This window comes from Pseudomarimonas salicorniae, assembly GCF_023156535.1.
Classification (GTDB): domain Bacteria; phylum Pseudomonadota; class Gammaproteobacteria; order Xanthomonadales; family Xanthomonadaceae; genus Pseudomarimonas; species Pseudomarimonas salicorniae.
The window spans coordinates 173,015-230,685 of the sequence record NZ_JALNMH010000003.1; the positions used below are offsets into that span (position 1 = coordinate 173,015).

At 67.5% G+C, this 57,671-nt stretch carries 46 protein-coding genes, 1 tRNA gene and 1 pseudogene (2 of these 48 running past the window's edge); 22 read left to right on the plus strand and 26 right to left on the minus strand.

All coding sequences use genetic code 11. The features are described from left to right. On the minus strand, positions 1–522 hold the 5' portion of the coding sequence (locus tag M0G41_RS05050) for a hypothetical protein (RefSeq protein ID WP_248205970.1). Its footprint begins 582 nt before the window's first position; 522 of the gene's 1,104 nt are visible here — the first part of the coding sequence; its start codon is at positions 520–522; its stop codon lies beyond the left edge, outside the window. Then, complete coding sequence (locus M0G41_RS05055) at positions 497–1,918, minus strand: MBOAT family O-acyltransferase (RefSeq protein ID WP_248205972.1); 1,422 nt, start codon at positions 1,916–1,918, stop codon at positions 497–499. Before M0G41_RS05055 ends, M0G41_RS05050 begins: the two co-directional genes overlap by 26 nt. Positions 1,919–2,106: 188 nt before the next feature. On the opposite strand from M0G41_RS05055, the gene M0G41_RS05060 reads away from it, so the two are divergent. Continuing rightward, complete coding sequence (locus M0G41_RS05060) at positions 2,107–3,582, plus strand: hypothetical protein (RefSeq protein ID WP_248205977.1); 1,476 nt, start codon at positions 2,107–2,109, stop codon at positions 3,580–3,582. 213 nt (positions 3,583–3,795) lie between these two features. Here M0G41_RS05060 and M0G41_RS05065 read toward each other — a convergent pair whose 3' ends face one another. Continuing rightward, positions 3,796–4,146: a hypothetical protein gene (locus M0G41_RS05065; protein ID WP_248205980.1), complete on the minus strand. Its 351-nt coding sequence runs from the start codon at positions 4,144–4,146 to the stop codon at positions 3,796–3,798. A 334-nt stretch (positions 4,147–4,480) separates the two neighbouring features. Further along, positions 4,481–5,917: a lipase family protein gene (locus M0G41_RS05070; RefSeq protein ID WP_248205981.1), complete on the minus strand. Its 1,437-nt coding sequence runs from the start codon at positions 5,915–5,917 to the stop codon at positions 4,481–4,483. Positions 5,918–6,048: 131 nt separating this feature from the next. On the opposite strand from M0G41_RS05070, the gene M0G41_RS05075 reads away from it, so the two are divergent. Both M0G41_RS05075 and M0G41_RS05080 read left to right on the plus strand, forming a co-directional pair. After that, the gene (locus M0G41_RS05075; RefSeq protein ID WP_248205984.1) at positions 6,049–9,081 is read left to right on the plus strand and encodes a ligand-binding sensor domain-containing diguanylate cyclase; all 3,033 of its coding nucleotides are present in this window, start codon (positions 6,049–6,051) and stop codon (positions 9,079–9,081) included. Between the two features lie 282 nt (positions 9,082–9,363). Further along, entirely contained in the window at positions 9,364–9,591 is a 228-nt protein-coding gene (locus tag M0G41_RS05080; RefSeq protein WP_248205988.1) for a hypothetical protein, read from the plus strand. A gap of 9 nt (positions 9,592–9,600) precedes the next feature. Here the strand turns inward: M0G41_RS05080 and M0G41_RS05085 are convergent, their stop codons facing one another. Then, positions 9,601–10,491, minus strand: coding sequence for an AraC family transcriptional regulator (locus tag M0G41_RS05085; protein ID WP_248205990.1), 891 nt, complete (start codon positions 10,489–10,491; stop codon positions 9,601–9,603). A 240-nt stretch (positions 10,492–10,731) separates the two neighbouring features. On the opposite strand from M0G41_RS05085, the gene M0G41_RS05090 reads away from it, so the two are divergent. Continuing rightward, positions 10,732–11,190 carry a cache domain-containing protein gene (locus tag M0G41_RS05090; RefSeq protein WP_248205993.1) on the plus strand — a complete coding sequence of 153 codons (459 nt, stop codon included), beginning with the start codon at positions 10,732–10,734 and terminating at the stop codon, positions 11,188–11,190. A gap of 10 nt (positions 11,191–11,200) precedes the next feature. Here the strand turns inward: M0G41_RS05090 and M0G41_RS05095 are convergent, their stop codons facing one another. Then, positions 11,201–13,510: a DNA translocase FtsK gene (locus M0G41_RS05095; protein WP_248205997.1), complete on the minus strand. Its 2,310-nt coding sequence runs from the start codon at positions 13,508–13,510 to the stop codon at positions 11,201–11,203. A 186-nt stretch (positions 13,511–13,696) separates the two neighbouring features. On the opposite strand from M0G41_RS05095, the gene trxB reads away from it, so the two are divergent. From trxB to M0G41_RS05125, 6 genes are all read left to right on the plus strand, one after another. Continuing rightward, positions 13,697–14,656 carry a thioredoxin-disulfide reductase gene (gene trxB, locus M0G41_RS05100; protein ID WP_248206000.1) on the plus strand — a complete coding sequence of 320 codons (960 nt, stop codon included), beginning with the start codon at positions 13,697–13,699 and terminating at the stop codon, positions 14,654–14,656. A 258-nt stretch (positions 14,657–14,914) separates the two neighbouring features. Further along, positions 14,915–16,045, plus strand: a complete 1,131-nt coding sequence (locus M0G41_RS05105; RefSeq protein ID WP_248206002.1) for a GNAT family N-acetyltransferase — start codon at positions 14,915–14,917, stop codon at positions 16,043–16,045. Then, positions 16,042–16,770: a leucyl/phenylalanyl-tRNA--protein transferase gene (aat, locus tag M0G41_RS05110; protein ID WP_248206006.1), complete on the plus strand. Its 729-nt coding sequence runs from the start codon at positions 16,042–16,044 to the stop codon at positions 16,768–16,770. Before M0G41_RS05105 ends, aat begins: the two co-directional genes overlap by 4 nt. Positions 16,771–17,330: 560 nt before the next feature. Continuing rightward, positions 17,331–19,037 (plus strand): hypothetical protein, encoded by a 1,707-nt coding sequence (locus M0G41_RS05115; protein WP_248206008.1) that lies wholly within the window; start codon positions 17,331–17,333, stop codon positions 19,035–19,037. A gap of 447 nt (positions 19,038–19,484) precedes the next feature. Beyond that, positions 19,485–19,560: transfer RNA gene (locus M0G41_RS05120), tRNA-Ala, on the plus strand. 336 nt (positions 19,561–19,896) lie between these two features. Next, entirely contained in the window at positions 19,897–22,260 is a 2,364-nt protein-coding gene (locus tag M0G41_RS05125) for a penicillin acylase family protein (protein ID WP_248206011.1), read from the plus strand. 437 nt (positions 22,261–22,697) lie between these two features. On the opposite strand, the gene M0G41_RS05130 is transcribed toward M0G41_RS05125, so the two are convergent. Continuing rightward, positions 22,698–23,033 carry a YegP family protein gene (locus M0G41_RS05130; RefSeq protein WP_248206016.1) on the minus strand — a complete coding sequence of 112 codons (336 nt, stop codon included), beginning with the start codon at positions 23,031–23,033 and terminating at the stop codon, positions 22,698–22,700. Positions 23,034–23,193: 160 nt separating this feature from the next. Between M0G41_RS05130 and M0G41_RS05135 the strand changes: the two genes are divergently transcribed. Continuing rightward, a complete protein-coding gene (locus M0G41_RS05135) occupies positions 23,194–23,403 on the plus strand; it encodes a DUF3185 family protein (RefSeq protein WP_248206021.1) in 210 nt (69 codons plus the stop codon). Between the two features lie 255 nt (positions 23,404–23,658). Here the strand turns inward: M0G41_RS05135 and M0G41_RS05140 are convergent, their stop codons facing one another. The 3 genes from M0G41_RS05140 to M0G41_RS05150 form a co-directional block, all read right to left on the minus strand. After that, positions 23,659–24,300 (minus strand): BON domain-containing protein, encoded by a 642-nt coding sequence (locus tag M0G41_RS05140; RefSeq protein WP_248206024.1) that lies wholly within the window; start codon positions 24,298–24,300, stop codon positions 23,659–23,661. A 139-nt stretch (positions 24,301–24,439) separates the two neighbouring features. Next, the gene (locus M0G41_RS05145) at positions 24,440–24,676 is read right to left on the minus strand and encodes a hypothetical protein (RefSeq protein WP_248206026.1); all 237 of its coding nucleotides are present in this window, start codon (positions 24,674–24,676) and stop codon (positions 24,440–24,442) included. 425 nt (positions 24,677–25,101) lie between these two features. After that, positions 25,102–25,851, minus strand: a complete 750-nt coding sequence (locus M0G41_RS05150; RefSeq protein WP_248206029.1) for a class D sortase — start codon at positions 25,849–25,851, stop codon at positions 25,102–25,104. Positions 25,852–26,465: 614 nt separating this feature from the next. Between M0G41_RS05150 and M0G41_RS05155 the strand changes: the two genes are divergently transcribed. Continuing rightward, on the plus strand, positions 26,466–26,612 hold the full coding sequence (locus M0G41_RS05155; RefSeq protein ID WP_248206031.1) for a lmo0937 family membrane protein: 147 nt from the start codon (positions 26,466–26,468) through the stop codon (positions 26,610–26,612). A 699-nt stretch (positions 26,613–27,311) separates the two neighbouring features. Here M0G41_RS05155 and M0G41_RS05160 read toward each other — a convergent pair. The 8 genes from M0G41_RS05160 to M0G41_RS05195 all read right to left on the minus strand — a co-directional run bounded on the left by M0G41_RS05160 (position 27,312) and on the right by M0G41_RS05195 (position 34,076). Beyond that, on the minus strand, positions 27,312–27,521 hold the full coding sequence (locus M0G41_RS05160) for a CsbD family protein (RefSeq protein WP_248206033.1): 210 nt from the start codon (positions 27,519–27,521) through the stop codon (positions 27,312–27,314). A gap of 98 nt (positions 27,522–27,619) precedes the next feature. Further along, on the minus strand, positions 27,620–28,279 hold the full coding sequence (locus M0G41_RS05165) for a hypothetical protein (RefSeq protein ID WP_248206036.1): 660 nt from the start codon (positions 28,277–28,279) through the stop codon (positions 27,620–27,622). Between the two features lie 119 nt (positions 28,280–28,398). Then, positions 28,399–28,572, minus strand: coding sequence for a hypothetical protein (locus tag M0G41_RS05170; RefSeq protein ID WP_248206039.1), 174 nt, complete (start codon positions 28,570–28,572; stop codon positions 28,399–28,401). 290 nt (positions 28,573–28,862) lie between these two features. Further along, positions 28,863–29,579 carry a Crp/Fnr family transcriptional regulator gene (locus tag M0G41_RS05175; RefSeq protein WP_248206041.1) on the minus strand — a complete coding sequence of 239 codons (717 nt, stop codon included), beginning with the start codon at positions 29,577–29,579 and terminating at the stop codon, positions 28,863–28,865. 49 nt (positions 29,580–29,628) lie between these two features. Further along, entirely contained in the window at positions 29,629–29,787 is a 159-nt protein-coding gene (locus M0G41_RS05180) for a DUF3309 family protein (protein ID WP_248206044.1), read from the minus strand. A 241-nt stretch (positions 29,788–30,028) separates the two neighbouring features. Further along, positions 30,029–30,760: a Crp/Fnr family transcriptional regulator gene (locus M0G41_RS05185; protein ID WP_248206048.1), complete on the minus strand. Its 732-nt coding sequence runs from the start codon at positions 30,758–30,760 to the stop codon at positions 30,029–30,031. Between the two features lie 158 nt (positions 30,761–30,918). Beyond that, a complete protein-coding gene (locus tag M0G41_RS05190; RefSeq protein WP_248206052.1) occupies positions 30,919–33,507 on the minus strand; it encodes a serine/threonine-protein kinase in 2,589 nt (862 codons plus the stop codon). Beyond that, entirely contained in the window at positions 33,504–34,076 is a 573-nt protein-coding gene (locus M0G41_RS05195; protein ID WP_248206056.1) for an ECF-type sigma factor, read from the minus strand. Before M0G41_RS05195 ends, M0G41_RS05190 begins: the two co-directional genes overlap by 4 nt. Positions 34,077–34,208: 132 nt before the next feature. Between M0G41_RS05195 and M0G41_RS05200 the strand changes: the two genes are divergently transcribed. Together M0G41_RS05200 and M0G41_RS05205 are read left to right on the plus strand one after the other, a co-directional pair. Beyond that, positions 34,209–34,451 (plus strand): hypothetical protein, encoded by a 243-nt coding sequence (locus M0G41_RS05200; RefSeq protein ID WP_248206058.1) that lies wholly within the window; start codon positions 34,209–34,211, stop codon positions 34,449–34,451. Further along, the gene (locus tag M0G41_RS05205; protein WP_248206062.1) at positions 34,448–36,124 is read left to right on the plus strand and encodes a hypothetical protein; all 1,677 of its coding nucleotides are present in this window, start codon (positions 34,448–34,450) and stop codon (positions 36,122–36,124) included. The genes M0G41_RS05200 and M0G41_RS05205 overlap by 4 nt, the downstream gene beginning before the upstream one ends. 52 nt (positions 36,125–36,176) lie before the next feature. Here M0G41_RS05205 and msrB read toward each other — a convergent pair whose 3' ends face one another. Beyond that, complete coding sequence (gene msrB / locus M0G41_RS05210) at positions 36,177–36,626, minus strand: peptide-methionine (R)-S-oxide reductase MsrB (protein ID WP_248206065.1); 450 nt, start codon at positions 36,624–36,626, stop codon at positions 36,177–36,179. A 101-nt stretch (positions 36,627–36,727) separates the two neighbouring features. On the opposite strand from msrB, the gene M0G41_RS05215 reads away from it, so the two are divergent. Continuing rightward, complete coding sequence (locus M0G41_RS05215) at positions 36,728–42,418, plus strand: LamG-like jellyroll fold domain-containing protein (RefSeq protein WP_248206069.1); 5,691 nt, start codon at positions 36,728–36,730, stop codon at positions 42,416–42,418. Positions 42,419–42,983: 565 nt separating this feature from the next. Here M0G41_RS05215 and M0G41_RS05220 read toward each other — a convergent pair. The 3 genes from M0G41_RS05220 to M0G41_RS05230 form a co-directional block, all read right to left on the minus strand. Beyond that, the gene (locus tag M0G41_RS05220; protein WP_248206071.1) at positions 42,984–45,617 is read right to left on the minus strand and encodes a serine/threonine-protein kinase; all 2,634 of its coding nucleotides are present in this window, start codon (positions 45,615–45,617) and stop codon (positions 42,984–42,986) included. 92 nt (positions 45,618–45,709) lie between these two features. After that, positions 45,710–46,258 carry an ECF-type sigma factor gene (locus tag M0G41_RS05225; RefSeq protein ID WP_248206074.1) on the minus strand — a complete coding sequence of 183 codons (549 nt, stop codon included), beginning with the start codon at positions 46,256–46,258 and terminating at the stop codon, positions 45,710–45,712. A 93-nt stretch (positions 46,259–46,351) separates the two neighbouring features. After that, complete coding sequence (locus M0G41_RS05230; protein ID WP_248206079.1) at positions 46,352–47,263, minus strand: diguanylate cyclase; 912 nt, start codon at positions 47,261–47,263, stop codon at positions 46,352–46,354. 151 nt (positions 47,264–47,414) lie between these two features. On the opposite strand from M0G41_RS05230, the gene M0G41_RS05235 reads away from it, so the two are divergent. The 7 genes and pseudogenes from M0G41_RS05235 to M0G41_RS05265 all read left to right on the plus strand — a co-directional run bounded on the left by M0G41_RS05235 (position 47,415) and on the right by M0G41_RS05265 (position 53,452). Beyond that, positions 47,415–48,320, plus strand: coding sequence for a diguanylate cyclase (locus tag M0G41_RS05235; protein ID WP_248206082.1), 906 nt, complete (start codon positions 47,415–47,417; stop codon positions 48,318–48,320). A gap of 86 nt (positions 48,321–48,406) precedes the next feature. Continuing rightward, positions 48,407–49,162: a nucleotidyl cyclase domain-containing protein gene (locus tag M0G41_RS05240; RefSeq protein WP_248206083.1), complete on the plus strand. Its 756-nt coding sequence runs from the start codon at positions 48,407–48,409 to the stop codon at positions 49,160–49,162. Between the two features lie 67 nt (positions 49,163–49,229). Further along, positions 49,230–49,661: an ATP-binding protein gene (locus M0G41_RS05245; RefSeq protein ID WP_248206086.1), complete on the plus strand. Its 432-nt coding sequence runs from the start codon at positions 49,230–49,232 to the stop codon at positions 49,659–49,661. Positions 49,662–49,671: 10 nt separating this feature from the next. Beyond that, positions 49,672–50,010, plus strand: coding sequence for an STAS domain-containing protein (locus M0G41_RS05250; RefSeq protein ID WP_248206088.1), 339 nt, complete (start codon positions 49,672–49,674; stop codon positions 50,008–50,010). Positions 50,011–50,512: 502 nt separating this feature from the next. Next, a pseudogene (locus M0G41_RS05255) lies at positions 50,513–51,403 on the plus strand (site-specific integrase); the annotation flags it as partial. 343 nt (positions 51,404–51,746) lie between these two features. Continuing rightward, on the plus strand, positions 51,747–52,466 hold the full coding sequence (locus M0G41_RS05260) for a class I SAM-dependent methyltransferase (protein WP_248206090.1): 720 nt from the start codon (positions 51,747–51,749) through the stop codon (positions 52,464–52,466). Positions 52,467–52,645: 179 nt separating this feature from the next. Next, entirely contained in the window at positions 52,646–53,452 is an 807-nt protein-coding gene (locus M0G41_RS05265; RefSeq protein WP_248206094.1) for a Crp/Fnr family transcriptional regulator, read from the plus strand. Positions 53,453–53,457: 5 nt separating this feature from the next. Here M0G41_RS05265 and M0G41_RS05270 read toward each other — a convergent pair whose 3' ends face one another. The 4 genes in view from M0G41_RS05270 to M0G41_RS05285 are tightly spaced (at most 26 nt apart) and all read right to left on the minus strand, a layout consistent with a single transcriptional unit that may run on beyond the window. Next, positions 53,458–54,747: a lipopolysaccharide biosynthesis protein gene (locus tag M0G41_RS05270; RefSeq protein WP_248206097.1), complete on the minus strand. Its 1,290-nt coding sequence runs from the start codon at positions 54,745–54,747 to the stop codon at positions 53,458–53,460. Between the two features lie 26 nt (positions 54,748–54,773). Then, the gene (locus tag M0G41_RS05275; RefSeq protein ID WP_248206101.1) at positions 54,774–55,958 is read right to left on the minus strand and encodes a glycosyltransferase family 2 protein; all 1,185 of its coding nucleotides are present in this window, start codon (positions 55,956–55,958) and stop codon (positions 54,774–54,776) included. A gap of 7 nt (positions 55,959–55,965) precedes the next feature. Next, the gene (locus M0G41_RS05280; RefSeq protein ID WP_248206104.1) at positions 55,966–56,874 is read right to left on the minus strand and encodes a glycosyltransferase family 2 protein; all 909 of its coding nucleotides are present in this window, start codon (positions 56,872–56,874) and stop codon (positions 55,966–55,968) included. Beyond that, positions 56,871–57,671, minus strand: partial view of an acyltransferase family protein gene (locus M0G41_RS05285; RefSeq protein ID WP_248206107.1) — the 3' portion only. The gene runs 393 nt beyond the window's last position; the window shows 801 of its 1,194 coding nt (coding positions 394–1,194); its start codon lies beyond the right edge, outside the window; it ends in the stop codon at positions 56,871–56,873. The genes M0G41_RS05280 and M0G41_RS05285 overlap by 4 nt, the downstream gene beginning before the upstream one ends.

Here is a 57,671-nt window from a genome sequence, read left to right on the forward strand (position 1 = left end):
CAGCCATTGGCCGATGCGCTGCGACGGGGTTTCCCGCCGATAGTGGTCTAGCGCATCGCCGCGAAAGCGGAAGCCTGAGAAAAACACGTCCGGGGCGACGCCCACGAGCAGGCTTCCGGAGAAATCCGGGTCATTGGCGAGATCCTGCAGGAAGGGCAAGGGCGTGGTGCCCTCCAGGGCGAGCTGGATGGGGCGCTGCCCGCTCAGCCGCTCCCAGACATGCAGCTGTACGTCGAACAGCACCCGGGAGGAACCCAGCAGGACCAGCGCATCGCCCTCGCCCTCGTCGATCCGGCGCCGCTGTATCGCCCACAGACCGGCGCTGTTGCGCATGGAGGGCTCCGAGCCGAAGTCGCGCCAGTAAGCCTCCCAGCCGATCAGCCCGGCGGCGCAGAGCAGCAGGCTCACCACCCAGGACAGGCCCAGCCGGGTGGAGGGAAGCGCCCGCTGCGGCGGGTCGGCGGCGGCGGGGGCCTGCGCCCCGGTCGGGTCGCGCTCAGAACTGGAAGTAGATGAAGGCATTGCTACCTCCCTGGGTCACGAGGATGGCCAGCAGCATCAGGCCCCAAAGCATCCCGACGACGGCCGCAGGCAGTCGCTGCACGGCCTCGTGCAGCTGGCGATCGCGCATATGCCAGTGCAGCGCGAGCATGAGGCCGACCGGCACCAGGCTGCTGACCATCAGCCAGTGGGTCAGCACCGGCGCGCCGTCGGGGGTAATCAGCAGCATGCTCTTGAGCAGGCGCGCAGCGGTGGGGAAATCCTGCGCGCGGAAGAAGACCCAGGTGATGTTGACCAGGAAGTAGGTGAGCAGCGCCAGGCCGAGCCGCGACAGCCAGCGATCCCACAAGGCCCAGTGGCCGATGCGTGCGCGAAGGAATCGTTCGGCGGCCAGATACAGCCCGTGCAGGCCACCCCAGACCACGAAGGTCCAGGCAGCGCCGTGCCAAAGGCCGCCGAGCAACATGGTCAGCATCAGGTTGACGTAGGTTCGCCCGGGCCCCTTGCGATTGCCTCCGAGCGGCACGTAGAGGTAGTCGCGCAGCCAGCTCGACAGGGATATATGCCAGCGTCGCCAGAAGTCGCTGAAGCCGACTGCCGCGTAGGGAAAACGGAAGTTGTCCGGCAGCGAGAAGCCCAGCACCAGGGCCGCGCCGATTGCCGTGGTGGTGTAGCCGGCAAAGTCACAGAAGATCTGTGCCGAGAAGGCCAGCGTTCCGATCCAGGCATCGACGGGGGCAACGCCCTGGCCTGCACCGAACACCTCGTCGGCGGCCGGCGCCAGCATGCCGTCGGCCACGACGACCTTCTGGAACAGCCCGAGCACCATCAGCATCAGCCCCCAGCCGACCTGCCGCGCGGTGGCGATGCAGGGCCGGGCGAACTGCGGGATAAGGTGGGTGGGACGGACGATGGGACCTGCGACCAGCTGCGGGAAGAAGGTCACGAACAGGGCGAAATCCAGGAACGAGCCGGTCGGCCGGGCACGGCGCAGGTACACGTCCAGCGTGTAGGCCATGGTCTGGAACGTGTAGAAACTGATTCCGACCGGCAGCACGATGTCCCACTCTGCAGGCTGGTAGGCGATGCCTGCGGCGTTCATCGCCTCGGTGAAGTTCTCCAGTACGAAGCCGCCGTACTTGAAGTAGCCAAGCATGCCGAGATTGACCGCGATCGAGGCCCACAACAGCAGCCGCCGCCTGCCGGGCGAGTCGGACTCATGGATCCGTCGCGCAAGGAACCAGTCGGCGAGCGTCGAGATCCACAACAGGATCACGAAGGGCGGATTCCAGGCCGCGTAGAACAGATAGCTCGCGACGAGCAGGTTGCCCTTCTTCACCGTCCACGCAAACGGCATGCGGTGAAGGGCCACCACCAACGCGAAGAAGGCGACGAAAGTCAGCGAGTTGAAAAGCACCGGTCCTTCCCCCCGAAGGCCGCGCGGAAACGGCAGCCTACGCGCCTGCCGGAGCGATTGCACGGAATTGCTGCGCGCGCCACTCAGCACGACGATCCGCCGACGCCGGGCCCGCCCGCGCTGAAGACGCTACAGTAGCGGTCGTTCCCAAGCCATGCTCCGACGCGATGCCGCCTGCAACCCTTGCCATGCTGCCGGCCGCCGAGCTGCCCGCCGGACTCAGGCAGCTCACCGATCCGGCCACGCCCCTGCCATCCGGCTGGCTGCTCATCGGCGAGGGCCTCTCGCCGTTGCTGCCTCCGCTGCTGAAGACCCTCGCGGCCTGGGCTGCGGGCCTGGTGTTCGCGCTCGGCATCTCCGGCGCAGCGACTGCGCTGGCCTGGATCTACGCATCGATCGCCCTGGCCTGCTTCGGCTACAGCGTCCTGCCCGGGCGTAAGGCCTGGGCCGCGATAGAGCAGCGCCGCGCCTTTCGCGCCGGTCGCTGGCGCCGCGGCTTGCATCTAGGGCCCGATGCGCTGCTGCTCTGGGACGGCTCCCGGGGCGTGGCCTTCAACCGCAGCGAGATCGATTCGGTGCAACGGGTAGAGGTGGAGATCGCCGTGCGCCCGGCCAAGGGCCCGCCGCGCAAGCGTATCGAGCATCGCTGCGAACTGGCGATCCGAAGAGATGGTGCGCCACCCTCGGGGCTGCCGCTGCCGATGATCGACCCCGGCAGCGCCGATCCGGACCATGCTGGCGGCGCGGTCGTGGCAATCGAGCGCTGGGTGGCGGGCGGGGCGCCCCGCACGGGCGCCGCTGGTCACGGCGCGCTCCGCGCCTGGGTGCGGAACCTGGCGTGGGGACACGGCCTGCTGCTTGCCGCCTCCGTTCTCGGCCTGCTTGGCACCACCCTGGCCGCTGCCGTCTTCGGCATCTCAAGCGGCGCCCTGCTTGGGCTGCTGGTCGGTTTTCCTGCCTTCCTGCTCTTCCCTCTGATCCTGCATCGCTCGATCGGTGCCCGGCTGGCACGTGACGCGAGGGGGCGGCCGGTTGGCTGGGGCTACATCATCTGCCTGGGTCTGGCCGCGATGCTGTTGATCATCGGCGGGTCGAATGTGGCCGGCCACCTGCAATGGCAGCTCCGCGCCAGCGAGGCGCCGCCGCTGGACGCCGGCGCGATCGCAGCCGAACGCGGTGCGATGCGGCTGTATCCGTGGACTGCGGAGCTGACGCCCACTGCCGCCCCTATCGGCCACTACGCCCACCGCCGCTACCTGGGCGACGGGCGCTGGATCGAATCGAGCTACTACGTGGCGCCACTCGACGGACAGCGCGGCTGCCTCTGGCTGGGGCTCAGGACGGGTGAAGGGGCCGCGTCGGCGCGCTCGAGATCCCGACTGCTCAACGATCGTAGCGACTGGCTGCTGCCGGTCGCCGGCCTTGAGGCCTCAGGCTTCACGCAGGCCGTCGAAGCCGCGCGCCGGCAGGCCGGCGGCGCCCTGCCCGGCTGCGAGTCGGCCCGGGTCATGCAGGCCTCGCCCTCCCTCAACCAGCTGCGGCTCGACACCCTCGGGCAACTAGCGTTGCTGATTGCGCTGTCGCATCTGTTGCCGGCGCTGGCCCTGCTGGTCTGGGCAGCCTGGCGAGCCGACCGGCGACCACCGCTGCGGCGGGCCACTTAGCCCATCGATTGATCAATCAACTCTTCGCGACGGACACAGCATCCCGCCGCCCTCGACAGAAGCGGCCGTGGGCAATCATAGGGTGCGCCTCGGCGCACCAACCCCGCGTGGCGGACTGCCGCGGTCGGTCGCCGGGCATCGCTGCCGCGCGCATCGGGGTGCTGTCGAAGCTTGCGATACCGCGCGGTACACCCAGGCGCACCCTATGGGGCCTCAGTGCACCGAGCCGCCGGGCACGGCGGCGTCGCCTTCGCCACCGGAGCCCTTGATGGTGACCTTGAGATCGGCGCGCGCCAGCAGGGCGTGCTGCAGCAGGGCGGTGAGAAGAACCGCGCGCTCCTGGGCGGGAATCACGAAGCAGATCCAGCCCAGTCCGGTGTGGCGGATGCGCAGCAGGCTGCCCTGCTCGACCAGGCTGACGCTCCAGGCCGGGTTGACCTGGGCGGTCCAGGGGTCGGGCGGCTGGGTACTGACCTTGGGCTCGAGTTCGGCACGCCGTTTGGCGGCCTCGACGATCAACTCGTCCAGTTCCCCGGCCGACAGTTCCATCAGGTTGAAGCGCATGACCGGTTCCTTCGGGCTGCGTGCGATTGGGCGCAGCCAGCCTATCACCCGCGGGTGACAAGCCCTGCGTTCGGCCCAGGGATTGCGCGCTTTGCGTAGGAGCGGACATGGCCGCGACCGCGGAGATTCGCTCTGGCCGCGGTCTGTGGTGAACACGAGACGCTGCGGTCGCGCCCGTGTGCGCTCCTACGAAAACGGGCTTCGTTGGATGTCGCAGATACTGCGGGGGCGCAGACATACCGGTGCCGGCGAAGGGCGCTGAACAAGCGCTTGCGACCGTCCAACGGAGCGCCGTAGAGGCGTTGAAGGGTCGGTTGGATGGGGCCGTCGGGGGCTAGACATCAACGACCTCTCCGCCCGGCGACTGCCGCTTGAACGATTTTTTCCCGTCACTGGCCGGCTCGAAACGCAGGGCCTCGGCGTCGACGGTGCGGCGCAGGGTGATGTCGACGTAGACCGTCTCGTTCGGCCGGATGTAGCGCTCGAACTGCTCGCGGCCGAGGCGGAACTCGGCGCGGGTATAGCCGGCGAACACGTCCGGGCGCTCGGTGCCCGGCGCGCCGAAGTGCGGGCGGGCGTGGATATGGAAACCCATCTCGTCGACCTTCCTGAGCTGCTCGTAGTCGAGGTAATAGACGAGGGCATGGCTCTTCTCGTTCTTCTGCTTGTCGACGAAGAACCCCTTGGGCAGCGTATCGGGCTCGAAACCCTTGCCGAGCAGGAACAGGTCGTAGTCGCTGATGACCCGGCCCTCGTCGTCGCGGATCCGGAACACCAGCATCACGAAGCGGCGCAGCACGCCGCCGTACTGGCTGTTGGCATGGGCGCGCTGGGTCTCCTCGGTGAAGGTCGCGGCCTCTTCGAGCAGCCGATCGTACTCGGCCGGGCTGTCGACCTTGAGGCAGCGCAGCAGCTGCTCCACCACTGGTTTGCGCGCGACGTTTCCCGGCTTGACGCTGCGCATGATGCCGATGTCCTCGCCCGAATGGCTCGCGCCCGGAATCACGAAGAACGGGCTGGGGTCCGGCCGCGCCGCGAGCCCGGGCCGCACCGCAAGCGCGTGGGCCTTGCCGAAATGGCCTTCGATCAGCTCGTCGCCGCGCTGGTCCAGGCGGAAGTAGGTGTAGTTCATGTTGGCCGCGGCCAGGCGTACCACACCGTCCGAGCCCTTCTCGACCAGGTAGCTGTTGAGGAAGTCGTAGAACTTGTTGTCCACGGTCTCGCCGCTGAGCACGCAGGGCCAGTAGCGGGTGCCGCGGGCCTGGTGTCGGGTTGTGCGATCGGCGAGGTCGCAGGCCCCATCGCTGCCAAGGCACAGCCAGTCGAGCACGCCCTGGCCGGGCTCGACGCCGCCGAACCAGGATTTGATCCGCCCCAGCCGGCTCTTGCCGATCACCGCCAGCGCCGACCCGTGGTTGGCTGGTGCCAGCATGAGCAGGTGGCGCAGCGGGCAGTCGCCGAGGTTGCGCGGACCGTAGTAGCGGTCGACCCAGCGCCGCACCACCGGGCCACCGGTCGAGTGGGTGATGCAGGAGAAACTCGCCGGCGCACCCAGGTCTTGCGTGATCGCGTGCTGCATGGCGCGGGCCAGGTCGTCGAGGGTGACCTCGTCGTGGAAGCTGATGTATCGCCCGAGCCAGAGATCCTTGACCTCGATCTCCAGCCCGGCCGCGGCAGCCTGCTGCTGCAGCGCCTCGGGCAGCCCGCCGTAGGTGTCGGTGTGGGTCACACTCCATCCGTGCACGAAGGCCAGCACGCGCTTCTTGCTCATCGCCCCTCCCCGTTCTCGTTCTTCCGCCCCATCCTGCCAGTGTCGCCTCGGCAGCAGATCTCGCACGAGGCTTTGTCGGCGCCCGGGCCTAGCGGCCATACTCGCCCCATGATCTCGTATGGCGGCCTTCCATGGTCATGAGACGCTCGGCCCGGTTGGTCGCGTGGCCGGCCTGCCTGCTGCTTGCCGGCGTCGCCCTGGCCAAGGGCACCCGCCCGCTGGACGTCACCGACCTCGGCGCGCCGGTCTTCCAGGTATACGGGCCCGAGGATGGCCTGTCCGACGAGATCTGGAGCACCGTGGGCATCGACCGCGAGGGTTTCGTCTGGGCCGGCTCGGCTTCTGGCCTGGCCCGCTTCGATGGCTACCGCTTCACCCCTTACGAGCTGCCCGGGGCACGCAGTCTGGTCCGCGAGATGGAGACCGCGCCTGACGGCTCGCTGTGGGCGATCTTCGAGCGCGAGGGCCTTGCCCGCTACGAAGAGGCCACGCGAAGCTGGTCGCTGAGCGGGCACCGGCGCTTCGCCCATCGTTTCGCCGCGGATGTGGCGGCGAGTGGCGAGCGTACGCTGTACGTCTCCCAGGAGTACACCGCGATGCGCTACGGCCCCAAGGGCTGGGAGCCACTCGAGGAGCACGGCGAACCGCTGCCCGGGCACACCATGGGCCTTGCGCATACCGACACCCTCTTCGGCGAGCCGCGGCTGTGGAGCGCGCGGCATGACGGCAGCCTGTGGTTCCGTCGTCGCGACCAGCCGCAGGCCACCTGGCAGCGCTTCAAGGTCGCGGCGCTGACCCATGCCCAGTACACCGATCTGGTGCGCACTTTTGACCAGGGCCGCGAGGAGCTGTGGCTGCTGACCTATGGCGGCGGGGTGCTGCGGATCAGCGCCGAAGGCGAGCGCCACTACAGCGTGGAGGCCGGAGAACTGCCCAGCTCGGCCGTGTACTCCGGCGAGGCGACCTACGACGAAACCGGCCGTCGCCGCCTCTGGCTCGCCACCCGCGGCGGCCTGGTGCTGATCGACGAGCGCGGGACCCGGGTGTTCAACCGAAGCCACGGCCTGCCCTCGGATGCGGTGCGCGGGCTTCGGGTGCAGCGCGATCCCGGCGGCGAGGACCTGCTCTGGGTAGCGACCGAAGCCGGCCTCGCCCGCCTGCGGATCCGGGAAAGCGCCTGGCAGACCGTGTCCCTGCTCGGCAGCAGCGAGAACGGCATCTTCGGCGTGCTGGTCGAACCCGACGGCCAGGGTGGCGAGCGACTGTGGCTGGGCAGTGCCCGCGAGGGCCTGCACCTCATTACCCAGGAGGGACGGCGGCATTTCGATGCCAAGGCGCTCGAGCTCGAGCAGCTCGCGGTACGCGGCATCTGGCGGGTGTCCGATGGCCACGGGGGGTATACGCGCCTGATGGGCGTGGGCGGTGGCGAGCTGTTCAGGATCGACGAGGCACTGCGCTTCACTCGCCTGGAAACGCCCTGGCCCAAGAGCCGGGCCGAGGCAGTGACCGCGGCCGTGTCGCGCAGGGGCGATGCCGGCACGGAGTGGTGGATCGGCCTGCTCCAGGGCGGTGCGTGGCGGCTGCGCGAGGGCCGCTGGACACGGATGCTGGCAGCCGAGCCCGGCAGCCAGTGGGCCACCCTGGGCCTGGCCATCGAACCGACCGGCGACGAAGATGCCGTTTGGCTGGCCAGCGGTGGCGGACTGATGCGCTGGCGCGGCGAGCGGATGGAGTCGATCGGCGATCTGCTGCCCCCACTTCGCAACATGCCGTTCCGCCATGTGGCCGTGATCGATACGCCGCGAGGCCGGCAGGTGTGGGCCAGCAGCCTGCGCGAGGGAGTCCACCGTCTCGCGCTGGATCCGGAGCAGCCACCCCGGCTTCTCGATGCCTCGGGCGTGCCCGAACCACCCGACCCCACGGTCTACAGCGTGACCGCCGATTCCCGAGGCAGGGTCTATGTCTGCACCAATAATGGCGTGCAGCAGCTCACCCCCCTGCCCGCCGGCGGCTATGCCGAGCGGGTCTTCCACCGCCGCGACGGTCTCGTCCACGATGAGTGCAACAGCAACGGCCAACAGGTGGATGCGCACGATCGATTCTGGGTCGGGACCCTTGGCGGACTCAGCGTCTACGACCCGTCCGCGCAGTTTGACGCGGCCGCGGGCGTCGCAGGACCGCTCCGCCTGACGCAGGCGATGGCCGAGGGCGCGAGCCTGGCCGCTCCGGCCTCCGGCGCCCTGTCGGTGCCCGCCGGCAATCGTGCGCTTCGGATCGAATTCGCCTTGCTCGGTGGGCAGCGCGAATCGGAGACGCAGTACCGCTCAAGGCTGCAGCCCTACGAAACGGATTTCGTGCCCTGGTCCACCGAACACGGACGAAGCTTCGGCAAGCTGCCGCCCGGCGACTACACGCTGGAGATCCAGGCGCGGAACTTCGCCGGCGTCGAGGCGGAACCGCTGCGGCTTTCGCTCGAGGTGGCGCCACTCTGGTGGCAGCGCGGCAGCATCCAGCTTGTCGGGTTCCTGCTCGGCGCGCTGCTGCTGTCGGGCCTCGTGCTTGCCTACCACCGCGACCTGCTGCGCCGCCAGCGCCAGCTTGAGCGGGCGGTGGATTCGCGCACCCAGGCGCTCAGCGAGGCCAATGCCCAGCTGGTCGAGCTGTCCTACCTTGACCCGCTGACCGCCCTGCCCAACCGCCGCCGGCTGATGGACACGCTGGATCGCGCACTCGACCGTGCGCGCCGGAAGCACAGCCCCCTGGGCTTGATCCTGATCGATGTCGACCAATTCAAGCGCCACAACGACCGCCACGGCCACCTCGCCGGCGATGGCGCCCTTCGCGCGGTGGCCAAGGTGCTGGGCACGGTCAAGCGCGAGCGCGATCTGGTGGCACGCTATGGAGGCGAGGAGTTCGTCTGTCTGATGGAGGATGCGCCTCTCGTTGCGGTTGCCCAGGTCGCCGAGCGCATGCGCGCCCGGGTCGAAGCCCTGCCGCCGCGAGAGCTGGGCAATGACCAGGAGGGCATCACCCTCAGCGCCGGCATCCTGTCCAGGGTACCCAGCGCCGAGGACACCCCCGAATCCCTGCTTCGCGATGCCGACACTGCCCTCTACGTCGCGAAGAAGATGGGCCGCAACCAGGTCGTCGAGCACGGCGGTTGAGGCTGACCGGCGCGGCCTGCTGTCATAGGGTGCGCCTGGGCGCACCGACGCCACGTGGCGGATTGCGGCGGGGCGACGGGGCCGGCGCTGCGCGGAATGAGACGGTACCGAGCGTTCGGGAGTTACGCGGTGCGCCGAGGCGCACCCTATGCAGTGGGTGATGTTGCGGGGACGCCACAGCCGCGGCGGATGCCGATACGCTGATGGTTCAGCGCGGGGCGTGCAGTCTGCCCGGGGATTTTTCGCTGCGGCTCGCTGGTTCGGCAGGAGGAGGAACACACGATGAGGTTCGACGTTCGCTACGCGGCTGTGGCCGCCACCTGCCTGCTGCTGTCTGCCTGCAGCACCAAGCAATGGTACGAAGGCGGGCGGGCCGGCGTGGCCGAGGAATGTCGCCGCCTGCCGAGCGAGGCGCAGTACCAGCGCTGCATGGAGGATGCGCGGCTGAGCTACGAGGACTACCAGCGGCGCCGCGAGGGCAGCGACACACCCGAGAGCATGCGCCGCTGAGCGGCCCGATCATCCGGCTCGACGCGCGTCACCGGGCGTGCGTCCGGTGACGCGCCTGTAAGCACGCCGGAACGCCGTTTCGGTGGCATAGCCGAGGCGTTCGGCGATCTGCGCTACCGAGAGCTGGCTCTCGCGCAGCAGCACCCCGGCCTCGCGCATGCGCAACTCCGCGATGTACTGCAGCGGACTGCAGTCGAGCAGCTCGCGGAAGCGCTCGGTCAAACGGCTTCGCGACAGCGCGGCCAGCTGGGCGAGCGTGTCGAGACTCCAGCTGCGGCCGGGCTCGGCGTGGATCGCCGAGAGCACGGGTGCGATCCGTGGGTCGCCCAGCGCGCCCAGAAGTCCGTCGGCAATCTGCCCGGCCTCCATCGCCCGGCGCAGGACCAGGGCGAGCAGCACCTCGGACAGGGCATCCAGCAGGACGCCGCGGGCCGGACGGTCGCCTTCATCCTCCTCCGCAAGCATGCGCACCACCGGCTCCAGCGCGGCGCCTCCCTCGACCGCGGACAGCAGGACCAGATCCGGCAGCCCCCGCAACAGCCGGCCGAACTCCGTGTCATCGCCGTGGTACAGGCCGCAGACCAGGCGCGTCGCCAGCCCGTCGGCATCCGGCAGGCGCAGCTCGCCATCGGCCTCCAGCCGCGGCAGCGCACTCAGCGCATGCCAGCTGTCGCGCGGGAAGAACATCAGGTCGCCTGCCGACACCGGCAGAGGGCGATCGAGGTGACGCATATGCAGGAAGCAGCGCCCCTCGCTGACTAGATGGTAGCTGGCCTGACCGCGGCCGGCGGCGCTGAACTGCCAGTCGCCGCAGATCCGCGGCCGCGCGTAGACGTGGCCGCGCAGCCCTATGCGTCTGAGCACCGCGGAGAGCGCGTCGTCCTGTTCTTCTGCTGCCATGAGTCTGTTCCGCAAGGGCGATCAGTGTGCCGCGCGCGCGGCGCCCAAGTCACCGGAGGGCAAGCGGGGAACGAAGTTCGCGCCTCGCGGCGCCGCAGGCGATCCGATATGCGGCAGCCTGCTCGGCCGGCATCCCGGGCGGGTTCACGGAATGTGGCGAACCGTGCTGCTACCGTGGCGATCCGGTCCAGCGCCAGCGCGCCGGGCCGCTTCGCAGCCCTTGAGCCTCCCCTGCCTGACATGCCGAATCGCCTGTTTTTTCCCCTTCTGCTGGCCTCTTCGACCGTCCTGGCCGACCCGGCCGACACCCTGCTGCGACAGGCCGAGGCCCACTACGGCGAGGTCGGTCGGGAGCAGGCGCTGGTGGATTTCACCGTGGAGCAGGCCTTCCGCGACGGCGATCTGTATGTGTTCTGCGTCGACGACTCGCATCGGATGAGTGCGAGCGGCGGTTTTCCGCGCATGGTGGGGGTGGACATCGACCGCTTCAACGTCGGCGGACGCAGCGGCCTCGCCAGCTTCATGACCCGCAAGGCCAGTCAGGCCGGCGACGAAGGGCGGGTCGAGTACGCCTGGCTCAATCCGGCTTCGGGCCGCATCGAGCAGAAGAGCGTCATATTCCGACGCTTCGGTCAGGACGTCTGCGGCGTCGGCCACTACGAACCTGTCGAGGAGACCGCCGCTTCCGCGGCCTCCTGAGCGCAGTCGATTACTTGGGCGGCGGCGGGGCCAGCACCTTGCGGTCGCCGTTGTGCTCGGGCGCGGTGACGATGCCAGCGGACTCCATCGCCTCGATCAGCCGCGCGGCGCGGTTGTAGCCGATCTTCAGCCGTCGCTGCACGCCGGAGATGGACGCCCGCCGCGTCTCGGTGACGATGGCCACCGCCTGGTCATACAGCGGATCGGACTCATCGCCGCCCTCGCCGGCTTCCGGCAGCCCGCCAGGACCGACCACCTGGCCATCGGCCAGCATCTGCACCTCTTCAAGCACGCCCTCGTAGTAGTCGGGCCCACCGCTGGCCTGCTTGAGATGTTCGACCACGCGATGCACCTCTTCATCGGAGACGAAGGCACCGTGCACGCGCTCCGGCATGGCGGTGCCCGGCGGCAGGTAGAGCATGTCGCCATGACCGAGCAGGGTTTCCGCACCGCTCTGGTCGAGGATGGTGCGCGAGTCGATCTTGCTCGACACCTGGAAGGCAATGCGGGTCGGGATATTGGCCTTGATCAGGCCGGTAATGACGTCGACCGAGGGTCGCTGGGTAGCGAGGATCAGGTGGATGCCGGCGGCGCGCGCCTTCTGCGCCAGGCGGGCGATCAGCTCCTCCACCTTCTTGCCGACGATCATCATCATGTCGGCGAACTCGTCAATGATGACGACGATGTAGGGCAGCTCTTCCAGCGTGCGCGGCGGCTCGTCGAGGGCCGGATTGGGCACGAACAGCGGGTCGCTCAGCGGATGCCCGGCGTCGATAGCCTCCTTCACCTTGCGATTGAAGCCGGCGAGGTTGCGCACGCCGACCATCGACATCAGCTTGTAGCGGCGCTCCATCTCGGCCACGCACCAGCGCAGGCCGTTGGCGGCCTCCTTCATGTCGGTGACCACCGGCGCCAGCAGATGCGGAATGCCCTCGTAGACCGACAGCTCGAGCATCTTCGGGTCGATCATCAGCATGCGCACGTCCTGCGGCGTGCTCTTGTAGAGCAGCGACAGGACCATGGCATTGACCGCCACCGACTTTCCTGAACCGGTCGTTCCGGCGACCAGCAGATGCGGCATGCGACCGAGGTCGGTGACCGTCGGGCGGCCGCCGATGTCCTTGCCGAGCGCCAGCGCGAGCGGACTGCTGACCTTGTCGTATTCCTTGGAGCGCAGGATCTCCGACAGGTAGATCATCTCCCGGTGGGCGTTGGGGATCTCGAGCCCAATTACCGACTTGCCGGGGATGACGTCGACCACGCGCACGGACTTCACTGACAGGCCGCGGGCGATGTCCTTGTCCAGCGAGCTGATCTGGCTGCCCTTTACGCCCGGCGCCGGCTCCATCTCGAAGCGGGTGATCACCGGCCCGGGAAAGACGCCGACGACCTGGGCCTCGATGCGGAAGTCCTTGAGCTTGAACTCGATCTGCCGGGACAGCGTATTGAGCGCCTCCTCGGTATAGCCCTTGGGCTGCGGCTGCGGCTCGTCCAGCAGTGACAGCGGCGGCAGGCCATCCGGCGTGCTGACGTTGAACAGCGGGATCTGCTGCTCGCGCTGGGCGCGCTCGCTGCGCGTGGGCGGCGGCAGCTGCGGTTCGATCTTGACCGGCTCACGCTTGGCCCGCTTGACCGTCTCGACCTTGCGCACCTCATCGCGCTCGGCCTTGGCCGCGCGGGCTGCCTGCCAGGTCTCGGCGCGCTGGGCACTGCGCCCGGCCAGGCGAACCAGGGCCATGACCCCGGCGCCGAGCCGATCCATCAGCCGGAACCAGGACAGGCCGGTGGCCAGGGTCACCGCGATGAGCAGCACGGCGAGCAGGAACAGACTGGCGCCGAGGAAGCCGACGAGGTGGCGCAGCCCGCCGCCGATCCATTGGCCGAGCAGACCGCCCGCCTGCATGGGCAGGCCGCCGCCCCACTCCGGAGACTGCAGGAAGAACAGACCCGCCCCGCTCAGCACGACGCCGATGCAGCCAGTGAAACGCAGGGCCGGCGTCAGCGGCGCCTCTTCCTCGCCGGGGCGCGGGCGCAGGGCGATCCAGAGGATGATTCCCAGCAGCAGGGGCAGGGTGTAGGCAGCCAGCCCGGCGAAGGCCAGGGCCAGGTCGGCGAACCACGCGCCGGCCACGCCGCCTACGTTCTGCACCTTGCCGGTGACGCTGCCAGCGTGAGACCAGCTGGGGTCCTCGGGGTGATAGCTGAGCAGGCAGGCGGCCAGATAGACGAGCACCGGCACGGCCAGCAGGACCAAGGCCTCACGGCGCAGCCGCTGCTTCGGAGGCAGGGCAGCGGATCGATTATTCGGGTTTCTTGCCAACTCAGACCACGCTTGAGGTGTTGCGGATTACTGATTGATCTTACTGGGTTTTGCCCTGGCAACCCAAGCCTTCACGCAGCCCGGGGCTACGCCCTTGACGCGATTTTCCGGCTTGATTCCCGACCGGGCTGTCCCCACCCTTGTCACTCTTGCCGACCGGCACCCACAGGGACGTTGGAATCCTACATGAGCACACCCAAGCACTGCCGCCTGCTGATCCTCGGTTCGGGACCTGCCGGCTACGCGGCGGCGGTCTACGCCGCCCGCGCCAACCTCAAGCCGGTGCTGGTCACCGGCCTGCAGCAGGGCGGTCAGCTGATGACCACCACCGAGGTCGACAACTGGCCGGGCGATGCGCACGGGCTGATGGGCCCGGATCTGATGGCTCGCATGCAGGCGCATGCCGAGCGCTTCGAGACCGAGATCATCTTCGATCACATCCACTCGGCCGACCTGTCCAAGCGGCCGTTCCGGCTGAAGGGTGACAACGGCGAATACACCTGCGACGCGCTGATCATCTCGACCGGCGCCACCGCCAAGTATCTCGGCCTGCCCTCCGAGCAGACCTTCATGGGCAAGGGCGTCTCGGCCTGCGCCACCTGCGACGGCTTCTTCTTCCGTGATCAGGACGTTGCAGTCATCGGCGGCGGCAACACCGCGGTCGAGGAAGCGCTGTACCTGTCGAACATCGCCCGCAAGGTTTATCTGGTCCATCGCCGCGATCGGCTACGCGCAGAGAAGATCATGCAGGACAAGCTGTTCGCCAAGGCCGAGAGCGGCAAGATCGAGCTGGTCTGGAACCACACGGTCGAGGAGGTACTGGGCGACGACAGCGGCGTCACCGGCATGCGGGTGAAATCGCTGCAGGATGACTCGAGCCGCGACATCGCACTGCAGGGCTTCTTCGTGGCCATCGGCCATACCCCGAACACCTCGTTGTTCGAGGGCCAGCTGGACATGCGCAATGGCTACATCGCCATCCGCAGCGGCCTCGAGGGCATGGCCACCGCGACCTCGGTCCCGGGCGTCTTCGCCGCGGGTGACGTCGCCGACCAGGTCTACCGCCAGGCGATCACCTCGGCCGGCTTCGGCTGCATGGCCGCGCTGGATGCCGAGAAATTCCTCGATGTCGAGGCCGGGCACTAGGCGATTCCCGAACCGGCCGCTGAAACGCCCATATTCCCGCGTAAGCGGGAGCCCAATGGTTGCCCGGTCGACACTTTGCCAAGCCCGGATCCCCGCCCGCGCGGGGATGACGGCCGACCGCCGACGGGCGATTGATTCGTGGTCGGTCTATGAACGTTTCGTTCGATCGCCAGCAAGCTGGCTCCTACATCGCTCGACGCCTGTAGGAGCCAGCTTGCTGGCGATCCGTTCAGCCCGGCTCCGTCGCGGCCGCCCGGCGTGACTCTCGCCGCCCGTCTCGTCGACTCGCTCGACAAGGTCGACCCTGCCGAATGGCAGCGCCTGCTCGGCAGTCCCAGCGCCTTTCTCGACTGGCCGCTGCTGCAGGCCATGGAGCGCAGCGGCTGCCTGCAGCCGCGACACGGCTGGCGTCCTGCCCACCTTCTGCTCGAAGAGAACGGTGGCCTGCGCGCCGCGGCGCCCTGCTATCTCAAGGGCAACTCGCACGGCGAGTTCGTCTTCGACCATGGCTGGGCCCAGGCCTATGAGCGGGTCGGCCTTTCCTACTATCCCAAGCTGCTGGTAGCCGTGCCCTACTCCCCGGTCACCGGACCGCGCCTGCTCGACGGTGGCGATCCCGAGATGCGCAGGGCGCTGCTCGACGCCCTGCGTATGCAGGTCGACCGAATGGGCCTGTCCTCGGCGCATATCAACTTCCACCGCGAACCCATCGACGACCCGCATTGGCTGCCGCGCTTCGACTGGCAATTCCACTGGCGTAATCCCGGCTGGCAGGGCTTCGACGACTTCCTCGCCGCGCTGACCAGCAAGAAGCGCAAGAACATCCTGCAGGAGCGCCGGCAGGTCGCGCGGGTCGGCATCCACATTGAGCGGCTGACCGGCCCGGCCATCGACGCGGCCTCGATGCAGGCAATGCATGGCTTTTACCTCGACACCTTCGATCGCAAGGGAAACTTCCCGGCGCTGACGCCCGCCTTCTTCGACCAGCTTCAGTCGCAGCTGCCGGAGCGGGTGATGCTGGCCTTGGCCTATCGCGAGGGGCGCTGCATCGCCGGTGCGATGTTCCTGTTCGACGCCGATACGCTGTACGGCCGCTACTGGGGTTGCCACGAGGACTGGCCCGGCCTGCACTTCGAGCTTTGCTACTACCAGGGCATCGAGTTCTGCCTCGAGCGCGGGATCGGCCTGTTCGAGCCCGGCGCGCAGGGCGAGCACAAGCTGGCCCGCGGCTTCCTGCCGGTGCAGACCCGCTCGGCGCACTACCTGCGCGATCCGCGCTTTCGCGCCGCGGTGGCCGAATCCCTCGCCCAGGAAGCACACTGGCAGCACGCCTACCGCGAGGATCTAATGCGCCACAGCCCCTACCGCGAAGGCGCCGCCCCGGAATGATCCGCCTGCCCCTGCTCGGCGAGGCGACGGACGCGCCCTTTCCTCCGCCACAGCACGCCCTGCGCGAGCCCAACGGCCTTCTCGCCTTCGGCGGTGACCTCAGCCCCGGGAGGCTGGTGCGCGCCTATGCCTCGGGGATCTTTCCCTGGTACTCGGCCGGCGAGCCGATCCTCTGGTGGAGCCCTGATCCGCGCATGGTGGTCAGGCCAACGGCCCTGCACCTGTCGCGGCGCTTCCGGCGCAGTCTGCGCGCCTGCCCGTGGACGGTCTCGATCAATCGCGATTTCGCCGCCGTCATCCACCACTGCGCCGCCCTGCCCCGCCCCGGCCAGGGCGGCACCTGGATCACGCCCGAGATGACCGCCGCCTATGTCGAGCTGCATCGACTCGGCTGGGCCCACAGCGTCGAGGTACGCGAGGGCGAGGAACTGGTCGGCGGTATCTACGGCGTCGGCATCGGCCGCGCCTTCTTCGGCGAGAGCATGTTCAGCCGCCGCAGCGGCACTTCCAAGCTCGCCATCGCCGCGCTCTGCCGGGCCCTGACGGAACAGGGCGTCGAGCTGCTTGACGGCCAGGTCGAGTCCGGACACCTCGCGACCCTCGGCTTCGCCCCGATCCCACGCCGGGACTTCCTGGCCCAGCTGGAAGCCCTCTGCAAGCCCGCCACGCCGCTGCGGTTGAGCGAAAGCGATATCGAGGCCCTGCAGCCGGAACGCATGACCTGAGCGTCGCCGGGTCCGTTTCGGGCGCAAGGCAGACGTACCGCAAAACCCGAATGTAGGCGCCAGCTTGCTGGCGATCGTCCCTTCCGGGGCGCCTACCGCCAGCAAGCTGGCTCCTACGTGCAACGGCGTTGCCAGGCCCGGTCTGCGCCGCCAAGTAGACCTTGCCGCAGCCAAACTGTGGGAGTGCCCTTGGGCGCGACCGCGGAGTTCCGGTCTGACCGCGGTCTGTGGTGAATCGGTAGCTCTGCGGTCGCACCCAAGGGCGCTCCTTCTCAGTCGGGCTTCGTTGCGCGTCGGCGAATCCTCAGAGGGTGTGCCTCGGCGCACCTATACGGACGTTCGGACGCTACGCACGGTGCGGCCAGCCGCACCCTATGAACGTCTTCCTTCCGCCCGTCTCGCGCATTGGGTGCGGCGGGCGAAGCGCAGCGCCGCGGTCGCCGGCGTCGTTGCGGGTACGCGCCGGCCCACGGCCCCAACGCGCCGCCGGGGCGAACACTGGCAGAGCCGGCTGTGGAATCCCGTATGCAGGGGTGACGCCCCACGTTGCCGAGCCTGCCATGCGACGCCTAGTACTGCTCACCAGCCTGCTGATCCTCAACCCCGCCCTGGCCCGGGAGGCCAGCGTCGGTCCCGGGTGCACGTTCACCGATCTGCAGAGCGCGATCAACTTCGTTGCCGGCGACGCCAGCGGCCCGGATCGACTGCTGCTCAGGCAGGGCACGATCCCCATTCCCAGCGGCGTGGTGATCAACCTGCAGGCCGACCTGAGCATCGAGGGCGGCTATTCGGGGTGCGGAAGTGGCGCCGGGGCGGGACGCACGGTTCTCGATGCCGCAGGCGGTCCTGACGGCACCGCGATCACGGTGTTCCAGGGCAACAACGCCATCGACCCGCGCCTCGGCTTCACGCGTGTCGAGGTGACCGGCGCCAGCGGCGAGACCGGGCCCTTCGCCAACCCCGAGGGCGGCGGGCTGGAACTGCGCGGAAGGATGCGGGTGGTGCTCGGAGAGCAGACCGAGATCAGCGACAACCGCAGCGGACGGGGCGGCGGCATCTACCTGCTCGGCAACGGCCCCACCGCCCGAGTGGTGCTGAGCCTCATCGAAGGCGCGAGGGTGCTCGACAACGCCGTGGTGCACAGCGGCGGCGGCATCTACTGCCACGACAACGCCACCATCCTGCTTGACGACGGCGATGTGTCCTTCAACTCGGCGGCCCGCGGCGGCGGCATCGACCTTGCCGGTGCCAGCTGCCTGCTGGACTCGCAGGTCGCGGCCAATGCCTTCACCGGCATCAACAACAACGCGGGCGGTGGGCTGGAGACCGGGGCAGGCCGGGTCCTGCTGCGGGGTCGGCCCGGCGCCCCGTTCTACTTCATCGGCAACACGGGCGGCGGCGCCCATCTTGGCAATCGAAGCGCCACGCGCGTGAACCACCTGTTGCGAAACGTGGTCTTCCATCTCAACGAGGCAGGCACCGGCGGCCCGGCCGGCGGACTCAGCGTGTTCGACAATGTGCGGGTGGTGATCGAGTCCACTTCCGATCAGTGCAGCCTGTTTGGACTGCAGGGGTGCTCGGCGTTCTTCAACAATGTCGGACCGACCGCCGCATCGGGCGGCGGCGCGATCACCAGTGGCGCCCTCACCGGCGAGGCAATCATCGAAATCCGTCGCACGCGCTTTTCCGGAAACCGCGGCGGCGCCGCGGTGTACGCCGGCTTCTCCGGCGCGGTGCTCGACGCCGAGGGCCTGCTCGTCGAGGGCAACGTCGCCACCGCAGCAGCGAGCGGCAGCCTGCACAGCGAAGTGCTGCTGAGCGCGCGTCAGGCGCGGATCCGCCACACCACGATTACTGGCAACAGCGCGCGCTTTGTCTTCGACGATTTTCCCGAGCCGCTCGATCTCGGCGGCTCGATCCTCTGGCATACCGGCGGCCGCGTCCTGCGCGCCAGCGGTGCGCGGAGCATCGACTACGAGGGCTGCCTGCTGGCTTCCGACACCCATGGCCTGCCGGACCCGGCGCGGATCATCACCGGCGATCCGAGGCTGGATGCCGGCTTCATACCTTCTCGCGGCTCCCCCGCGCTGGACGCCTGCGATGCCCTGCCCGGCGCCGAATCCTTCGACTATGCCGGACGTCCGCGCGGCATTGATCAGCCCACGGTGCCCGACCGGCTGGGACCCTACGACCTCGGCGCGCTCGAGGCCGCACTCCTGCCGCCGCAGGGGTCGGACATCTTCGCCAACGGCTTCGAGTCGCCGTAGTGGCCCGGCTGCTCCGCCCCGTCGGAACCGGCTCGCCAAGCGGGGCCAGGACCTCCCGCTGTTGTGCAGGAAAGGACCTCTCCGTGCTTGCCAAAATCACCCTGACCAGCCGCCACCGCGTCAAAGCACCCGCGCCGGGATGGGCTCTGCCCTCCCCTGCGGCCGCCCTCCGACCGCGACTTCGAAGGCATGCCCCTCAGCATCGAGCGACGGGACCTGCCGCTTTGCAGCAGCCGGCCCGGCCGCTATACTTCGCGCCTTCGTGGGGCGGCAGCTCAGCTGGGGCGAGCGGGAAATCCAGTTCGGCGACAGCCGATCTGACCGCAAGCGCCGAAGGCAGGAGCCGCAGGCCGGACCGACTTGAAGAGCGCAGGATGCGCGAGTCTAGTCGGGCGCTCTCTTCGGGACGCGCGCAAGGCCGGCACCGCCGTACAATCAGTTCATCGTGGGGCGGTAGCTCAGCTGGGAGAGCGTCGCGTTCGCAATGCGAAGGTCGGGAGTTCGATCCTCCTCCGCTCCACCACGATTTCAGGGCCGGCGGGTTTCCCGCCGGCTTTTTTTTGCCTGCAGAATGCGCGTCCCCGGCCGGGAGGGCGCAAGCGCCCGAACCCGCGGCGCATGTCTGCCATCAGGCCCTACGCCGCGCGGATCCAGATCAAGCCCGGCCGCACAACGTAACTACAGGTTCAGCAGACAGCGGGGTCACGAACCTCCCCGCGCCTCCATCGGGGTGCCCCGCAGAAACACGTCGCACGATGCCCGGCCGGACCCGCCTGCACACGCGAGTGCAGCGTGCCGTATTTGCCTCAGCCTGCCGCGCTGAGCAAACTCCCGGCTTCGACTTGATGGGGAAAGGCCGATGAGGACATGGATACGGCGCGCGGCAGCGCTGCTGGTGGTGATGCTGCTGGTGCCGGCGCTCTACATTGCGTGGATCGCTTGGCAGGCACATGGGGGCCTTCCGCGGTGGGAGGGTGAGCAGCAGGTCGCCGGCCTTGAAGGATCTGTGACCATTCGCCGCGACGCCCAGGGCATTCCCCACATCCGCGCCGGCAGCCTGCGCGATGCAGTGTTCGCCCAGGGTTTCGTGCATGCCCAGGACCGCTTCTGGCAGCTGTCACTGGTCCGGCAGCGGGCCGCGGGTCGGCTCAGTGAGTGGTTCGGCGGCGTGGCGCTGCGCGGCGACGCACTGCAGCGGATGACGGGCGGCGAGCCACGGGCGCGGCGACTCTTCGACGTGATTCCCGCCGAGGAGCGCAAACTGCTCCAGGCCTATGCCGACGGCGTCAATGCCTGGCTCGACAGTGACCTGTTCCGGACACCGCCCGAGATGCGCCTGCTGCATGTCGATGCCGAGCCATGGCGGGCCGAGGACGTGTTCCTGGTCTATCAGCAGGTGCACGACACGCTGTCTTCCTGGGGCAATGAAGTGATCCGCGCGCGGGTCGCTGCGAACGCGGCTGATCCGGCAGCGCTGGACATGTTCTCGATCCCCGAGCAGCCGGCTCCGGTCATCCTCGATCCCGCCCAGTCAGCGCTTCAGGACAGCGCAACGGTCAAGCAGGGCAGCTTCTCCGACAGCTGGCTGCTGGCCGGCCAGCACACGGCGAGCGGGCAGGCCTTGCTGGCCAATGATCCGCAGCTGCCGGCGACCATGCCCAATTTCTGGTACCTGCTACGGATCGAACTGCCTGACCGCACGCTGGCCGGGGCCACGGTGCCCGGACTCCCCGGGATCGCGGTGGGCCACAACGGCCGGGTGGCCTGGGCGGTGACCAACGCCCAGATCGATGTCAACGATGTCGCCCTGATCGAGCGCCATCCGGAGGATCCGACGCGCTATCGACGTGCGGCCTCCGAACCGTGGCAACGCTTCGAGCGTGAGACGCACCGACTCAAGGTTCGCTTCGCCGACGATCAGCTGCTGGAGATCGACCGCACGCCCACTGGCGTGGTCCCGCCCGACGGCCTGCTCTCGATGCCGGTGACGCGTACGCAGGGCGCGGCAGCAGAGTTCCGCTTCCAGTCGTTCGAAGTGGATACCTCGATCGCGGCACTGCTGCGTCTGAACCAGGCAAACGACGTGCTGGCGGCGCGGGAAGCGCTGCGCGATTTCAGCGGGCCGCCGCTCAACTTCTCCATGGCCGACGACGCCGGCAACATCGCCTATCTCGCCGCGGGCCGTCTGCCCGACCGGGTCGAGCCGCATGCGCGGCAGGTCGCGCTGGCACCGGAGGACGACAACGACTGGGAGTGGCGTCCGGCTGAAGACAACCCTGCGACGCTGAATCCCCCCAGCGGCCGCATCGTCACCGCCAACCAGCGCATTGCAGGCGATGACCACCCCTTCTATCTCAGCGACCTGTGGGCCGCCCCCGACCGCGCCCTGCGCATCCATCGAATGCTTGACCTCAGCCAGGAGCACGATCGCGAAAGCTTCGTGCAGATGCAGTCGGACACCCTGTCGCCGGTCGCCGCCGATCTGCTTCCGGCCCTGCTGCGCACCGTGCCCGCCACCCCGGAGGATGCCGCGCTGCTGGCCCGGCTGGCCGACTGGGATGCGCGCTTCGAGCCTGGCAAGGTCGCGCCTTTGGTCTTCCTGACCTGGGCCGAGCTCCTGGCCCGCCGCGTGCTGGACGATGAGCTCGGGCCCGCCGCATCGCTGCGCCGGGGCAATTTCGCGCCGCTACGCGCGGCCCTGCTCGGCGGGCAGTCGCAATGGTGTGACGACATCGGCACGCCCGATCGGCAGGAGGAATGCGCCGAGCTGCTTACCGAGACCCTGGGCGAAGGGCGGCGGCTGCTGGCCGAGGCCTATGGCGATGATCCCGACCGCTGGACCTTTGCAGACAGGCAGGTCACCCGGCTACCGCATCAGGGACTGGCCGGCTGGCCGCTCCTTGACGGCTGGTTCTCCCGCAGCGTCGCCGTGCCCGGCGGTCCGGAATCGTTGTTCATCAACCACCTCAGCGGCGACTCCGCCCCGCGTTTCACCGATACGCAGTTCACTTCGAGCTACCAGGCCGTGTACGACCTCTCTGACCTGTCACGCTCGGTTTTCATGATGAGCGGCGGACCGTCCGGTCATTTCGCCTCGCCCTACTACGAGAACCTGACCCCCCGATGGATCGGCGGAGAGCGCTTTGAGCTGAACGCCGGGTCGGTTGGGCAGGGCTCACCGCTCCTGGCACTCAATCCAAAGGGCCAGAGCGCCTCCGATTGAGTCCCGCGCCCCGCGCGCTGCGAGGGTGTGCGATGGGAACCGGGCGGACGGTGCGCCCGGCCGTGCATACCGGGGGCGCACCGCGGCGCGGCGCCTCGGCCAGGGTCGGCCCGCGACCCCGGACTGCGGGAGGGCTCGATGCTGCGGGCGCGGAGAGCCGGGCAGGCAGGATACCTGCCCGACAACCTGCCTAGCCCGGATATTTCACGAGGTCGCCATGAAACTCCCGCACTTGGCCTCTGGTCGCGGATTCCCATGACGCTCTGCTCTGAACACTTTGCACCGAAGCGATTCACGGCTGGCGCGGCCCTCGCTTGTCCCTGACGCCGATCGCCGCGTTGCTCCTCACCCAAGTGGGCCCACCACTTGGGCTCGTCGCGCCTTGCGCTCGACGCCACGTCCATCGCGATCATCCGCGCCCCCGTGAAATGTCCGGGCTAGCCGATCGCCTCGTCCTCGATGCCGGCCCCGGGGGCGTTCTGCTTGACCGATTCGATGCCGATATCGCGGGCGATCTCGCTCGAGTAGCCCTGGCTGGTGCCGATCACCTGGTGGTTGGCGGCCTTGAGGTTGAACATCGGCTGGCCGGCGGCATTGATCTTGCGCTCGAAGCGCTCGTCATGTGGAGCGTTGGCGCGCACCGAGTCGATGCCATCGAAGGCGGCCGCCTTGGTGGTGTACATCTGCGAGCTGAGGATGATCTCGCCATTGGCCGCGTGAAGGCTGAAGTGGAAGGAGCCGTCCTTGGCCGTGCTGAGCACAAACATGCCCATTCGCTGTTCTCCTGAGTGACAGAAGCCCTCAGGCTAGCAATCACCGACGTCGAACTCCAATCCACCGTGCACAAAGCACGTGATCGAGCCTCGCCCAGGACGGCCTCCGACTCCGCTTTCCGCGCTAGACTCTCGCTTCCAGACAGAAGGAAGGGCAACGATGGGTACGCAGCGACTCCTGGGGCTGGTCCTGCTGGTGGCAGGTGCCGTGCTGCTCTACTTCGGCTTGCAGTCCACCGAGTCGGTCAGCGAGAAGCTGGTCGAAGGCTTCACCGGCCGTTACAGCGACGGGACCATGGCCTATCTGGTGGGCGGCGCGATCGCCGGTGCACTGGGGCTCGCCCTGCTGCTGTTCGGTAAGCGCCGCTGAGGCGTCTAGTGTCCTGACCCGAAACTTCGTGAGCAAAGTCGCGACGCGGATCCGTCGTCGAGGCAAGGCGCGAGAAGGAGGCATAGCAGCGCTATGGCGACGCCGACCGAGCGCAGCGAAGGCGTAGCGGGCAAAGCCCGCGCTGCTGCGCAGCGGCGGAACGACGCAGCATCGGCGGCGCAGACCGAGCGGGTTCTGCGATGTATTTCCGGGACAGGACACTAGGAACGATCTGGACGCGCTCGCGCCTGCCGATCAGTCAACCAGAGCCGTCGCATCCACGCGCTCGACACCGCGCAGGTTCCGAACGAACTCGATCGCTGCATCCCGCCGCGCGGCGCCGGAGAGCCGACCGGCAAGCATTACCACGCCAGCCCGCGTGCTCACCCTGATGTCCGCGCCACCGACGCTGCGGGAATGCTTCAGCGTGGACAGCACGCTGCCCGTGATCCAGTCATCTCCGGGGGGCTGGCCCGCCGCATCCGCCTGCTGCACATCGGACGCGCCGCGACCGCGCCGGGTCAGCAGCACCACCAGCTGGTTGTCCACTGCCAACACGCCCCGGGTGTCGCGAGCGAGACGCTCGGCGAAGTGGCGCGCCTCGCTGGACTCCGCAGCGCCAAACAGCGTTACTCGCCCCTCATGGCTTCGGACAGCGGCCTCCGCGCCAAACGCCAACGTGCTTGAGGACAGCCGTAACTTCAGCGCCGCGGTGATCTCGCCATCGTCCCGGGGTTCGAAAGGCAGGTGACCGGGCTCTACGAGTCCGGCGCGCTGCGCGAGCACCGTCTCAGACCGCTCACTCAAGTTGACCGTTGCCTCGATGCGCTCGCCCCCCGCGGGCGCGGCCAGCTGGGCGGGACCTGTGGCGCAGGCCGCCAGGGCCAGCGTGAACACCAGGGCAGCCGGACAGGCCTTCAAGGCGAATCTGGCCGGGCGAAGGCGATGGCCCAGGACCAGCTGATCCCCACGGGACCGTGCCGCGGCCCGTGCCTCGCAAAGCGGGTCAACACGAACGCGAACCGGGCACTCGTGGTCAGCGCCGGGAGGCCGGCAAACGAGGACAAAAGAATGATGCCACCTGGTGCTCGGCTTCGGCCCGGCTGAGCGAGTAACGGTCACGTATGAGGTTGGCCAGCGCACGTTCGCTGCCATCCAGGGCCTGAAGCTCCGAGGCCTCAAGCTTGTCCCACTTCGCACCGGCCGCCTTGCACTGCTGGAGCCAATGGTTGCCCTGGGTCGACTCGTCCAGTCGCAGTGGCACCTGGCTCATGAGGTCATCGTCACCGGCAGCTGCCTGCATCACCGGCGCCGACTCCACAGCGACTGCAGTGGCGCCCGGTTCTGCAGCAGAAGCCGCTGCGGCGCTAGACCCGCGCCGCGATGGCGACAGGTCACGGCGACCTTCCATGCGGATGAAGGTCGTGCCTGGCAACGCCCCCGCTCCCGACGGGCGCTCGCTTCGCGACGCCTTCTCGACATCGGCATGGTCCCTTGGCGTGTTGAAGAAGTTCCAGGGTTCCGGGGGAAGGACGAGCTTCATTGGTATCTCCTTGTCTGGGAGTGCCCCGAGATAGGTCATCCGGGACAGGTCTGCGCTGATACCGAGTGTCCGCTCTGGCGCCACGAGGGTCGGTGCGGGAGCGAACAGAAGGCCACGTCGATGCCCGTCCGTGCCGTCCGCCGCAACGCATCCGATTACTCTGCAACGGCTCGCACGATGAAGCGCCGCGGAGCCGGTCCGACAAAGTAGAAGGGATAGCAGGTCACGAGTGTCAGCGCTTCCCGGGACGTTGGCTCAAGGGCGGACAGGTCCGACGGATCGACCACGTCGATCGAGATGACCCGATAGCGCTGCTGGCTGCCAGTGGGGACTTCCAGCAGGACCTGCGCGCCGACGTCGACGTGCTGGAGCTTCCGGAACCAGCCGTCGCGATGGGCGGCGATGATGTGGTTTCGAGGACTGCCCTCGCCGCCGGACACGTGGAACAGGCCGGCGCCACGGTTGAGGTTGCGCTCGCTGGTATCGGCGAAAACGGGCACACGCAGTCCGACACCGCCAATCGACAGGACAGCGATGGGCATCTCCTCTGCCTCGCTGACATCACCCGGAAGGGTTGGCAGATAGTCCGCCCTGCGGACCTCGGACCACGCCCCTTTATCCGGCCGGACTGCTGGCGATTGGGCGACCGGAACCCGCCGCGAATGTGCGAGGCCCTCGATCTGCAGAATGTGGGCATCGCGAATCGACAAGGCGACGCCTGCCGGAGAGGATGCGCTCTGCACCTGTGCATCGAAGGCAGAGAGTCCGCGGTCGCTTTCCGCCCTACCCAGCAGCCACACCGACAGCCACAGCGTCGCCCCGACCATGGCGATCAGCCAGCAGGCCGTCTCAAACCCCACCAGCCAGCGGCTCCGCGCAGCGGCTTGCCGTCCTGCTGCGCTCATAGGCGCCGGGGGCCTGTCGGGAGTCTTTCGTTGAAGCTTCATAGCCATTCGGGTGGACACCTTTGAGGACCATGCAGAAGCACTGGGGCGAGCGTGGCGGCCGCGCTGCCCTGGTGTGTCCCTGAAGTAGGTTGTTGATATCGCGAAGCGGATGCGTCGCCGAGGCAAGGCGCGAGAACCAGGCCCCGCAGCGTTCTGGCGACCCGAGCAATGCCGCATCGACGACGCAGACCGAGTGAGCTCTGCGATGTGCTTCGGGGACAGGACACCCGTCCCTTTGCCTGCGATCCAGCCAACCCGGAGCGCGAATGCACGTGGTCACAGCCTCCATTTGCCCTCGAAGACTGATGTGGTGTGAGCCGCCTGTCGGTGCGCTGGAACACGCTGGCATCTACCAACCAGTCGCACTCGTCGATGACTGCAGGCATCGAATGGCCTGACCGTCGACTCGTCGCCCCCGGCTGACGACGCTCCGGCGGGCACGCGATGGGGAGTTCCGTTGGCCAGCGCACCGACCGAGGAACGAACGTCGTGCAAGGTACCGCTGCGCGCTGCGCCCCGCGGCGCGCGCGAGCAGCCCCCTGCTCTCCCCTTGTGCCGATAGGAGCGCTCCCATGCTTGAAACCATCGCCATCATCCTGATCGTGCTCTGGGCACTGGGCCTGGTCTCGTCCTACTCCATGGGCGGCCTGATTCACCTTCTTCTGGTCTTCGCGATCATCGTGATCGCCATCCGCCTGTTGCGCGGACAACGAATCTGAAACTGATCGCCTACTCACAGACCGGCAGGAGGCTGCCTCCCGCCGCGTCGAGGCAACCCGAGCGTGCAATCCGCCAGCTATCTGACCACCTTCGCCAGCCCGGCTGGCCGCCTTGGCCAGCAACTCCGACCACGTCCCGGCGGCTCGATTGACCACGATTGGCAGCGCACCGACCGGCAGGAACAGGTCAAGGGCGGAGATTGGGGAAGCGCCGGTTCGGGCGCGAAGCAGACCTTCCGAAAATCCCGAATGTAGGAGCCAGCTTGCTGGCGATCGTCCCATCCGGGGCGCCTATCGCCAGCGATTGGGGAAGCGCCGGTTCGGGCGCGAGCAGACCTTCCGAAAAACCCGAATGTAGGAGCCAGCTTGCTGGCGATCGTCCCATCCGGGGCGCCTATCGCCAGCAAGCTGGCTCCTACAGCGAGATCGGGGCGAAGGCGCACTTCGCGCCCACAGCACACGTTGCCACACGCGCCCCAGGCGTCGGCAGCAAGGCTCGGGCAGGAGGCACGGCAGCGCTTTGGCAACGGCGATGAAATAGAGCACCGGCGGCGCGGAGCGAGTCTGGCCACCTGTTCTCGGGACAGGACACCGGGGAAGACCTTGAACACGTCCACGGTGGAGGCACGGGCTGAACGACCGCAACAAAAAGGCGGCCCCAGCATCAGCGGCCGCCGAATTCCCGGAGTGGCAGAGGATCTAGTTCTTCTCAGCCTGTCGCTTCTCGAACTCTGCGATCTGCTTCTCCGCCTCCTCGCGGCTGATCCCGTAGGTCTCCTGGATCTTGCCGGCGAGTTCGACCCGTCTGCCGTCGATGACGCCGAGCTGATCGTCAGTCAGCTTTCCCCATTGCGCGCGCACCTGGCCCTGAAACTGCTTCCAGTTGCCTTTCACGATATCCCAGTTCATGGCTTGCTCCTGTCCGGTTGACGCCGAGGCTCCCAAGGGAGCGGAGGGCGAGGGCCGATGCGCGCTTTACCTGCACCGGCCCTGCCCGCGAAGCGGAGTCAGTTGCCCATGCGACGCACGCCCAGCGCCAGGAGCGCGAAGGCACCGCTGCCGAGGGCAAGCCAGGGAAGTGGGCCGGCAGTGTCAGGCAGTCGGGTGATCTGCCGAGCGGGGGAAGCTGCCGCCAGCTGCACCGGGGCAGGCGTCGGCCCGACCGGCTCGTAGCGCACGATCTGCGAGTAGCGCTCCGGCGCCACCACTGGCTCGCTGGACAGGGCGGCCGCGCCCTCCGGAACGTAGAGGCTGATGCGCTCGTTGGTCCGCAAGGCCGAGAACGGACGCTTCTGCCCGTTGAGGGTCACCTGCTGGTCCTTGCCCGGTATCAGCGTGTAGCGGCCCACCGCACGGCCGCGTCTATCGACGAACTCGGAGGTAACCGAGCCGTCGCGGTTCACGCGAAGGAAGTCGGCTTCAAACCGGGCCCACTTCTTTCCCTGGTTGGTGACCACTTCGTGGCAGGCGTCGGCGATGTGCGGATACTGCTGGATCAGCTCGATGTTCCAGCCGATGTCGACCTGGGCGCAGCTCAGCACCCTGATCTCCGGATCCGCGAGCGACTGCGTATCCAGTTTGTTCTGGGCAAGGGCGGCGCTGCTGAGCACGGCGAGGGTGAGCAGGCTGAGCGGCAAGACGCAGCGCGATTTCGCGAATGAGTACATGTGGTTCTCCATTTTGTGTGGCGGAGGAGTGAGCGATGGCGTCGGCCGTGATCCACAACCGGCGGGCATTCCCCGCGCCGCGGAGCACTCGTGAGCATCCCCCTGGCGCGGGCAGCCAGCTATCTCGGCTGGTCGTTCTCGTCATCGATGTGACGATCGGCCTCCTTTTCGATCTTCTCGCCGACGACGGCCGTATCCCGGCCGACCCCGCGCAGCGTGTTGCATGCGGAAAGCATGACCGCAAGAAGAATGATGAGCAGCAGCACGGCCACCCGACCAATCGATAGGTTCATTTCTGGATCCTCTCGACGCAGGTCCGATGCACGACCGGGATGGTCGGCGTTGCGGATCAGGCGCCATCCGCAGCATGCGGCGTTACCCGGCGCAGGTCTGTACGCCAGCGAACATCGCGATACCCATCCCTCGGCGGGGCTGCCGACCGGCATTCCTCGGCGGTGTCTGCCCGACCACAAGGGTCCTGATGGCGTCGAAGGACGGCTATCCCGTGCCTGCGGCTCCGGCTGGATCTCTCTGGAACTCCGAGGAGCTCTACGCAGTTCCCCCGGGGTGATTCGCTGAGACCTCATCGATTGGCCTGTGCAGGGAACACCGCCGCATCATCATCCAGCAGCGTCTGGTAGCAGCTGCAGGCCTGGGCCAGCAGCCGGCCCCGGTCCAGCACGCGGATGCTGCCCCGGGCATAACGGATCAGTCCCGCGTGCTGCAGCTGGCCGGCCGCCAGGGTGACCGCCGGGCGCTGGACACCAAGCATGTCCGCGAGAAACTTGTGGCTCAGGGTGAGCTCGCTCCGCGCGGTGCGGTCCTGGATCATCAGCAGCCAGCGTGCGAGCCGTGCTACGAGGTGGTGGTAGTGCGAGCAGGCGGTGATCCGGGACTGCTGCTGAAGCTGCAGGTAAACATAGCGTCGCAGCACGCGCTGCCAGCCCGGACTGCGCCGGTGCAGGGCACGGAACTGTTTCAACGTCAGTCTCAAGGCGCTGCCCTCGCCCTGCACGACCGCGCGCCAGGGTGACGTGTCATGGTCCAGCAGGCTCGTCGCCCCCAACGCCCCTTCGCAGCCGATCAATCCCAGCTCGAGCGGCGGATGCCGGCTGATCGGAACGAGCAGGGAAATGCAGCCTTCGAAAGGAAAGTAGACATGGGTGACGGGCGCGCCGGCTTCGGCGAGGACTTCGCCGAAGCACAGGTCAAGGCGATTGTCGTGCGGTAGCAGGCTCCTCAGAGAGGGGGAAAGCGCCTGCAGAAGGCGGTTCGCTGGCACACGCTCAAGGGCGCTCATGCGCCCGGCCGAGGAGCGGGCCAGATCAAGTGGCCAGAGTCGACCACGTTCACAGGCGCCCGGCCATGAACAGCACGAGGACCAGTGCCAGCACCACGCCCAGATGACCCGCCGGCCGATAGCCCCAGCCACGGCTATGCCGCCAGCCGGGCAAGACGATGACCAGAAGCAGGATGAGTGTGACGATGAGGACACCGCCCAGGGACATGATGGTCTTCTCCAGGACATTGGGTCAGGGCCGACGCCGATGCGTCATCTCCGCCGCGCCGCAGAGGGTCGTGGCAAGCGACGGGGCCGGGAGGGGTCGGCCAGTCGATAGTCAGTCGCGAGGCGGCCGCTGTCGGTTCGCTATCGCACCCACCGGGGATGATCCTCGCCTCAGTTCAGGTCAGTGGATGCGCCGCGGGGAGAGGCTCGGGCGCTGCTACCGGGCAGCGCGGGGCGGTCGCTCAGTCGACGGAGCGCTGCGGCAGGTAGTGCAGCAAGCGATCGGTTTCCTTGCGCACCACCTGATAGCACTCGCAACAGAGTGATTCGAGAAGCGGGCGGTCAAGCACCGTGATGTGACCGCGCCGGTAGTCGATGGCGCCCAGCTCCTGCAGCCGGCCGGCGGCCTCGGTCACCCCCTCGCGGCGCACGCCCAGCATGTTGGCAATCAATTCCTGGGTCATCACCAGGTTGTTGCCATCGAGCCGATCCAGCGACAGCAACAGCCAGCGACAGAGCTGCTGGTAGATCGAATGGTGGCGATTGCACACCGCGGTCTGCGCCATCTGGGTGATCAGGGCCTGCGTGTAGCGCAGCATCAGCACCAGCAGTTCACCGTGCCGATCGAACTCGGTCTTCAGCCTTGGGCCCGCGAGCCGGTAGGCGCTGCCCGCGCTCTGCACGATGGCCCGACTTGGCGTGCTCTCCCCACCCATGAACAGGGAGATGCCGATCAGCCCTTCGTTGCCCACCACTGAAATCTCGGCCGAGGCACCGTCCTCCATCACGTACAGCAAGGAGATGATGCAATCGATCGGGAAATAGACGACGCGCACCTTGGCGCCCGATTCGTAGAGCACCTTTCCGAGCGGCATGTCGACCTTCTCGAGATAGGGAAACAGCCGCTCCTGCACCGGCTTGGCCAGCGAGGCCAAGAGCTGGTTGCGGCAGACGGGATCTTCGCTGATCGACACCCGGGCGCTCCTGATGGCTCCAAGGCAGGATAGCGCCATCAGGCGCGGCGCTATGTTCGATACCGCACACACGATCGCGCCGCGACCTAACCGACGGCCGGCCTGATTCTCAGCACCCGCGCTGTGCATCTGCGCCCAGGGAGAGCGCTTGGCCCCACTCAGGGCGCAGGTGACGGCGGGGAAAGCGTGGCCTGAAGAGCCTCTGCCGCGCGCGTCTTGGGATGCTCTGCGCCGAAATGGCGACGCCTCCACTCGACCCCGGACTGGACCAGAGGCCGCGCCTCCTGTTGCCGGCCCAAATCGACCAGGGCCGCCGCGCGCCACAGGCGCACGTTGACCACGTTGACGTCGTCCTCGCCGAAGACTTTGGCCATCCGCTCGTCGAGGCCATCGAGCAGTGCGTGAGCCTCTGCGGCCCGGTCGAGCCCGACCAGGGCGCCGCCGCGGATGCCGCGGATGGCCTGCGTGATCGGATGTCCCTCGCCCATCGATTCACCGGCGAGCTGCTCGGTACGCGTCACCAGGGCCAGGGCCTCTTCGGGCTGATCGATCCAGATCAGCAGCTCGGAAAGATTGGCGGCGTCGATCAGGCTGTGGACGTGACCTGGCCCGAGCAGACGCTGTCTCGCCTCCAACGACTCCTCGATCAGCGGTCGCGCCTCCTCGTATCGGCCGGCTTCCAACAAGACAACGCCGAGGCTGGAGACCGGCATCAGCCGCTCGGCCTCGTCGAGGCCGGGAATCCGGTCGCGGGCCTCGATCAGGGCAGTCTGGATGGCGATCGCCTCCTCGATCTTGCCCTGTTCCTGCAAAACGTTACCGAGCCCATTCCGCAGCTGAAAAGTCGTCACCTCGTGTTCGCCCAGCCAGCTCACCGCAAGCGCCACCGCCGTTCTCGACGTCTGCTCGGCCGCCTGAAGGTCTCCGCTCCGGGTCTGGGCGACCAGTAGCGCCTGCAGGACGCAGAGGCGATCGGGAGAGCGCGCCGGCTCGGGTTCTGAGAGGTAGTCAGGGGCACCGGCGATCACCTCGGCGAATCGGCCCACCGCATTGCGCGCATTGAGCACGGCGCAATCGAACTGCTCGCGCACCGAGCGCGTCCAGACCACCTCAGCGGCGCGCGCATCGGCCAGCTTGAGCTGGTCGGGGATCTGCTGCGGCGCAGCGCGGGGCAGGATCTGCAGGCGCTCGGCGACCACCAGGGCCTGCCGTGGGTGGTCGGCCGGCAGACTCTCGCGGGCCTGCTGCTCGGCGGCCGCGTTGACCGCCAACGCCTCTTCGATCTGACCGGACCCCAGAAGCGCCGACACCCTGCCCTCCAGATAGCGAAGCTCGGTGACAGCTGGGCCGCCCGAACGGCGCAGGTCATCCAGCGCACGATCCCAGTAGTCGAGCGCAAGGGCCTCGTTCTCCAGCTGATCGAGGCTGCGCGCCACCTGGGCGTAGAGCGCGGCACGCGCAAGACTCGGCTCGGGCAGCCGCTCGCCGATCCGCGCCGCCACGTCTTCCAGCACATCGACCACGCGCGCCGAGCGACCACGCAGCGCCACCTGCGGCGAGGCGATGATCTCCGAAAGGATGGCGTTCTGCGCCTCAACCGTTTCGGCATGCAACCGGGTCTGTCTTGACTGTACAAGCACCGCGCCGACCGCTACCCCGATCACTGCAACCACGGCGAGGCTGGCCGCGGCCCCCACGCGGTGGCGGCTGACCCACTTGCGCACTCGGTAGCCGCGCGAGTCGGGAGTCGCCTGCACCGGACGGCCCTCCAGCCAGCGCAACAGATCCGCTCCCAGTGCCTCGGCACTGGGATACCGGGCCCCCGGCTCGTCGCGCAGCGCCTTGGCGACGATATTGCGCAGATCGCGATCGATCGGGCACCGGCTCAGCACATCCTGCGGCCGGCCCTGCGCATCGCGCGGCGACTGCCCGGTCAGCAGGGCGTGCAGGATCGCGCCCAGACCATAGACGTCGGTGGCCGTGCTGACGGCCTCGCCGGCGTGCTGCTCGGGCGCGGCGAATCGCGGCGTAAGCAGACGCGTGCTCTGTCCATCGGCCTCTTCAGACAACAGCTTGGCGATGCCGAAGTCGAGCAACTGCGGCTGGCCGTGGGCATCCACCAGCACGTTGCCGGGCTTCAGGTCCCGGTGAATCACCAGATGCCGGTGGGCGTGGGCGACCGCGTCGATCACCGGCAGGAGCAGGCGGACCTTCTCCCGCAGGTCCAGATCGCGGGCATGGACATCCAGCCGTGCACCTTCGACCAGCTGCATGGCGATCCAGGGCGTGCCGTCCTCGGCCACGCCGCCGTCGTAGAAGCGGGCGATATGCGGATGCTGCAGCCGGGCGAGCACGGCCTGCTCCTGCAGAAAGCGCTCGCGCCCGGTCATGCCCCGCGGCAGCAGCTTGACCGCCGCGGTATGCCGGAAATCGGCCTCTTCGCGGCTGGCCCGATAGACCACCGCCATGCCGCCGCGGCCGATCTCCTCCTCAAGCAGCCAGGGACCCAGCCGCATACCGGCCAGCTGGCCTTCTTCAACGGCTTCTGCGGCCTGCAGGCCCGGCGGTGAATCAAGCGGGCTGGGCGTTTCCGAGCCAGCGAGCAGACGCCGCAGGGCCTCGCTGACGCCCTCTCCGGTGGACAGCTCGCGCAGGCGCTGGGCCCGCGACTCGGGGGGAAGCTCGAGCAGCTCGGCGAACAGCCGGTCCGCCTCGCGCCAGTCCTCTATGCGGATGCGCCCGGTCATGCGACCAGCATCGCGTTGAGCAGTGCCCGGGCCCGTTCCCAGTCACGATGCAGGCTGCGCTCGGAGCGCCCGACCAGCGCGGCGATCTCTGCCATCGACAGCCCGGCGTAGAAGCGCAGCTCGACCAGCTGGCGCAGCGCGGGATCGATGCGTTCAAGATCGTCCAGCGCCTCGTCGAGGGCGACCAGGGTGCGCTGGTCGTCGGCAAAATCGGACTCGCTGAGGGTGATCTGCAGCATCTCGCCGCCGCGCTTGCCGGCAAGGGCGGCTCGCGCGGCGTCGGTGACGATCTGGCGCATGGCGCGCGCGGCGGTAGCGAAGAAATGAACCCGACCGGCGAGCGCCAGCTGCCGACACTCGGTGAACTTGATGAACAGCTCGTTGACCAGCACGGTCGGGGAGATGGTGGCACTGCCCCCGCCGCCTACCCGGCTTCGCGCCAGGATCTTCAGCTCGGCATGCAGCAGTTCAAACACCCTGCCCAGCGCCTCCTTGCTGCCCGAGTCCGCCGCATCCCGGAGCAGCAAGGTGATCTCGTCCTGCGATGTAAGCGCGGCATCGCTGCCCATCCTTCCCCTCCTGTTTCGCGCCAAACGCGATAGGCCCAGTCAGCGACCTGGCAGACTCCGGTGGCGTCTTCCGTATGTCCGGTCAGAGCCCCCCTGTCCGGACCACCACCGATGAAGACCAGGCACGCCTGCATGCTTTTCCTCCTCGTCGCGGCGCCCGCCAGCAGCCAGGTCGGCCTGCGGCAGGGGTCGATCGACGCCGGAAGCGGCAGGTTCCAATCAGAAAGCTACCGCATCCGGGCGACGCTGGGCCAGTACGAAGCCGGCCTGCTCACCGGCGGTCGTTTTCGCCTGCTAGGCGGCACCGCCTCCTTCGCGCAACCCGCCCCATCGGGCCCGCTCGTCTTCCGCGACTCCTTCGAGGACATGCCATGAACATGCTGATCCGACTTCTGCTGGGCGCGTTGCTGGTCTCCGCCTCGCCCATGCCGGCGCAGGCCGGCGACTCGGCCGGAAGCGCCTTCACCTACCAGGGCAGCCTGGAGGTGGACGGCATCGCAGCCGAGGGCCGGTACGAATTCGAGTTCGAGCTGTTCAACGCGCCCAGCGGACCCAGTGCGCTGGGTGCCCCGCTGACGCGCAACGTGGCGGTGGAACGCGGCGTGTTCGTCGCGACCCTCGACTTCGGTGATGCGCCGTTCAGCGGTTCGGCGGTCTGGCTGGAAGTCCGCCTGCGGCCCGAGGGCAGCACCGATCCGTTCGAAACGCTGCTGCCTCGCCAGGCCATCACCGCGGTGCCCTATGCGATCCATGCCCAGTACATATCGGCCAATGCGGTCACCGGCGGCGAGATCGCCGATGGCTCGATCGGCGCCGCCGATATCGATCCGTCGGCGGTGCAGCGGCGCATCTCCGCCGCCTGCCCAGCCGGCCAGGCGATCGGCGCGGTCGACCAGAACGGCAGCGTGAGCTGCCTGCCGGCCGGCGAGGATGACGACTGGCTGCCCCTGGATGACGGCACCGGCCGTCTGCAGGCCAGCCAGGGCATCCGCGTTCAGCCATCGTCTCCGACGCCTTTTCCCTTCACCGTACGCCATGACAGCGCCCCCGCTACGCCCACTGCGGCGCTGACCGAAAGCGAGCCGGGCGACGCTGCGCGATTGAACTTCTACAACGACTCCGACCAGTCGCGTTTCTGGACCGTCGAGGGCCTGATCGCCGGCAGCGTCACCGACGACCGCTGGAGCGTGCGCAACAGCGCCACCGGCGGCAGCGGCGCCGAGATCCTCAGTGTCGATGGCGAGGGCCGGGTCGGGGTCATGGCCCCGGAACCCCTCGCTGCGCTGCACGTGCGCTCGGCCAGCCAGTTCGGGCCGGATGTCGGCGAGGGGCGCGGCGACCTTTACATCGGCGATGGCACGGTCGGCCTGTCGATGGGCGTCGCGCTGGGCGGCGGGGGGCGCGGCACCTCGCGGCTCTGGACCAATACCCAGGGCGCCATCGTGCTTGGCAATACCTCCCAGGATGTGATGTCGGTAGGCTTCAACGGCGACCGGGTCGGCATCGGGGTGAATCTGCCCATGGAACGCCTGCACGTCGCCGGGGGAAATGTACGCATCGACACCCTGGCTCACGTCGGAGCGTCGTCCAGAGTGGTGGTCGCCGATGGTAACGGCGTGCTGGCGACCGAAGCGCCGCAGATCCGGCGGAAGATCCTCTCGAGCCGGAGTTTTCATCCGAATCAATCAGACTACGTGTTCATCAAATATGCGAGCTCCATCTCGGGAGGGAGCGGTCCGGCCACGTTCAACGCCCTGCTCGAACTGCCGCGGGGCGCCAGGCTGATCTCGATGGAGGTGAATTACTACGACGATGACGGCGCCAACGACCTTAGCATCCAGCTGAACCGATACGACCCGGACGGCAGCTTCATCACGCTCGCAAGCTTCCTCTCCAGCGGGAACAGCCCTGAGAATCGTCAGCAGCTAGTCGAACTCTCGCCAGCGGTCGAGATCGACAACGACGCCTATACCTATCAGGTATTCGCCGGGGCCGATCTGTGGGAAATGATCCGGCTTCGCAACGTGGTCATTACCTACGAGCATTGAGCAGTTGCGATGCCGGCCGAGCCAGCGACATCGGCCGTCGGCGGCCGCGAAATCAGCCGCTACGAACCTTTTCCAACGACACCGCGTTGATGCAGAAGCGCAGTCCCGTAGGCGGCGGGCCATCCGGGAAGACGTGGCCGAGATGCGCATCGCAGACGTTGCACACGGTCTCGATGCGGATCATCCCGTGCGACTCGTCCAGCCGGTAGGCCACGGCGTTGTCCTTCAGGGGCGCCGTGAAGGACGGCCAGCCGCTGTGCGAGTCGAACTTCTGCGAGGCATCGAACAGCTCGCTGCCGCAGCACACGCAGGCGTAGATCCCCGGTTCGAACAGCCCGCACATCTGTGAGCTGAAGGGGCGCTCGGTCCCCGCCTCCCGGGTCACCCGGAACTGGTCCGGGCTGAGCTGCGCCCGCCATTCCGCCTCGCTGCGCTCGACACGCCGGTCCGGCGCCGGGTTGCCGCGCTTCGAACGGACCATCACCTGTTTCCAGTCAATCACTTGCGGGCTCCTTTCCGAATCCTGCGTACGGCATTTCCCCTAGCATGGCCCCTGCCGGGCGATTTTGCCGTGGAGGGAGTATCCACCCGCGAGGATGCTCCATGAAGCGCTCCGTTCCGTCGCTCTTCCAACGCTGGATCCTGCTCCTGCTGCTGGCCGTCTTCGGCCTCCCCGCGGTGGCCCAGCGCATCGACGACTCGATCACCGCGCACTACCCCTTCGAGAACAATCTCGACGAGGCAGCCGGCGTGAACACGCGGCCGGTGGTGCGCGGCACGCTGGAATACGCGGTCGGCGCCCTGGGGCGCAGCGCGAAGGTCTCGGGCGATGACGAGATCGACTTCGGCGGCATCCCGGGTTCGACGTTTGCGGGCGACTTCACCGTCGCCTTCTTCGTCAACCTCGAAGGCGCGGGCGCGCAGGCCTTGTTCTCCAAGGAGACCACATGCGATGCGGGCGACCGGTTCAAGATCGGGGTCGCGAACGGCTCGCCAGCGCGCTTGAGCTTCCAGTTGGCGAACGCCACCACCCAGGCCTCGGCCAACGCCACCGTGCCGCGCAGTCAATGGGTGCATGTCGCCGCGGTGCGCAGCGGCAGCCAGGCGCTGGTCTACGTCGACGGCGTGGCGGACCGCTCGGCCAGCCTGCCCAGCTTGAACCTCGGCGCGATCAGCGCCCCGTTCGGACTCGCCACCAGCCCCTGCATCGGACGCACGCTGGGGCTGACCCGCGCCCAAGGCCGGATCGACGAGTTGCGCATCTATCCGCGCGCGGTGGATGCCGCCACCATCGCCGGGTTGGCCCGTCGCCCCAGTTTCGCGGTGGCGCCGGCACGCGCCACGCCCGGGGCCCAAATCAGTGTCAGCGCCTCCCATCTGGTCGTCGACCGGACCTACGAGGTGCGGCTGTCGGGCACGACCCGGGTCACCTTGTTCCGCGGACCGGCGACGGCGACGTCGATGACCTGGCCGATCACCCTTCCGGAAGCGGCTGCAGGGCGCTACGAGCTTCAGCTGGTGGCAGTGCTGTTGCGCAGTCTCGAGAACGTCGAGCGCTCGGTGAGCTTCGACGTCGCGCCACGACTGAGCATCACCTCGAGCCCCTCGGCGCAGGCTGGCAAGAAGGCCACCTTCACGCTGGGGAACCTGGTGCGCGGCAACCAGACGCGCCTGTTCTACGGCGGCCGCCTGCTGGCAGGGCCTGAAGCCGCGGGCGGCACCACCCACGCCTTCAGCGTTGTGCTTCCAAGGGATTTCCCGGCCTCCCTCCCCGCCAGTGTCGCGCTGCGCGCCGAGCAGCTGTCGGGGCGGAGTGTTTCGCACCTGGGCACGGGCAGCGTCAGCGTCGCCGCGCCCTTCGCGGGCCGTTTCGCTCCCGTGCAGCAATTGAGCAGCAGCCGTACCCAGGTGCCTCCCGATGAGAAGGTCCGCATCAATGGCCAGCTGGGTTTCGCCGATGGCGCGAGCGCCAGCAACGTCGAGGTGAGCGCGTTCTGGATGGGTGACGACGGCAGCGTGACGCCACTGCCGACCTCCCTGTTCGATCTCTCCAACACCGGTTCGCTGTTCCTTGAAACGCGTCCGCCATCGCTTGAGGCGATGACCGCGGTGCGTCCCGATGTCGGTGGACGCATTCGTCTTGCCAAGAAACGCACCAACGAATTCGGCCGTGTGGAATGGGAGTTCGAGGAGGGGCCGCGACTGGAGACGATCAACGACACTGATCCGGACACGGACATCACGGTGCGCGTCCTACGCCGCACAACGCAAGGTACGGAGCCGTTGGCGGGGGCGTATGTGGTGGTGTCGGCCAATGCGCCGCTCGGCTACACCTTTGACCCGCCCACCGGAAGCGGTGGCGAATCGAATGCCAGCATTGGCGGCGGCAGCCTCTACCTGCACCGACAGCCCAGCCTCAGACAGAGCCTGGGCCCCGCCAAGGCGCTGCAGTCGCGACCCGGCGCGGTGAACCAGGTCAACAACGAGATCGCCGACCTGCCGCCTCCCCCGGCACCGGCCTGCGGCGAGGACCTCTACCGCCGCTACACCGACGGCACCGGTCGCGCCGAATTCCCGGTACTCGGCGGTCCGGAACAGACGCCTGCCGGCTGGCAGGCCGTCCAATCCACGCAGTTCAGCGCCAACGAGTGCTCCAGCTTCGGCTGCCGCGGCGTACAGGTGAGCCGCGTCTACAGCTTCCAGGTGAGCGTCTACACCCTGCACCTGGGCGCCGGCTATCGCAACGCGGACCGCTCTGAGGATCCTGTGCGCTTCAACATCTCCTACTTCCGCGATACCGAGACCTTCAGGATCACCAACCTGCGCACCGGGGAGACCACCGAGCAGCAGGTGTCGGCGAACCTGCACGTGGAGGTGCCGAACATCACCGGGACGGACAACTTCATCACCTTCGGCGATCCGATCATGTATCACGAGTTGGGCGGCCAGGTCATCGGCCCGGTGAATCGCATCGGAAGCGGGTTCCAGCTCGCCTTCGGCAAGTGGGTGGACTTCGGCGACTTGCCCACTGAAGGGGGCAGTACGGAGCGCAGCCGGGTATCCGAGTTCGTCAACCCCTCTCCGGACAAGGTGATCGAGTTCGAGCATCGCCCGGACGTCAACGGCTCGATCAGCAGCGCCAAGCTCTTCCTGACCAACCTGATCACCGGCCAGCCGTCCTATATCGGCGACTTCCAGCAGGTGTCGTTCTTCGACGGCTGCAACTTGCAGAACGGCTCGGATCTCAGTCTGGCCCGTGCCGAAACCTGGCGACTGAGACTCCCCTCCGAATTGGCCAACTCCTGGCGATTCCCGCGTGGAGTGTTGTTTCCGCAGTCAGGCCCGATGCGTGCCTGCGGCCACATCGCGGTGGAGAACGCGCGCGGTGGCAGCGGCCGCAGGAACCTGTGCTTCCACTGGCAGCAGGGGCCCGGCTCGATGTACGGCCGCGGCGGGCCTATCACGGTCAACGATGCCGACATGTTCGACGTGCAGGTCGAGGACAGCGGCTACGTCGTGGGGCAAGGCCAGGCATCCATCCCCAAACGAGAGACTGAACTGCTCGGCGAGAAGATCGACAAGCCGGGCAGGATCGACAACGAAACCAATGTCCGCAGCGGCAGCTACAGCAGCCTGGGGCCCAACGGGCCGACGAGCGGCTCGCGACAGGTTGGCGGCAACAACCCCAAGCAGTTCAGCGAAGGCGCCTCGGGAAAGCGGACGCAGACCGACAATGCCGAGGGCGGCTCCGTGGTGGAGTTCGGATCCGATGAGTACCAGACCGTACTGGATGCGACGATTCCGTTGTTCAAGTGGTACTGGGGCGTGCCGGAGATACTGTCCGCGGAAGTTTTTGCCGAGCTGCGATTGATTGCGAAATACCTGTTCTCCGGCAGCATCCGGCGGGTAAACGGCGTGGAGAGGATTGAAGGTCTGACCAACGCCGTGTTCATCACCCTGATCACGATCGGCGTCGACATCGATGTGCTCTTCGGGCTGCTGGTTGATGCTGGCGCCTCGCTCAGTGGGCTGATCATCTCGGAGATGCCGGTGATCCTCGAGGACGGCGAGGTCCAGACCCAGGGCCCCTGCATCACCTTCGGTCTCGACTTTTCCTACTGGATCGATCCCTGCCCGGTCTGCCCGACGCCGGCATTTGGCGACACGCTTCCGGTGCTGGAAGCACGGGCGCCGGAGGGCTGCGGGTTCTTCAGCGCCAGCGATCGCAAGATGAGCCCGCTGATCGATCCGGAAGTCGCCAAGCTGGCCCGAGTCACCGCAAAGGATGTCCAACTCGGGTTCGACCAGGCGCGCGAGCTACGCAGGCAGCCGGCCCTGGCCTTCGACCGTCAGGGCAACGGCCAGATGCTGATGCTGAACGCCTCGCGGGGGCTGTCGGCCAGCGGCGTCAGCGCCGGCGGCACCGGCCCTCAGGCCACGCTGAGCACGGCCATGGGCATCCGCGAGCCACAGGTCACCTATTTCGATGCCGAACGCGGACTTGCTGTGTGGGCAGAAAGCGAACTGCCAGAATCCGAGTTCCGCGCTGCGAGCTATCCGACCCTGGTCGCCGCGCAGCGCCTGGTCTACGCGGAGTGGGATGGCGAACAGTGGGGCGAGAAGCGCACGCTTACCGCGGCGACATCCGGGGACGGTCGGGTGACTCTGGCGGCCTGCCCGGCAGGTGCAGCGAATTGTCCGGCAGGCGGCGAGGTCGTGGCCGTGTGGCAACGCAACGCCAGCGGCAATGCGCTAGCGCCCCAGTATCGTCTGTGGCACGCCACCTTCCGCCCGGGCACAGGGTTCGGACCCGCGGCACCGGTCGACACCTCGCCCACGCAGGGCGTGCAGGACATCACCCCGAGCGCCACCTACGTGGGTGGACGGCCGGTCCTGGTCTGGACGCGCCAGTTCGGCCCGGCGATCAGCAACTTCGCGCAGCGCAATCTGGCCTATCGCGTGCTGCCCAACGGCAACCCGACGGTGCTCGCGGCCGCGCCAGCGGCCAGTGCACCGAGCGCTGTGTCGGTCGGCAGCAGCGGACTGCGAGTCGCGTGGCTGCGCGCCGACCCGAACACCTCCAGCAACCCGCAAGCGGCCAGGGCTGGCGCGGTGGGCACGCAGCAGGCCCTGTACGTAGCCCAGGCGATCTGCAATGCCACCACCTGTAGTTTCCCTGAGGCACTGATCCCGGCTGCGCGGGACCAGCATGGTCGCCGGATTTACGGAGAGCGGCCACGGCTCGTTCGCGGCGAGAACGACGCCTTCGTCGTCATGCGGGTCTTCCGCCTGCAGGGCGATGCCTCGGAGGCCGTGTACCCGGGCGATCCGATCGGGACGGTGTTGAACTCGGCAGAGGTCATTCTGTTCACCCCGAACTTCGCCACCGGCGTCGGCCGCATCCTGCCGCTCACCGCAGACGGCGCCACCCACATGGGGGTCTTCGCCGCCTTCAATCCGGCGGCCCGCGAGATCGTCACCGGCTCGTCGATCTTCCTGCCGCCCAACGCCGGACCCATGCGGGCCGCGCTGAAGGCCACCGGCTTCAAGGGACACGTGGCCTACAGCAAGCAGATCGCCAGCGCCGGTCCGGTCGAATTGCGCGCCACGGTGGATGCCCCGGACCTGGCGCTGGAGAAGATCGAGCCGCAGAGCGAACTCTCGCCCTCCACCGCGCAATCGACCCGCCTCACCATCGGCAATCGGGGCGCGGGCTATACGCTTGGCGCAAATGGCGTGGTGATGATCGAGCTGCGCTGGAACTCGCCCGGCGGCGCCCTGCTGGGAAGCTACACACTGGACTCCATCGGTGCCGGCGAAGAGCGCGTTGTCGAGCTCGCCTGGACGGCCCCGGCCAGCGCCCACCCGGACGAGCCTGCCGTGCTGGTGGCCATGCTGGTCGCCCCCGGCAGCTTCAACGAGGTCACCGGGGACAACAACCAGTTGCAGTTCGAATACCCGGGTATGCCGGTGCCGCAGCAGCTTGCCTCAGGCGCCATTCCCGGCGTTCCTCAGGTGCAGCTCGGATGGGAGCCTATGGACGATTCGAGGATTGCCGGCTATCGGGTCTATCGCCAGGGCGGTGAGGGCAACTGGATCGCCATGGGCGCATCGCCCACCCACGGCTTCCTCGATCTCTCGGCCAGCTTCAACACGCCTCGCACCTACGCGATCAGCAGCTACTCCTCCCGAGGCGTGGAGTCCGAGCTCAGCGAAGCCATCACCGTCATGCCCGTGCCGCAGGGCTCCGCTTCCCAGTTGCCCTTCGTCGACGGATTCGAAGCTCGCAACTGAGTGTCGCTGGAAGCCGCTTCGGAAGCGAGGTCGCAGGCCTCGCCCCGAAGCGGTCCGAACTCGACACGCAGGTCGCCACGAGGCCGGGGGTGATCGGGGTCTTCCAGAGCCGGCTGAGGCGTCGGTGGAGCGCGACCTCCTGGAGCGCAAGGCCCTTGAATGCCTCGCGGAAACCGAAGCTCAGTTCGGGCACGCGGAAGAAATTCATAGGGTGCGGCTGGCCGCACCGGGCATACCGTGCGAAGTCCCGCTTCGATGCGCCAAGACACACCCTATTAGGCTTCGCCGACGTGCAGCGAAGCCCGACTGCAGGAGCGCACATGGAAGCGACTGCGTCGTGGCGTGTTCACCATAGACCGCGGCCACAGCGAACGTCCGCAATCGCGGCCATGTCCGGTCCTACGAAAAGCCCGCCCATCTGAGGTTTCGGCCAACGGCCGGTGTGCGCCCCTGTCCGCTTCCCTCTGAGAACACCAGACGCCTGCAGCCGGCTCGGCATCCGGACGCACCGGCGTGACGCGTTCCTGCAGGCTGTTGCGGGGGAGCTACCGGAGACTTGCCCGGTCTACAGTTTCGGCCGCGCGGAACGCGCGGAGGCAGTTTCTCGATGTTCGGGGCCGAACGCCTCGCTGTAACGCGCGATGACCGCATCCTGCAGAGCCAGCGCCTCGTCGCGGCGGCCGAGCGCGGAGAGGGCGGCGGCGCGCGCCTGTTCAACCTGGCCCCACTCGCTGACCAGGCCTTCCGCCCGATTTCCAAGCGAGGCCATCGCCGCCTCCGATTCGTTGAGTGCCAGCTCGCCCTGCCCCGCGTAGGCCAGCAGCTGGGCGCGGTTGGCGCGGATGACCACGCACTCCTGTTGCGCCTGCATGTTGTTGCGCTCGCACATCGACCAGACCTCGTCGAATGTCGCCCGGGCTTCCGCCTCGCGCTTGTGGTGCTGATAGGCGACCGCCAGCCGTCGCATCGCGCCGATCGCCTGGGCCCGACCAAGGCGCCGGTTCATGGCGATGCCTTCCTGCATCAGGGGTTCGCCGGCCTTCAGATCGCCTTCGCGGGCTAGAACCCATCCGAGTTCGTTCAGCGAGTTCGCCACCCAGGGATGATCCCCCGGATAGTTGTGGCGGGCTACGTCCAGCGCCTGTCGCAACAACGCAAGTTCCTCATCGTGCTTGCCCCGGTCGTAGGCGATGGAAGCCAAGGCATAGAGGTTGGGCCACATGTGCGGTGAGCGGTTGCCCATCGTCGCCTCGACCCGGGCCAGTGTCTCGCGGTAGCCGGCCTCGGCCTCGTCCCGTCGACCCTGCTGTTGGTGGACGTGCGCAAGATTCGACAGCGACATGAGGAACTGCGGATCGTCGGGCGCATGCTCGCGGTAGATCTCGACCGCCGCCTGGATGGACTGCGCTACCGAGTCCATGTCGCCCTGCACGCTACGCACCGCCGCCAGTACGTTGTGGGCATTGGCGAGCACGGTGGGCTGGCCGCCGTGATCGGCCTGCAGGATCGCCATGGCCCGTTCGATGTGGGGCGCGCCGGGGAGGATGTCGCCCCGGTAGCCATGCAGCGCTCCAAGGTTCAGCAATGACTCCGCCACTGCAGGATGGTTCGGACCATGAGCCTTCTCGGCCAGTTCAAGCGCACGCTCGAACAGGGCCTGCGCCTCGTCAAAGCGGCCCTGCCCGGCACGGATCTCTCCGAAGTCGTCGAGCACGTCGGCCTGGAGAACAGGATCACCGTCGAGTTCGCTCCCGGCGCGGGTGATGGCCGCGTCGAGCGCCTCCGCAAAGGTCTGCGGCCCTGCGTCCGAGCGTTTCAGCGGATCTGCCTGTACAAAGCTCTGAACAAAGAACTCCTTGACCTTGCGCGTGCGAAGGACCTGATCGCGCGCCAGGGACGCTTCGCGCTCCGCTCGTGCGGCCTCGGCATCGGCACGCTCTGCGTGTCGCCGCGCGACATCGGCCTGCCACAGGGCCAGCGCCAGGCCGCCGATCAGGGCAAGCAGCACGCCGCTGGCGCTGCCCACGGCAAGGCGATGCCGGACCACGAATTTGCGGAACCGGTAGGCGGCGGAATCGGCACGCGCCGCGATCGGGCGACCGTCCAGCCAGCGCCGGAGATCCTCGGCCAGCTGCAGGGCACCCTGATAGCGGCGAAGCGGGTCCGGCTGCAGGGCGGTCGCGACGATCGTGTCGAGTTCCTCATCGCTGCGCTGCAGATGTCCGCGGAAGCTGCCCTCCCGCGACTGCCGGCGCAGGGTGGCGCCCGGACGAGGCGTCACCTCGTCGTCCAGCTGCGCGATCAGCCGCTCGGGCGTCGCGCTCCGTTGCGGGAACGGCGGCTCGCCGGTGAGCAGTTCGTACAGCACCGCGCCGAGCGCGAAGACGTCGGCGCTGGTCCCCACGGGTTCGCCGCGGATCTGCTCGGGCGCGGCGTAGGCGGGCGAAAAGACCCGGACCCCGGTGGAGGTCAGGCGCAGGTCGGCGCTGTCGTCGATCAGTCGGGCGATACCGAAGTCGAGCACCCTGACACGACCCTCGGCGTCCACCAGGATGTTCGATGGCTTCAGGTCTCGGTGCACCACGAGCTGCGCATGGGCATGCGCCACGGCATCGCACACCTGCAGCAGCAGCTGGACGCGGCCGCGAGCGTCGAGTTGCGCTGCTTCGACATGCGCCTGCAAGGGCTGCCCTCGGACCAGCTCCATCGCGTACCAGGGCGCGCCGTCCTCGGACACGCCGCCGTCCAGAAGGCGTGCGATGTTGGGATGATCAAGTCGGGCGAGAATGCGCCGCTCGCGGGCAAAGCGCTCGCGCAGCGCCTCGCTGTCGACCAGGGGCCGGATCAGCTTGATGGCGACCTGCTGTTCGAAGTCATCGTCCCGCTGCGCGCGCCAGACCTCGCCCATGCCACCGCTGCCGATGCGTTCGACCAGCCGGTAGTGGCCGAGTCGGGCACCGCCCTCGGCGCGCTTTCGCGCCGCACTTTCCAGCCCGGAAGCCAGGGTGGGCGACCCGGCGAGCACGCCCTGATCCAGCACGCCGCTGCGCTGGTCGGCTGCCAGAAGTTGGCGAAGCTCGGCGGCAAGTCCAGGGTCTTCTGCCGCCAACGCATCCAGACTCGCCTCGCGCTGCGGCGCATCGAGGTCGAACAGCGCATCGAGCATCTCCGACAGCCGCGCCCAGCGTGACTCATCCATCGCCTGCCCCCACCCCTCGACCATCCTGCCCGCGGACTGCGGGAGCCTCGCCGCGCATCAGCTCTGCGCGGCGCCCCTGCACATCATGAATCTCAACCCATGGCGGCGTGAAGCACCGCCCTCGCCTTGCGCCAGTCGCGCTTGAGCGTACGCTCGGAGCGGCCGGTCAGCGCAGCGATCTCCTCCAGCTCAAGTCCGGCAAAGAAACGCATGTCGACCAGTGAGACCAGCGAGGGATCAAACGCTTCCAACCGTTCGAGCGATTGGTCCAGCGCGATCAGACGCTCGGCGGCGCCCGCCTCGCCCAAGGATTCCGCGATGCCGTCCAAGGTCTGGTCGGACTGTCCACCCCCGCGTTTGGCGGCGCAGCGTTCCCGGGCGTGGTCGATCAACAGCTGGCGCATGGCCCGGGCGGCCACCGCAAAGAAATGCTGGCGGTCTGTCGTCTGCACACCATCCGAGCGCGCCAGCCGCAGGTAGACCTCGTGGACGAGGGAGGTGGCGCTCGGGCCGGAGGACGAGCCCTGCAGCTGCCGCCGGGCCAGCCGCTGCAACTCGTCGTAGACCATCGCAAAGGCGCAGTCGGCAGCCTGTCGGTCGCCGGCCCCGGCTGCCTGCAGCAGCGCAGTCACTTCGCCCACCCGCACCTCCGCATGGCCGACAAGTTCCGGCTGGAGTGTACTGGCAGCGGACACGCCGGACGATGCCCCGGGGCAGACCGGGGAGAACGCCCGCTAGGCGGCCCCTTCGGCCGTGACGAACAGCACCCGGTTGCGCCCGGCACGCTTGGCCTCGTACAGCGCACCGTCGGCCCGCGAGTAGAGCTCGTCTGCCGCGGCGTCGCCGGGCTCGAGGCAGGTGACGCCGAAGCTGGCGGTGACCGGAATCGGCTCGCCCTGCTCATCCAGCGTCTGTGCCTGCAATGCCTCGCGCAGGGTCTCGGCCACCTTGACCGCGCGCTCCTTGCCGTGGCCCGGCAGGAGGACGGCAAACTCCTCGCCGCCGATCCGGCCAGGCAGCGCCGGCGGCGGCGCGTGCCTGCGCAGCACTCCGCCGACCGCGGCAAGCACGCGATCGCCGGCGGGATGGCCAAAGCGGTCATTGATGTGCTTGAAGTGATCGACGTCGAGCACCACCAGCCCCACCTCGCCCAGACCACGCGCGGCGGAAAAGGCCTTCTCCATCTCGGCGCGGAAATAGCGGCGGTTGGCGAGGCCGGTGAGTTGATCCTTGGTGGCCTGGTCGTGGAGTGCCGCGACCATCGCGTTCTCCGGGCTCTTTGGCCCGAGCAGCTTGAGCATCAGGTCGCCCACGGTGAGCAGGTCGCCTTCCAGCAGCGGGCTGGCCTTGACCTGCATCCCGTTGACCCGGGTCGGATTGGTCGCACCCAGGTCGGTGACCCAGTAGCCGCCCCGCTTTCGAAAGACGTGGCAGTGGCGCCGGGACACGCTGGGCTCGCCGAGACGGATGTCCACTTCGCCTTCGCGTCCGATGATCGCGGCATCGTCCAGTTCGAAGCGGGCACCAATCTGCGGGCCGGCCACGACCACCAGGCACCAGGGGCGGTTCTCCGGCTGCAGCGAGGGGGCCTGCACGCGGATCGTATGCTCGTTGAGGAGCCGGGCCTTGAGGGTCTTCTCTTCCACGCGGATCCGCCTGATCGGTGAGAGCCCCGATTATCCCAGACCCGCCCTTCCCGCGACAGCATGGGGCGTAGTCGGCCCGAGGAATGGCCATGCCCCGGGCCGGGACGGGATTGGGTATGCTCGCCGGGCGCAGCGCCGGAAGCGACGATCCATGAGCGATTCCCGATTCAGCGCCTCGGCCGGCAACCTGCTGGCAGTGGCCCATCCATCGACCACCACGCAGGGCCTGCTCGACGCGCTGGAGGAGGAGCACCGCGTCGTCCGGGTGGCCAGCATCGATGCGGCGGCCGAGGCCCTGCACCGCGAAAGTCCTGACCTCGTCCTGCTGGATGCCGCCCTGCTCGCGGACGCTGCGGCCCTGCTTGCCACCCTGCCCCGCCTGCACGTGCAACACCTGCCTCTGATGCTGATAGGCGACGCAGCGCACGAGCTGGTGGAACAATCGGTTGAGGCCGGCGTGGCCGACTGGATGCCCGCTGACCTGCCAGCGCCGCTCGCCCGTCGGCGCGTGGCGATCGCCCTCGACCTGCGCTACGCCCAGGAGCTTCTGCGCGCGCAGACCCTGCTTGACGGGCTGACCGGGTTGGCCAACCGCAAGCGGTTCGACGAGTTCCTGCAGGCCGCGGACGGCAATGCGCGCAGGCGCAAGGAGCCGATGGCGCTGATCCTGTTCGATGTGGACGAGTTCGCCAGCTACAACGAGGCGCTGGGCTCGCGCGCGGGGGACGAGGTGCTCCTGCATATCGGTCGCACCCTGGCCAGCGCGCGACGACGGCCGTTCGACCTGTTCGCGCGCTTTTCCGGCGACTGCTTCGCCTGCGTGCTGCCGGATACCGACCTCGAGGGCGCCCGCGCCGTGGCCGAGCTGTTCCTGGCCGATGTCGACGCGCTGCAGATCGACCATCCCGATTCGCAGGTCGCCAGTCACGTCACCATCAGCGTCGGCATCGCGGCCCATGTGCCGCAGCCCGCCGAGCATCCTCTGATCCTGCTGGAAATGGCCAACCAGGCCCTGCGCCGGGCCAAGCTCGCCGGGCGTCACGTCGTCAGCGACTGAGCAGGACTTGCCTCCTCCAGCCGACGCGCTTTGACGCATTGCCCCCGGGGCACGATCATCGACGCTGGACTCCCGGGGATAGCGCGATGGATGCGGCGGAAGAGGTGGTGATGTTCATGTCGGCCGACGTGGTCGGCTCGACCAGCTTCAAGGTCCAGGCCCAGCGCGAGCAGAGCGACTGGCTTGAAGCCTTCGCCAGCCTGTTCCGTGAGCTGCCCCTGGTCTTCATGGGCCAGCTGGCCGCTGCCTTCATCGAGCACGACGACGTGCCCGAGGCCGGCGTCTGGAAGGTGATGGGCGACGAGGTGATCCTCATGGCCGTGCCGAACAGCGCCGAAGTCGCCGAGGGCCTGACCGTGGCCTTCTGCAACACGGTTCGGCAGTGCGATGCGCGGATCAGCGAGCGCTGGCCGCTGAACCTGCGCGGCACCTGCTGGGCCGCCTCGATCGGGCGGCGCAACCGGCGCATCGAGATCCCGGAGATGTTCGGTGGCCGCGATGGCTCCACCTACATCGACTACCTCGGTCCCGATGTCGACACCGGCTTCCGGCTCAGCGCCCACTCGGGGCACGGCGAGGTGATCGTCTCGCCGAACCTCGTCGAGTCGCTGGCCGTTCGCGAGTCGGAGGCGCTGCAGTTCCACGACGCCGGCAGCGCCGTGCTCAAGGGTGTCATCCAGGGCCGCCCCTTCCCGCTCTGGCTGGCCTCGGCCGACGGCGCCGCGACGCGCCCTGCAACGCCCGCCGCCGAAGTGGCCAGCCGACTGGCCGGCTATCGCCGCGCGCTGAAGACCGAGCACGGTATCGAATGCGCGGCGCCGGTATTCGGAACAGCCGCATGATGCCTGTCTGGAGCGCCACGCCAGCCTGTGTCAGAGTAGCGACTGGGAGCGGTGGCGAGGGCCGCAGATGAGTTGGGACGCGACGTACAGCATCGCCAGTCGCCGCGCTGACGTGGCGGCCTTTGCCGACGTCTTCGAGTCGTTCTGCATGGACAGGGGCGTGCCCTCCGCCGTGATGCGCGCCTTCCAGGTCGCCTTCGACGAATGGCTGACCAATATCGTCGACTATGCCCACGCCGATCGCGGCGATGCGGAGATCCGCATCGGTCTCGAGCTCACCCCGGATGCCCTGGTGGCCGAGGTCAGTGACTCCGGCGAGCCCTTCAACCCGCTCACCGAGCCTGGCGAACCATCCCTGGACCTTGGCATCGAGGATCGCCCCATCGGTGGCCTCGGCGTGCACCTGATCCGCACCCTGATGGACGAAATCAGCTATCGCCGCGATGCCGGGCGCAATCACCTGCGCATGGTCAAGCATCGCCAACCCGTTACCGAATGAGGACCGCAACATGTTGAACGTCAGCGAATCCACCGAAGGCGACATCGTGGTGATCAGCCTCGAAGGCCGCCTCGACACCGCGACCTCGGCCGACTTCGATTTCGCGCTTGAGCCGCATACCTCGCAGGACACCCGTCTGCTGGTCGACTGCGGCGGCGTGCAGTACGTCAGCTCCGCCGGGCTGCGCGTATTCCTGATGGCAGCCAAGAAGCTGCAGAAGACCGGCGGCAAGCTGGTCCTGTGCAACATGAGCCCCAGCGTCCGCGAGGTCTTCGACATCGCCGGCTTCAGCAAGATCCTGCACATCGAGTCCGACCGCGAGGCCGGCCTCAAGGCGCTTGCCGGCTAGCGATCATAGGGTGCGGCTGGCCGCACCGGGCGTGCCGTCCGAACGCCCGCATCGGTGCGCCAAGGCACACCCTATAGCGCTCGCTGACGCCCAACGAAGCCCGACTGTGGGTGGGCCCTTGGGTGCGACCGCGGCGTATCGGATTCACCACAGACCTTGCCCAGAGCGACACTCCGCTGTCGCGCCCAAGGGCGCTCCCACAATTTGACTGCGGCAAGGCCTGCATTGCGGCGCAAACCGGACCTTGCAGCACAGTTGCGTGTAGGAGCCAGCTTGGTGGCGATCGTCCCGTCCGGGGCGCCTATCGCCAGCAAGCTGGCTCCTACATTCGGCTTCTGCGGAAGGTCTGCATTGCGCCCAAGGGGCTCCTTGCCTCTCCCACCCGGTGCGCTGCGCCGGATCGATTGGTGCCCCCGGCGCGATTCGAACGCACGACCTTTCCCTTAGGAGGGGGATTCTGTCGTCAACGATTTCGCGGCCTGCAGGCTCGCCCGCCTCTGGGCTGGTCCTGCCCGAACAGCTGGCCAGCGAGGCCGCAGAGGCAGTCCGAGAGTTGCTAGCCGAGGCCGCTGCGGCCAACACAACCCGCAGCTATGCCACTGCTTTGCGTTACTGGGCCGGCTGGTACCGCGTGCGATTTGGGGATGACTTCGCCCTGCCCCTCTCTGAGGCGGCAGCGATTCAGTTCATCGTGGATCACGTTGCACGCAAGGCTAAGGAAGGCGGCCTCACCTGGGAGCTACCGCCAGAGCACGTTCGCGCGCTCGCCAGCGCAGGCCAGAAAGCCAAGCTAGGCCCCTGGAAACTTGCAAGCGTCGTGCACCGAGTCGCCGTGCTGTCGACTGCGCATCGACTTAAACGTCTCCCCAACCCCTGTGAGCTACCGGCGGTGCGAACAGTACTCGGCCGGGCGCGCCGCGCATCGGTCAAGCGCGGTGAACGGCCGACCAAGAAGACCGCGATCACCAAGCCGGAACTGGAGGCCATGCTAGCCACGTGCGACGAGAGCCTGGAAGGCCTTCGCGACCGCGCCCTACTCTTTTTCGGCTTCGCTTCCGGTCGTCGACGCCGCAGCGAGATCGCCTGGGCCGACATGCGAGACCTCCGGCGCATCGGGCCATGGGCGTACATCTATCGCCTCGAGCACTCGAAGACGCAACAGGCCGGCGTGTCGTCCTCTTCGACTCCCGACAAGCCGATCCTTGATCGCGGCGCAGACAATCTTACGGATTGGCTTGAGGCATCCGGGATCACGGATGGCGCGATCTTTCGGCGACTGTGGAAGACCACCATTAGCGCGGCCCTCTCGCCTGCAGCCGTCGGGGAGATCGTCCGACGAAGGGCCCAGCGGGCGGGCCTTGAGGGAGACTTCGGCGGGCATAGCCTTCACTCTCCCGCGTCTGGCGGGTATGTGCGCTGGCGGACCCTGCGGCCAAACTGCTCCGGCTGCGGCGCCCCACACCGGATAGCCCCCTTTCCCGGCACCCGCGCCACGGCACACTTTGACCGTGGCGCCGCGGAAGGTCGCGGACCGACGGGCCGCTGGTTCAGCGAGCAGGGACGCCACTCGCGCCCAACGAACACCACCGCGCATCGGGTCAGCCGGTCTCGCTCGCGCAGGCCCAATGCGCCCCGTCGCACAGACAGCCAGGCAGCGCTCATCGTCTCTTGCCCTATTGGATGCTTGGACACACTCGCATCGGCGGGAGGTTGATGTGCGCAGGGAACTCCGGCGTATGCGCGAAGTCATCGCCCGCGAAGGCGTTTTCGCTGGCGTCAGACGCGTTGTGGCATCGCTTCGCTGGCGCTTCGATGCACGGCATGCCGCGGTGCGCGCGGTAATGCGGGAGAACGCCGCGTTTGATCGCTTGAACAGTACCGACACCGGGGGAGAGATCCCGCTGACGCAGTTGGGCATCGACCCGGAAGAGGCCCGGCGCGGCAACGGGGTCTATCGTGCGATCTCGACATCACACTTCGAGACCGCGCTGAGTCTGTTCCCTCATCGACACGAAGACTTCGTCTTCATTGACTACGGGTCCGGAAAGGGGAAGGCGCTACTGCTCGCCGCCGCGCATCCCTATCGTCGAATCATCGGCATCGAGTACTCGCCCTTGTTGCATCGACAGGCGCAGTTGAACGTTCATCGCGCTCGGAAACTCATCGGTCGTGGCGCGCGCATCGAAACGGTCTGTGCGAACGCCTGCGACTACGAGCCGCCCGATGAGGCGTTGGTGTGCTTCTTCTTCAACCCTTTCGATGCCGCGACGTGGCGCGTCGTCCTGTCACGACTGAGAGATCAGTTTCAGGCGAATCAGCGCACCATTCTGATTGTCTACATGAACATCCGCGATATCAGCGAACTGGGCGACGTGTTCGGTGCTTTTTCGCAGTTCGTCACCGTGGCAAGAACAAAAACGGTGCACATCCTGATGGCGCGTGCGCGCCGCCCCTGAACGACCCCGCGTCGCGAGTGGGCACGCTGAACACGTGCTCCGGAAGCAGAACCGACGCCCCGATCCGCGATCTCTCTTCCGCAGTCATGGGTTTGGGGGCGTACAGAGCCCGCAGTCTGACCGGGTCATGCTCAACCTCGTCGAATCGACCTCCATGACCGGGGCAATCCATGCAACCAATGCGGCAACTCGATACGCGGATAACCGAGAACTCGTTGCTTGCCAGGCTTCCGCTCAGGCAACTGGCCCGTGCGCTTCATCTTGCGGATCGGGTGACGCTGCAACAGGGGGAGGTACTCAGCGCGGTGGGAGACGAAATCCGCAGTGTCTACTTCCCGGAGAACTGCACGATTGCCGAAATGAGTGAAGGGTCCCGCAGTCAGTCCCTGGCGGTGGGCCTGATCGGCGCGGAGGGCATGGTCGGCGCCGCCGTTCTGCTCGGCCGAAGCCATACCGGATTGCGCGCGCAAGTCCACGACTCGGGAAGGGCGCTGCGCCTCAAGGTGGAAGACTTCCGCGCGCTACAGCAGGACGCGCCCGAGCTGACCGCGAAGCTCATGCTCTACATCGACCTGATGCAGGCCCAGTACGCCCAGGTGGCAGCGTGTGCCTCGTTCCACGTGCTGGACAAGCGTCTCGCCTGGTGGCTGTTGTTGACACACGATCGCGTGATCGGCGATCGATTCGATCTGACCCACGATCAGCTGGCCGCCATGCTCGGCGTGCGCCGTAGCGGCGTATCCACTGCCGCGGGGAGTCTGCGCAAGCGCAAGATCATAGGCTACTCGCGGGGAAGAATCGTGATTCGGGACCGTCGGGCTCTGGAACTGGCCGCCTGCTGTTGCTACCGACGGATGCGCGCGGCGTCCCGGCTGATCGAGCAGTCGCAAACCGAACTGCGCGGCGATCTGCCATCCTCTATCCGGTTGATTACGCCCCAGGCTCTGCGGCGAGTCGGTGCACGGTCGCGAGGTACTGGGGCGTGATTCGATCATGGCAGAGCGGGCCCCACTGATCTGTCGGAAGGCGTCGGCTTCTGTTCTTGCCGCGGTGGCGAAGCGGCCGTTTCACGCAGGCAAAGTATTGCGATGCCAATCCCGCTGATCCCCTCGCCAACCAGAATCCCCAAGGGCGCCCCGGCGCCGCCCAGGTGTTGCATGCCCCAGTAGCTGACACCTATCGCGATCAAGGCGCTGCATAGCGCCAGCGCGGTCAACCACCGGAAGCGTTCGCGCAGCACGAGCAGGAACAGCAGCTGCTGATGGGCGGCCATCACGATGAAGCTGGCCGACCACAGCTTCAGCAGCAGGTCGCGTTGCTCGAACTGCTTGCGCAGCACGGTCTCGAACAGCCAGTCACGAAATATCCAGAGCACGCTGAAATAGCCCATTGCGATGACCGCCATGGCGAGGGCAAGCCAGCACAGACGCTGCAACAGCGCCGCTGCGCCGCGGCTCATCAACCAACGCAATGAAACAGGCAGCATCAGCGATCCGATGCCAACCGATAACAGATTCACCGGCATTGCGAGCATGCGCGTGGCAGCGATGGCAGCCACTGCGCTGACGTCCAGCGTGCCGGCAACCAGGAAAACGTAGCCCTGGTTGAAGCTCCAATGGATGGCCGCGCCCGCGGTAGACCAGGCGCCAAGCGGCGCGATGGCACGCAGGATGCCGGGCTCGCCTGCCGGGTTCCAGGCCTCATGCTTTCGCAGATTGCGTTCCAGAATCCGCCCGGCCACCAGCGCCGCAAAGGCCAATGCGAGCGCTGCCGCTGCCGCTGGCACCGTGGTCCGAGTAGCGATGAGCACGCCGCTGCCCAGCAGGAACGCGTACAGGACATCGGCGCGCAGGACGGCGTGAGCACGGCGATAGGCAAGCTGCACCAGGCGAAAGTACTCGCGCCGAAGTGCCGCGACCGTACTGACGGTTGCTATCAGTACCAACAGCGCGGTCGCTGACGAGATCAGGTGTGCAGCCCACAGGGTGGCGGCGATCAGCGCGACAGCGACCGCGATCCCGACCACCAGCAGACGCTGTTCGCGATACACACCCCCCGCAAGATCACCGCAGCCGGCCGGGTCGAGGCGGGCCATCCGATTGACCAGTGCCGGACCGAGGAAGGCATTCTGCAGGGAGACGGCGAAAATGATGCCACCGAGCACAAGCATGTAGTAGCCGTACTGCAGGTCGCTGGTGTACCGGATGAGCAGCAGCCCGACCAGAAAGCCGGTAGCGGACAGCACGGCCTGGCTGGCCAGCGCACTGGAAAAGATGCGCATCAACGCCAGCCGGCTTGTCCTACCGCTCATGGGCCGCGGCGACGGGTCGGCGCCCACTCCGTACGGTCGTATCGGCGCAGTTTGAGTAGCAGTTTCCAGACAACGAAGAACGGCGCCCGCAGCACGTCGAGCAGCGCCACGGCACCAAGACCGCTCAGCTGCCAACCTCGAAACACGTAAAGTGTCAGCACGGCCGCCAGCAGCACGGCAAGCCACAGCAGGTATAGAAACGCCGCATTCCACACTGAGAGCGCCGCAGAGATCGCAATCAGCGCCGTGACATACAGCACGACATACGAGAGCGGCATCATCATCAGATCGATTGCCAGGTCAATGCAGACGAGACTGCGTTGGCGCCAAGCACACTGCAAGAGGGGAACTGTGCGAGATCGAAACAGGTCCATCCGCCCATCTTCCCACCGCTGCCGTTGCCGGCTGGCGACCTGCTCTCCCGCTGCCATCTCCGCGTTGGCCCACGCTTCGTCAGCGTAGTGCACACGATAACCTGACAAACCCAGGTCAATCCCGTACTCGATGTCTTCGGTCAGCGAGAATGCCTGAAAGGGATTCTCCTCGAGTACCGCATGGGCAACGCACCAGCCGTTGCCGCGAATTCCGCTGGACAGTTCCAGCCGCTCGCGAGCGCGAGAACGCACGCCGTGGAAAGCGCCGTGCGCGATGGCCATCAAGCGTGTGCGCCAGCTCTGCAGAGGGTTGAGCACGCCGTAGTGCGCCTGCACAGCCCCTGCCCCGTTCTCTAAACGCGCGGCAAAGGCCTCCAGAATATTGGCAGACACCTCGGAGTCGGCATCAACGATCGCCACCGCATCGGCCCATCCCGCAGCCCGACTGTGCTCGAAGCCATACTGCAAGGCAAACCCCTTCCCTTTGCGAGTTGGGTCAGTGCGCACCAGCACCAGCGCACCCGCGTCTGCCGCCAGCACCGCGGTGGCGTCGTCACAGTTGTCAGCCACTACCAGCAAGCGAAACAGGGGCGCCGGCCAGTCGATCTTGCGCAGGCTGGCCAAACAGTTCTCGATCACGGCAGATTCGTTGTGCGCCGGAACCAGCACATCGAATCGCAGGCGCCGCGAGGGACAAGGCGGAGGCACCGCCCGGCCCGACAACAACGTCAAGCAGAGCAGGTAAGCACAGGCCAGGACAGCCGGAAGCGAGAGAACCAACAGGGCCCACTGGATGACTGTGATCACGGCGGCCTCAGGCGTACTCGCGGTAATGCAGTCCGGCGAAAGCGGACAGCTTCCCCAGGTTGGCGCTTGCCTTGCTCAGCCAGTGCGCCGAGCGGTGCAGGCCGAACGGCAGGCTCAGCACGGCGAGGGCCAGTGCAACCAGACACTGCAACAGTGCACGACAGAAGAAGAGGATTCGGCTTGTCGCGTTCAGCGGGCCATAGCGCCCGGCCAGTGCGTGTCGCGCGAAGTCCTGCCCCCCTCGTAGCGATCGCATCAGCAGCCATCGCAGTGACAGGCGCGAGGGCTCCACGGGTTCGAGCACCGAGGCCTCGTCACACCAGACGATGCGGGTTCCCGCCTGCGCGAGACGGCTCAACCAGTCGCCGTCTTCACCGCCGGTCTGACCGTACGCCGGGTCGAAATGGTGCCCCCCGGGATCAAGCGATGAACGCTTGAGCAGCAGATTTCCAAGCCGCAGACGATTCCGGGGCACGACCGTGCCGCTCGCCATGCGCGGCCAGTCGTAGAACCTGCCCCGTCGCAGCCATCCGGCCACGCCGTCTGGAAGCACCGGCTCGACCGGACCCTGTACGGCATCCGCCCGATAGGCAACGGCTGCGTTGGACAGACGCTCAAGCCAGTCAACTGGCGCACGTTCGTCATCGTCGATAAAGGCAAGCCAGTCCCCGGTTGCGAGCTCGATGCCAAGGTTTCGCGCGTGGGCGACGTTCTTGCGCGGCTCGACCGCATAGAGGAGGTGGAACGGTGCACCCGCCGCGAGTGCAAGCTCAACCGGGGCACTGCCGCTGCGCCCGCTGTCGTTGTCGATGACCACCACCTGGTGTGGCACAAGACGTTGCTGCACCAGATCGTCGAGAAGCAAGCGCAACCGGTCGGGGCGACGGTAGGTCGCCAGACAGATACTGATGTTCATGGGCGCTCCAGAGTGGTCGCATGGTCCTGCTGAAACGGCCGTAGCGCGTTGCCGTCCCGGTCGTGCGCTGGTCGTTGATCAGGGTCAACGGGTCGACGCTGATGCAGGCGCCTTCTCAATACGGCACAGGGTTGCTCGACCCAGCGCCGCATCGCCTCCGCAATAAGCAGCGTCAACGTCGCTGCGATGACCAAGGTGCCAACGCCGCCCAGGCGCGGCCAGTGCCACGCCAAGGCTTCAAGCACGATGTGGTGGGCGAGGTAGACCGTATAGGAAACGGAGCCAAGGTAGACCAGGAACCTCGCCTCCAACCAGCGAAACGGGACACTTGCTGCACGCGCGACTGCGAGATAGATAAGGGGTGCAATGGCCAGGCTTTGAAGGGTGTATCTGAACGTCAGTCGAAACCCGACGTCACGTATCAGCAAGCTCAACGCCAGCAAAAGGATGCAGCCCGCTGCGATGGCCAGATCCCGGCGCATGCTTTGACCTGGCACGGGATCAAGCACCGGATTGCACCACATCGCCATCGCGCAGCCGATCAGAATCGAGTCGGCGCGGGTATCGGTCGCCATGCCGAGGTAGTTCTCGGAAGCGCCGTGCCAGGCCAGCCAACAGCGCCACGCCAGAATGGCGAGACAGCAACCGCTCAACACGGTCAGGGAAACGCCGGGTCGCCCAACATGCAGCAACACGACCGCCATCAGCGGAAAGAACAGGTAGAAATGCTCCTCCACAGCCAGCGACCAGACCACGCCGACCCCGGCAGGAAGGCCTTGGAAGTCCGCCGCTATCAC

Excerpts from the sequence above, each read along its gene's own strand:
- M0G41_RS05175 (WP_248206041.1), bottom strand. The coding sequence starts at position 29,579 with ATGAGCGCCCTTGAGCGTGTGCCAGCGAACCGCCTTCTGCAGGCGCTT.
- M0G41_RS05125 (WP_248206011.1), top strand. The coding sequence starts at position 19,897 with ATGAGGACATGGATACGGCGCGCGGCAGCGCTGCTGGTGGTGATGCTG.
- M0G41_RS05060 (WP_248205977.1), top strand. The coding sequence starts at position 2,107 with ATGCTGCCGGCCGCCGAGCTGCCCGCCGGACTCAGGCAGCTCACCGAT.
- M0G41_RS05065 (WP_248205980.1), bottom strand. The coding sequence starts at position 4,146 with ATGCGCTTCAACCTGATGGAACTGTCGGCCGGGGAACTGGACGAGTTG.
- M0G41_RS05205 (WP_248206062.1), top strand. The coding sequence starts at position 34,448 with ATGAACATGCTGATCCGACTTCTGCTGGGCGCGTTGCTGGTCTCCGCC.
- M0G41_RS05090 (WP_248205993.1), top strand. The coding sequence starts at position 10,732 with ATGCCGAATCGCCTGTTTTTTCCCCTTCTGCTGGCCTCTTCGACCGTC.
- M0G41_RS05235 (WP_248206082.1), top strand. The coding sequence starts at position 47,415 with ATGAGCGATTCCCGATTCAGCGCCTCGGCCGGCAACCTGCTGGCAGTG.
- M0G41_RS05245 (WP_248206086.1), top strand. The coding sequence starts at position 49,230 with ATGAGTTGGGACGCGACGTACAGCATCGCCAGTCGCCGCGCTGACGTG.
- M0G41_RS05115 (WP_248206008.1), top strand. The coding sequence starts at position 17,331 with ATGCGACGCCTAGTACTGCTCACCAGCCTGCTGATCCTCAACCCCGCC.
- trxB (WP_248206000.1), top strand. The coding sequence starts at position 13,697 with ATGAGCACACCCAAGCACTGCCGCCTGCTGATCCTCGGTTCGGGACCT.
- M0G41_RS05180 (WP_248206044.1), bottom strand. The coding sequence starts at position 29,787 with ATGTCCCTGGGCGGTGTCCTCATCGTCACACTCATCCTGCTTCTGGTC.
- M0G41_RS05195 (WP_248206056.1), bottom strand. The coding sequence starts at position 34,076 with ATGGGCAGCGATGCCGCGCTTACATCGCAGGACGAGATCACCTTGCTG.
- M0G41_RS05135 (WP_248206021.1), top strand. The coding sequence starts at position 23,194 with ATGGGTACGCAGCGACTCCTGGGGCTGGTCCTGCTGGTGGCAGGTGCC.
- M0G41_RS05130 (WP_248206016.1), bottom strand. The coding sequence starts at position 23,033 with ATGGGCATGTTTGTGCTCAGCACGGCCAAGGACGGCTCCTTCCACTTC.
- M0G41_RS05160 (WP_248206033.1), bottom strand. The coding sequence starts at position 27,521 with ATGAACTGGGATATCGTGAAAGGCAACTGGAAGCAGTTTCAGGGCCAG.
- M0G41_RS05190 (WP_248206052.1), bottom strand. The coding sequence starts at position 33,507 with ATGACCGGGCGCATCCGCATAGAGGACTGGCGCGAGGCGGACCGGCTG.
- M0G41_RS05200 (WP_248206058.1), top strand. The coding sequence starts at position 34,209 with ATGCTTTTCCTCCTCGTCGCGGCGCCCGCCAGCAGCCAGGTCGGCCTG.
- M0G41_RS05155 (WP_248206031.1), top strand. The coding sequence starts at position 26,466 with ATGCTTGAAACCATCGCCATCATCCTGATCGTGCTCTGGGCACTGGGC.
- M0G41_RS05215 (WP_248206069.1), top strand. The coding sequence starts at position 36,728 with ATGAAGCGCTCCGTTCCGTCGCTCTTCCAACGCTGGATCCTGCTCCTG.
- M0G41_RS05085 (WP_248205990.1), bottom strand. The coding sequence starts at position 10,491 with ATGGCAGCAGAAGAACAGGACGACGCGCTCTCCGCGGTGCTCAGACGC.
- M0G41_RS05170 (WP_248206039.1), bottom strand. The coding sequence starts at position 28,572 with ATGAACCTATCGATTGGTCGGGTGGCCGTGCTGCTGCTCATCATTCTT.
- M0G41_RS05080 (WP_248205988.1), top strand. The coding sequence starts at position 9,364 with ATGAGGTTCGACGTTCGCTACGCGGCTGTGGCCGCCACCTGCCTGCTG.
- M0G41_RS05145 (WP_248206026.1), bottom strand. The coding sequence starts at position 24,676 with ATGAGCCAGGTGCCACTGCGACTGGACGAGTCGACCCAGGGCAACCAT.
- M0G41_RS05265 (WP_248206094.1), top strand. The coding sequence starts at position 52,646 with ATGCGGCAACTCGATACGCGGATAACCGAGAACTCGTTGCTTGCCAGG.
- aat (WP_248206006.1), top strand. The coding sequence starts at position 16,042 with ATGATCCGCCTGCCCCTGCTCGGCGAGGCGACGGACGCGCCCTTTCCT.
- M0G41_RS05075 (WP_248205984.1), top strand. The coding sequence starts at position 6,049 with ATGGTCATGAGACGCTCGGCCCGGTTGGTCGCGTGGCCGGCCTGCCTG.
- M0G41_RS05270 (WP_248206097.1), bottom strand. The coding sequence starts at position 54,747 with ATGCGCATCTTTTCCAGTGCGCTGGCCAGCCAGGCCGTGCTGTCCGCT.
- M0G41_RS05260 (WP_248206090.1), top strand. The coding sequence starts at position 51,747 with ATGCGCGAAGTCATCGCCCGCGAAGGCGTTTTCGCTGGCGTCAGACGC.
- M0G41_RS05070 (WP_248205981.1), bottom strand. The coding sequence starts at position 5,917 with ATGAGCAAGAAGCGCGTGCTGGCCTTCGTGCACGGATGGAGTGTGACC.
- M0G41_RS05240 (WP_248206083.1), top strand. The coding sequence starts at position 48,407 with ATGGATGCGGCGGAAGAGGTGGTGATGTTCATGTCGGCCGACGTGGTC.
- M0G41_RS05220 (WP_248206071.1), bottom strand. The coding sequence starts at position 45,617 with ATGGATGAGTCACGCTGGGCGCGGCTGTCGGAGATGCTCGATGCGCTG.
- M0G41_RS05150 (WP_248206029.1), bottom strand. The coding sequence starts at position 25,851 with ATGAGCGCAGCAGGACGGCAAGCCGCTGCGCGGAGCCGCTGGCTGGTG.
- M0G41_RS05280 (WP_248206104.1), bottom strand. The coding sequence starts at position 56,874 with ATGAACATCAGTATCTGTCTGGCGACCTACCGTCGCCCCGACCGGTTG.
- M0G41_RS05250 (WP_248206088.1), top strand. The coding sequence starts at position 49,672 with ATGTTGAACGTCAGCGAATCCACCGAAGGCGACATCGTGGTGATCAGC.
- M0G41_RS05165 (WP_248206036.1), bottom strand. The coding sequence starts at position 28,279 with ATGTACTCATTCGCGAAATCGCGCTGCGTCTTGCCGCTCAGCCTGCTC.